Source organism: Desulfovibrio porci (assembly GCF_009696265.1).
GTDB lineage: Bacteria > Desulfobacterota > Desulfovibrionia > Desulfovibrionales > Desulfovibrionaceae > Desulfovibrio > Desulfovibrio porci.
In genome coordinates this window covers 57,000-114,037 of sequence record NZ_VUMH01000009.1, presented here as the reverse complement: position 1 = coordinate 114,037, position 57,038 = coordinate 57,000, and the positions used below count along the sequence as shown (strand labels likewise).

Genomic DNA, 57,038 nt, shown 5'->3' with positions numbered 1-57,038 from the left:
CATCGCTCCGCGCCCGCCGCGCGGCGAGGCCGAGCTCATTGAGGAGTTCAGCAAAAAGCCGGAGTTGCAACCCTGTCTGGAGGTGCTCCAGGCCTCCATTATTCACTGTACGGAAATCAAATAAGTCCCGAGGAGACAAACATGCGGAATATGAACGACATCCTGCGCCAGGCGCAGGTCATGCAGAGCAAACTGACCAAACTCCAGCAGGAAATGGCCGAGCGCTCGTATGAAGCGGCCAGCGGCGGCGGCATGGTCAAGGCCGAAGTTTCCGGCAAGCAGGAGCTGCGCAAGCTGACCATCGACCCCAAAGCCCTGGAAGGCGGCGACGTGGAAATGCTGCAGGACCTGATTCTGGCCGCCGTCAACGAGGCCGGACGCATCGCCCGTGAGACCATGGAACGTGAAATGAACAATATTTCCGGCGGCATCAAGCTGCCCGGCGTATTCTAGACCGTCCATGCACGACCGCATTCCCGAACCGCTCAAGGCTCTGGTGGAGCAACTCGCCCGCCTGCCGGGCCTGGGGCCCAAATCGGCCATGCGCGCGGCCATGACCCTGCTCAAATGGCCGGAGGCCGAAACCCGCCGCCTGGGCCGGGGCATCCACGACCTGCGCGACAATCTGCACCTCTGCTCGCGCTGCGGCGGACTGTCCTCCACGGACCCCTGCCCCGTGTGCGCGGACGCCGGGCGGGCGCGCGACACGCTCTGCCTGGTCACCGAATGGGACAGCATGCTGACCCTGGACGAAGGCGGTTTTTACCGGGGCCAATATATGATTCTGGGCGGCCTGCTGGCCCCTCTGGAGCGCATGGACTCGGAAAGCCTGGATCTGGACAGGCTGACGCGGCGTCTGGACGAGGGCGAGGTGACGGAACTGATTCTGGCCCTGGGCGCCACCCTGGAGGCGGAAAACACGGCCTCCTTCATCCGCCAGATGGCGCGCAAGCGTTTTCCCCATATCCGCGTCTCCCGTCTGGCCCAGGGCATCCCCCTGGGCGCGGAGGTCAAGTACATGGACAAGGAAACCCTGCGCCAATCCCTGCAATACAGGCAGGATCTGGCCTGAAAAAACGCACAGTCTGAACCGCGCGGCGGCGTCCCCAGGACGGCGCCGCGTTTTGCAAGGCAGAGGGCACGCCTATGGATATCGTCTCTCATCCCGTTTTCCAGGCCCTGGTGGCGGGGCTGCTCTCCTGGCTTTCCGTGAGCCTTGGCGCGGCGCTCATCTTCACCCGCCGCGAATTCTCGCGCCGGGCCATGGACTGCCTGCTGGGCGGGGCCGGGGGCATGATGCTGGCGGCGGCCTTTTTCGGCCTGTTGCAGCCAGCCCTGGAACTCGCCGCCCATCTGGAACGTCTGGCCTTCCTGCCCATTGTGGCGGGCCTGCTGCTGGGCGCGGCCTTTCTCTGGTGTCTGGACCGCGTGCTGCCGCACATCCATATGTTGCAGGATACGACCGAGGGCCTTTCCACCAGCTGGCGGCGCAGCATTCTGCTGGTCACAGCCATGGCCCTGCACCACATTCCGGAAGGACTGGCCATCGGCGTGGGCTACGGCGCGGCCGGAGCCGAGAGCATGGCCGCCCTGGGCACAGGCGCGGGCCTGACCACGGCCCTAGTGCTGACCTTTTCCATCATGCTGCAAAACGTGCCCGAGGGCCTAGTAGTTTCCGCCGCCCTGCGCTCCGAGGGCTTTTCCGCGCGCAAATCCTGTTTTTACGGCGTGCTCTCCGGCGCCACCGCCCCTCTGGGCGCTGTGCCGGGCGCGCTGGCCGCCGGCATCACCGCCGGACTGCTGCCCGTGGCCCTCTCCTTCGCCGCCGGAGCCATGATCTATGTTGTGGTGGAAGAAGTCGTGCCCGAAGCCAATGCCTCGGGCAACGGCAATCTGGCCACTGTTTCCTGTATTGCGGGCGTCTGCCTGGTGATCATGCTTTCCGCCCTGGTGGGCTGACGGCAGGTGCCGTAAAACGCGGGTTTCGCCCCACTGGCGGCCCGTTTCAAAAAACGCGCCGGGTGGAGCGCAAGCCGTTCACGGCAAAGCCGTGTTACGGCCGGTTAACGACGCGACATTGCGACTTTTCGGGCTGCCCCGCGCCGCAAGCCGACAGACGTCCCCCTGCGAAAATACCGGGAAAACCGCGACCCGCTCCTGATTTCTGATCGCCTTGACGCTGTCAAGCCTTGCGACCGCGCAGCTACCTTTTTTCTTGCAAAAAAATTTATTTTTGAATACAAGTAATTTTCATTGCATATGGGTAAATGTGCAATGAAAATCATTACTTATTTTTGTTTTTATTATATATTATAACCATAGGTTATGTATAATAAAAACCGGGTTTGCCCGGCTTTGCCGGGCATGCTGGCGGCGTAAATCTGTCCCCTTTCAACTTACTATCTTTATATGAAAAAGCACGATTCTCTCCTCCCGGTCTGCATGCATGCCGCGCCGCTGTCCAAGGAGAGAACGCCGCTCCGGGGCCCGGAAGCCCCGGCACGGCGAAACTCCGGCACGCATCAGGAGGGATCCCCCCACTCTCCACGCCCGCCTGTCCAGGCGTACTTCAGCACAGCGTTCCACGCTGTCCGCATCCGAGGAAATTACTATGCGCTTCACGTTCAACACTCTTCTGCTCCTTGTTCATATCTGTGCCCTGTGCTTATCCTGCGCGGGGGTGCTCATCAACATCCGCCTGGTTCCGGACGAGATTCCGCTTCCGGGTCTGGGCTTTGCCGCTCTTGTGGTGCTGTTGAGTTCTTTGTTCATCGCCAACCGGCTCGCCCCTCTGAAAAAAATGCTGCAGTACGCCCGTGCCGTGAGCGCGGGTGACAATACGGCGGTTCTGGATGTGGAGCGTTCCGGCAGTCTGCGGCCGCTGGCCGGGGCCATGCTGGCCATGGTCGAGAGATGCGAGGGACAGGCCCACTGGTACGAGGGCATCCTCAACACCCTGCCCCAAGCCATTTCAGTCACGGACATGGACATGAACTGGACCTTCTGCAATACGGCCTCGCTCAAATCCATGAACAAAACCAGCATGGATGAGGTGCGCGGCCTGCATTGTTCCGAAAAACAGGGCAACATCTGCAACACGCCTCAATGCGGCATTGAACAGCTGCGCCTGGGCAACAAGCAGGTCATCAACAACATGCCCAACGGCAAGACCATGCAGATCTCGCTGGACTATCTGCATGACGCCGCGGGCACGCCCATCGGTCATGTGGAAATCGGCGAGGACATCACCGAGAAAGTCCGCCTGGCCGAAGAAAGCAAAACAGCCGCCGCCAAGGCCCGCGCCGCCATGGTGGCGCAACTGGAAGGCGTGGTGACCGCCCTCAACGAAGCCGCCGAGACGCTGACCGGCTCCCTTTCAGACGTCAAGGATCAGGCCGGCGTGGCCGCCACCCGTCTGGCCGGGGCTGCCACGGCCATGAACGAAATGAATTCCACGGTGCTGGAAGTGGCGGGCAACGCCGAAGGCGCGGCCGGAGCCGCCACTTCCGTGCAGGAACAGGCCGGAGAAGGCAACAGCCTTGTCCTGCGGACCATTGAAAGTCTGCACACTGTACGGGAACAATCCGTGAGTCTGAAACACGATATGGCGGACCTGGACAAGCAGTCCCGTGACATCGGCACGGTGCTCACCCTGATCCGCGACATCGCGGACCAGACCAATCTGCTGGCCCTCAACGCGGCTATTGAAGCGGCCCGCGCCGGTGAAGCCGGACGCGGCTTTGCCGTGGTGGCTGACGAAGTGCGCAATCTGGCTGAAAAAACCATGAAGGCCACGCAGGAGGTGGAATCCGCCATTGCGGCCATTCAGCAGGGCACCGGCAAAAGCGCCGCCACCGTGGACTGCGCCGTGGCCGCCATTGAAGAGGCCGGACGGGTAGGCGAGGAATCGGGACACTCCTTGCAACGGATATCCACCCTGGCCGAGGATTCCAGCAGCCGCGTGTCGGCCATCGCCACCGCGGCCACGGAACAGTCCGCCGCCTCCGAGGAAATCAACCAGAACATCGCGGAAGTGAACCAGTTGAGCGCCGCCATCGCCACGGCCATGGAAAGCGCTTCCAATCAGGTGCGGGACATGGCCGACCAAGCCTATGTGCTCAGGGATATTCTGAACAATATCCGCTCGCAGGACGTGGAGAAGGACGGAGAGGACGCCGCTGCCTGAACCGTCGCTTGCAGGGCCGGAGCGGTGACGTTCCGGCCCTGAGCAAGACACATCCGGCTTCGCGGCGTTTTCGCGGCCGATTACCGTCGCCATTTGTAAAGTTTACAAGTCAGCCGGCGAGTGCACGACATAAAATCCACTCAGTTACAGTGGGAGTAAATCCCGCCTGTTCGCGTATTATCGGGGCTGCCGGTCTTGGTCGGCCCCCGGCCGGGGCGATGTCGCTCCGGCTTTTTTTGTCATGTGGGGAAAACCCGAGGCGCGCTCCCGACAAATGGAGCACAGGAATTTTCCCGCATACTTGAAAAAAGTCCTCATTAGCATCATGTTTTTTCTCCGGCGGTCGAAAAGCCTTTCACAAAGAGAGTTCCATTTCGTTCGCTCTTGAGGGCGCGCGCCGCTTTTCCATGCGCGCGTCGCATGCCGTTTACAACGGCTTTTGCCCCTGGGATCCGCCAGTAACCAAGGAGGCTTCATGCGTCTGACGCTCAGCACCAAAATCATCATCGCTTTTGTGGCGGCCATGTTCCTGTCCTGGGTCGGACTGCTGGTCATCGGCTACGCGCTGGTGGGGCAGCCGTTCCATGAATTGCTGCGTTTCCAGCAAAGCCTGGAAGCCACCGAGCTGATCAAAAGTTCGGCGCGCGAAACATTGCTGTACAGTCTGGCTCTCATGGCGCTCATCGGCGTGGTGGGCGGCGTCGTCATCCACCGCCGCCTCAAGCCCATCCATACTCTGGCGGACTATGCCGACGCCGTGAGCCGGGGCGAGCAACCCGAACTGGCATTTCAGGGCGATGACTGCCTGACGCGCCTGGCCCGATCCCTTCAGACCATGGTCGACAAGCTGCGCCGACAGGCCCACTGGTATGAAGGCATTCTCAACAGCATCCCCTATTCCGTGGCAGTCACGGACATGGACATGCACTGGACCTTCTGCAATACGGCGGCGCTCAAATCCATGGGTAAAACGTCCATGGGCGACGCTCTGGGCAGGCATTGCTCCTCGCGCAAAGGCAATCTCTGCGACACGCCCGATTGCGGCATTGAATGCCTGCGCCGGGGTCAGCACACCGTCATCAACCACATGCCCAACGGCAAGGCCATGAAAATGGTCATCAATTATCTGCGCGATCTTGAGGGCACGCCCGTGGGCCATGTGGAACTGGGCGTGGACATCAGCGAGGAACTGCGCCTGAAGCAGGTGGAAGACGACGCTCGGCGTACCCGCGTTTCCATGGTCAAACGCCTGAAAAGCGTGGCGGCCGGGCTGGATTCCGCCGCTGAAACCCTCAGCCTTCAGTTGGACGGCACCAAGGAAAAAACCGACCAGGTGGCCGGACGCATGGCTGAAACCGCAGCGGCCATGGAAGAGATGAATGCCACGGTACTGGAAGTGGCGGGCAATGCCGAAAGCGCGGCACAGTCCTCGGCCTCGGTCCAGGATCGGGCTCAGGGCGGCACAGACCTGATGCTGCGCACCATCGACAACATCAAGGCCGTGCGGGAGCGTTCGCTGGGCCTGAAACAGGATATGGAAGACCTGGACAAACAATCCCGCGACATCGGCACGGTGCTTACCCTGATCCGCGATGTCGCGGACCAGACCAACCTGCTGGCCCTCAACGCGGCCATCGAAGCGGCCCGCGCCGGCGAGGCCGGACGCGGCTTCGCCGTGGTGGCCGACGAGGTGCGTAAACTGGCTGAAAAAACCATGAAGGCCACCCAGGAAGTGGAATCCGCCATTGAGGCCATTCAGCAGGGTACGGACAAAAGCGCCGCCACAGTGGAGGACGCCGTGGCCGCCATTGAGGAAGTGACCGGCATGGCCCAGGATTCCGGCCGCTCCCTGGAAGAGATTTCCTCCCTGGCCGAGGATTCCAGCGGCCGCGCGGCGGCCATCGCCACCGCGGCCACGGAACAGTCCGCCGCCGCCGAGGAAATCAACCGGCACATTTCCGACGTGAACAGCCTGAGCAACACCATGGCTGAAGCCATGGAAAAAGCCGCGCTGGAAGTGCGGGAAATGACCGCGCAGGCCCGCTCCCTCAAGGAACTGCTGGATGAAATCCGTATGGAAGAAGATGAGGAGAGCCCCACGGCCTGATCCCGCCCGGCGCGCTCCCGCAGTAATTATGATGTGAAGAGGCCGGAGCAGCGCTCCGGCCTCTTCACGCTGTTGACAACGTCGGCAGCCCCGAAAATCAGGAGTAGGTCGCAGCTTTGCTGCGCCGTTAAGCGACTGATTTTCGTGCCTTTCCGCCGGGCGAGTTTTCTTGGAAACGAACCTACGGCGGCGCAAACGCCGCGAAGCGGGGTTTGCCATTCGTCTGAAGAGGCCGCAGCGCTGCGGCCTCTTCAGTTTCAGCAAGAGATCGCCGTTACGGGTGATCCTTGAACTTGTCGGCCACAGCCTTGCCGCCGCTGTGGCAGGGCGTACAGTCCATGACGCCCTTGCCCCAGTTGGCCTCGTTGCCCTTGGTCATATGACATTCGCCGCAGCCGGCCACGGATTTCTGAATCGGGAAGGAGCCTTTGTAGTCCTTGCCCTGCTCTATCTTGGCGTTCATGATTTCAATGGCCTTGCGGCAGACGTCGGCCGTGAGGCGGCCGCAACGCTCGCTGCGCTGCTTGCTGGTGGCCTCGATCTTATGCTCGTAACACCACTTGGAAACCGAAATATGGCAGAGCACGGAGCCCGAGACGTTGGACGGCAGATCGCCCTTGAAGCCCGTGGCCTTGTCCCCCGGGTTGTAGATGGGCAGGGCCGTGGTTTCATACCAGCGGAACAGTTCATTGACCATGGGGGTGCGTTCCTTGCGGCCCCAGAACAGGGCGAAGGCCGCCGCCGCGCCGTAAAGCGCGCCGCAGATGGTCCCCCAGTCGGAAATGCCGCCCTTGTTGGCTTCCAGCATGGTGAAGGGAAACTGGTTGTACGGCGCGCCGAATTTTTCGCCCATCATGCCGATGATGCCGTAAAACGTGCCGTACCCGCAGGCATAGCCCTTGTGCCAGTAGCCCTCGTAGGCCACGGGCGCGCATTCGTCCGCGTTCAGCTTGTGCGGCTGCCAGCCGAAATCGCCCCCGGCCTGGGCGAAACGCGCGCCGCCGCCCGCCGCCTGCGGCGCGGCCAGAGCCGGAGCCACCAGGCCCGCCACAGCGCCGCCCACGGCCAATCCCCCGATTCCACAGAGCAGATGCCTTCTGTTCGCGTCCATAGAACCTCCTTTTACTCTAAGTCCACTTGCATTGTTAAAAAACTCACTAGCGTCACCCGCAAACAAGGTCAACGAAATCCCCACGAAAAACAGGTTTTTTTGTAAAAATTTCCCGCGCGGCACTGGACGCGGCCGAAGAAGTACTTACCTTATTTCCCGCGCGGCACAGCCGCCCGAAATGTTGCATTTTCGACGTCCGCCGACGTGCCCGGGGCAGATGACTCCGTCCGCCGCCGGGGGCGAAAAAGCGCGCCTACGCTGCTCACGGCGCGAAGCACGGCTTCAAAAGATTTCCCTTGAGGAGGATACACATATGTCCAAAATTATCGGCATTGACCTGGGCACCACCAACTCCTGCGTCTACGTCATGGAGGGCAAGGACCCCAAATGCATCACCAACCCCGAAGGCGGACGCACCACGCCTTCGGTGGTCGCTTTTACCGACAAGGAACGGCTGGTGGGCGAAATCGCCAAACGCCAGGCCGTGACCAATCCCAAGCGCACCATTTTCGCCATCAAGCGCCTGATGGGCCGCAAATTCGACAGTCCTGAAGTGGACCGCTGGAAAGAGCATTCCCCGTATCTTATCACCAAGGCCCCCAATGACGACGCCGGGGTGGAAGTGGACGGACGCGTCTACAGCGCGCCGGAAATTTCGGCCATGATTCTGGCCAAGCTCAAGGCTGACGCCGAAGCCTACCTGGGCGAGTCGGTCACCGAAGCGGTCATCACCGTGCCCGCCTACTTCAACGACGCCCAGCGCCAGGCCACCAAGGACGCGGGCCGCATCGCCGGTCTGGAAGTCAAACGCATCATCAACGAACCCACGGCCGCCTCTCTGGCCTACGGTTCGGACAAGAAGGCCAATGAAAAAATCGCCGTCTTCGACCTGGGCGGCGGCACCTTTGATATTTCCATCCTGGAAGTGGGCGACAACGTCGTGGAAGTGCGCGCCACCAACGGCGACACCTTCCTGGGCGGCGAAGACTTCGACCAGCGCGTCATCAACTACCTGGTGGAAGAATTCAAAAAGGAAAACGGCATTGACCTGTCCAAGGACAGCATGGCCCTCCAGCGCCTGAAAGAGGCTGCGGAAAAAGCCAAGAAAGACCTTTCCACCGCCATGGAAGCCGAGGTCAACCTGCCCTTCATCACCGCCGACCAGAACGGCCCCAAGCATATGCTGATCAAAATTTCCCGCGCCAAGCTGGAGTCCCTGGTCAGCGATCTGGTGGACCGCACCATTGAGCCCTGCAACAAGGCCCTCACCGACGCCGGGCTTGACCCCGGCCAGATCGACGAAGTCATCCTGGTGGGCGGTATGACCCGTATGCCCCTGGTCCAGCAGGTGGTGGGCAAGTTCTTCGGCAAGGAACCCAACCGTTCGGTGAACCCCGACGAAGTGGTTGCCATGGGCGCGGCCATTCAGGGCGGCATCCTCACCGGCGACGTGAAGGACGTGCTGCTGCTCGACGTGACCCCGCTTTCCCTGGGCATCGAGACCATGGGCGGCGTGTTCACCAGGCTGATTGAGCGCAACACCACCATCCCTACGCGCAAGAGCCAGGTCTTCACCACGGCGGCGGACAACCAGCCCTCGGTGTCCATCCACGTGCTTCAGGGCGAGCGTCCCATGGCCGGCGACAACATGACCCTGGCCCGCTTCGACCTCACCGGCATTCCGCCGGCCCCGCGCGGCGTGCCGCAGATCGAAGTCTCTTTCGACATCGACGCCAACGGCATCGTCAACGTCTCGGCCAAGGACATGGGCACCGGCAAGGAGCAGTCCATCAAGATCACGGCTTCTTCCGGCCTGTCCGAACAGGACATCCAGCGTCTGGTGCGCGAGGCCGAAGCCCACGCCAGCGACGACAAGAAGAAGCAGGAGCTCATTGAAGCCCGCAACCACGCCGACAGCCTGATCTACGGCACGGAGAAATCCCTGGCCGATCTGGGCGACAAGGCCGACGCCGCCGTGAAGAGTGACATTGAAGGCAAAATCGCCTCCCTGCGCAAGCTCATGGAAGGCGAGGACGCCGCGGGCATCAAGGCCGCCACCGAGGAACTTGCCAAGGCCTCGCACAAGCTGGCCGAGCAGCTCTACCAGCAGCAGGCCCAGCAGAATGCCGGGGCCGCAGGCGGCCAGCCCGGCGCCGATGCCGGAGCGGGCGCTTCCGCCAACAGCGGCAACGACGACGTGGTGGATGCCGACTACACCGAAGTGAAGAAATAACCCCCGGCCGGGTTACCCCGGCTTGCCAGTACGCCTGTGCTGTACTAAAAAGGTCTGACCGTAAAAAGTCAGGCCTTTTTTATTTCTTGGGAGCATAGATATTTCAGCATCCATGCTCCGGCGGATGCGTTTATTCATAAAATGTCCAAAGGAGCCGCCATGCGTAGCCCGCGTTTTTCCCTGCGCTTCTGTGCCCCCGCCCTGTTCCTGGCGGCCGTTTTCAGTCTGGCCGCCTGCCAGATGCCCTTCGGCAAACGCGACGCCGCGCCGCCGGCTCCGGCCACTCCCGCCATGACCCAGGGCCCCTGCGTGGTTCTGGCCCTGCCGGCCTCCGGCCCCTATGCTCCCATCAGCGGCAAGATCGGACGCGGCACGACCCTGGCCCGGCAGGAACTGGCCGCCGACGGCATCAAGATACGTCTGGAAACAGTAAACACCGAAGCGCCGGACTGGCTGGCCAAGCTCTCGGCCCTGCCCCCGGCCTGCGCCGTGGTGGGCGGTCCCCTGCAGGCCCGCAACTACGCCCAGGCCCGTTCCGCCGGCACCGTGGACCAGCGGGCGTTCTTCACCTTTCTGCCCAGTCTGGAGCAAGGCGACGAGGGCGCGCGGGCCTGGCGCTTTTTCCCCAGCCCGCAGGACCAGATTGACGCCCTGATCGCCTTTGCCACGGACGGCCTGAACATCCGCACCTACGGGGCCTTCTATCCCTCGGACGCATATGGCGCGCGCATGACCGGCATGCTGGAGCAAAGCCTGGCCGGGCGGAACATGCTGCTGTACAAAGCCGCCTATGACCCGGCGGACGTCAGCTCCTGGAGCACGGCGGTGGCTCCGCTGATCAACGCCACCCAGGCCGAGGGCAGCGGCACGCCCGTGCCCCAGACCGCCTTTGAGGCTCTCTTCCTGCCCGACTCCTGGAAAAGCATGGACATGCTGACCACCAGCCTGCTCTACAACGGCGAGGACCGCCTAGTGCTGCTGGGCACCACCCTCTGGGAACAGAGCCTGTCCGGCAAGATGGTGCCCAATGCGGAAAAATACGCCCTGGCCGTATTTCCCGGCGCGTGGAACGCGGCGCGCGCGCCGCGCGCCCTGCAAGCGCCGGGCAATGACTTCTGGGTGGCGCTGGGGTATGACTTCACGCGCTTCGCGGTCAATCTGGGTCTGAATTCACGGCTGACGACGCCCGAAATCACGGCCAGGGCCGGACGCGCCGCTCAGATGATCCGGGGCATGGCCCCCGTCAAATGGGACGGCGCGGGCGTGGCCCATCAGCAGCTCTTCATCTTCCAGGCTTCACCCACGGGCATGGCCCCGCTCAACCTGGAGCAGTTCCAGCAGACCCGGGCCGCCGTGCTGCAACGGGCCGCGTTGCGCATGCAGGGCCTGCCCGCCGTGGATGCCGAGGGCAATCCCCTGGTGCCCGGCCTGCCGCCCGCGGCGGGCCAGACGCCGGGCATGGCTCCCCCCCAGTCCGGCACAGTCCAGCCCGGGACTACGCCCGCGGCCCTGCCCCTGAGCAGTACGCCGCAGCCCTCGTACAAACTGCGCCTGCCCACGCGACGTTGAAGCGCGGCGTCGGCCAGGGACTATAGCGCAATTTCAAAAGACAATTTGCTCTAAAGGATCAGCAATGGCAGAACACAACAGCATCAGCCGGGAAGAAGTGGCGCATATGGCCGCGCTTTCCCGCCTGCGCGTCAGCGACGAGGAGCAGAAGCTCTTCGCCCGCCAGTTCGGGGACATTCTGGGCTACATGGACGTGCTCGCCCAGGTGGATACCGACAACGTGGAACCACTGTACAGCCCGGTGCAGCACGCGGCCCAAAGCCGCGAGGACCAGGCCGTCAACCGGCGTTCGCGCGAAGAGGTTCTGGGCAACGCGCCGGAAGCGGACGGGGAATACTTCATCGTCCCGAGAATCGTATAAGGACATTGGCATGACCGAAATCTGTTCGCTTTCGCTCGCGGCCGTGGCCGGGGCTTTGCAGAAAAAGGAAATCAGCGCCGTGGAGGCCGCCCGGGCCTGCCTGGAACGCATGGAGGCCACGGAACCCCGGATCGCCGCCATGCTGCGCGTGGACGCCGACGGCGCGCTGGCGCGCGCCCGTGAGCTGGACGCGGCCGGGCCGGACCCCTCGCAAGCGCTCTGGGGCGTGCCCGTAACCGTCAAGGACGCCCTGTCCACCAAGGGCATGACCACCACGGCCGGTTCGCGCATCCTGGAGGGCTTCACCCCTATTTATGACGCTTTCGCGGTGGAAAAACTGCGCCGGGCCGGAGCCGTGCTGCTGGGCAAGGCCAATCTGGACGAATTCGCCATGGGTTCGGGCACGGAAAATTCAGCGTACCAGAAAACCCGCAACCCCTGGAACACGGCCAAGGTGCCGGGCGGCTCCTCCGGCGGTTCGGCGGCCTCGGTGGCGGCCGGGCAGTGTTTTGCCTCGCTGGGCACGGACACGGGCGGCTCCATCCGCCAACCCGCTTCCTTCTGCGGCTGCGTGGGCCTCAAACCCACCTATGGCCGCGTGTCCCGCTACGGGCTCATCGCCTACGGCTCGTCCCTGGACCAGATCGGCCCGCTGACCCGCTCGGTGGAGGACTGCGCCCGCGTGCTGGCGGTCATCGCCGGGCACGATCCGCGCGATGCCACCTGCGATCCGCGTCCCGTGGACGACTATGCCGCCGCCCTGACGCGGGGGGACGGCCTCAAAGGCCTGCGCCTGGGTCTGCCCAGGGAGTTTTTCGGCGACGGTCTGACCCCGGAAGTGCGCGCGGCCTGCGACGCGGCCCTTGCGCGCGCGCGGGAACTGGGCGCGGAACTGGTGGAAGTGAGTCTGCCGCACACCGAAGCGGCCATCGCCACCTATTATATCATCGCCATGGCCGAGGCCAGCTCCAACCTGGCCCGTTTTGACGGGGTGCGCTACGGCCGCCGCGCCCCGGACGTAAAAAATCTGGAAGAACTCTACGTCAGGTCCCGCTCCGAAGGTTTCGGGCAGGAGGTCAAGCGCCGGATCATGCTCGGGGCCTATGTGCTCTCCTCGGGCTATTACGACGCCTATTACCGCAAGGCCGCCCAGGTGCGCCGCCTGATCCGCGACGAATACCTGGCCGCGCTGGATCAATGCGACGCCCTCTGCGCCCCGGTTTCGCCGGTGACGGCCTGGGATCTGGGCAGCCACGCCGCCGATCCGCTCCAGGCCTATCTTATGGACGCCTATACCCTGTCTCTGAATCTGGCGGGCCTGCCCGGCCTGTCCCTGCCCGTGGGCCTGGGAGCGGACAGCAACATGCCCGTGGGCCTGCAGCTCATCGGCCCGGCCTTTGGCGAAGCCCGCCTGCTGGGCGTCGGCCATGCCCTGGAACAGGCCTTGCCCGGCATCGGACGGCCCGCGCTGTAAAAATTCCGCTGAACACGGTTACGGAACAGAGCCCCGCGCGTAACTCTCGCGCGGGGCTCTGTTCCGTGTGACGGCAGACCCGGCTTCGCGACATTTGCGCCGTTGCGAAAGCCGGACCATAAGGCGATCATGTCCCCCACAAAAAGCCTGGACGGCCCCCCGTATGGGCGGTAATGCTTGTAGCAAAGAGGAGCCTCCCTGCCGTAACCGGGGCGGCCTCTTCTGAATTGCAGCAGTTTTTGCGGAGGTACCATGCAAGATAGCAAGTCATCAGAAAAAAAAGATGCCTTGAAACGACGCGATGTGATCAAGGGAGGGGCCGCCGTGCTTGCGTCGGCGTTCTTCCCGTTTTCCATACAAATTTTCAACGCGGGCGAGGCCATTGCCGGGCCTCCCGCTCCATCGGGCACGGGAGAGGAAAAAATCCTCTGGAACTCCTGCAATGTGAATTGCGGGAGCCGTTGCGCCTTGCGCGTGCATGTGCGCGACGGCGTCATCACCCAGGTGGAAACCGACAATACCGGCGACGACCAATACGGCCTGCAACAGCTCCGCGCCTGTCCGCGCGGACGTTCCATGCGCCAGCGCGTGTATGCCAAGGAGCGTATCCCCTACCCCCTGCGCCGGATCGGCAAACGCGGGGAAGGCAAGTTCGAGCGCATCAGTTGGGATGAAGCTTTCGCCGAAATCGGCAAGCGGTTGCGCGGCGCCATCGACACGTACGGAAACGAGTCCGTCTATCTCAACTACGGCACCGGCGCGCTCGGCAGCACCATGGGCAAAAGCTGGCCCCCCGCGCAAACGGCGGTGGCCCGGCTGATGAATCTCGTAGGCGGCTACCTGAACCATTATGCCGACTATTCCACCTGCCAGATCACGGTGGGCATGCCCTATCTGTACGGAGGCGGCTGGGTGGACGGCAACTCGCTTTCCGATATGGAAAACAGCGAACTGGCCGTGTTTTTCGGCAACAATCCCTCGGAAACCCGCATGTCGGGCTGCAAGGCCAAAACGCTCCAGCACGCCCGCTTCACGCGCAACACGCGGGTCATTGTCATTGACCCGCGCTATTCCGACACCGTGGTTTCCGTGGGCGACGAATGGATTCCCATCCGTCCCGGCACGGACGCGGCGCTCAGCGCGGCTCTGGCCTACGTCATGATCAGCGAAGACCGGGTGGACAAGGCCTTTCTCGCCAAATACACCATCGGTTACGATGAGGCATCCCTGCCCGAGGGCGCGCCCGCCGGTTCCTCCTATGCGTCGTACATTCTGGGACACGGCCCGGACAAAACCCCAAAAACGCCCGCCTGGGCCTCGCGCATCACCGGCATTCCTCCGGCGCGCATTGAAAAGCTGGCCAGGGAAATCGCCGGGGCCAAGCCCTGCTTCATCTGCCAGGGCTGGGGGCCGCAACGGACCACCAACGGCGAGAATCTTTCCCGCGCCGTGGGCATGCTCGCCGTGCTCACCGGCAACGTGGGCATCAGGGGCGGCAATACGGGCGCGCGGGAAAACGCCGGGTACAAACTGCCCATGGCCCTGTTCCCGACGCTGGAAAACCCCGTGAAGACGGAAGTTTCCTGCTTCAACTGGTATCAGGCCATTGACGACTATACCAAAATGACCGCGACCACCGCGGGCGTCCGGGGGCGCGACCGTCTCGTCGCGCCGATCAAATTCATCTGGAACTACGCGGGCAACTGCCTCACCAACCAGCACGGCGGCATCAACCAGATGCATCCGATTCTGGCCGACGAAAAAAAGTGCGAGACCATCGTGGTCATCGACACCACGCTGACGCCCTCCGCCCGCTACACGGATTTTCTGTTGCTGAGCTGCATGAATCTGGAGGAACACGACTGGACGTCGGACGGCGACAGCAACATCGCCTATGTCATCTTCGACAACAAGTGCATAGACCCCTTGGGCGAGGCCCGCAGCATTTATGACATCTGCGCGGGCGTGGCCAGAGAACTGGGCGTGGAGGCGCAATTCACGGAAGGACGCACGCAATACCAATGGCTGGAAGCGCTGTACGAAGAATCCCGCAACGCCGTGCCGGAACTGCCGCCGACGCTGGAAGAGGCCTTCAAAATGGGCGTCTTCAAAAAGCATTTTCCTGAAAACCATATCGCCTACAAGGATTTCCGCGAGGACCCGGAGGCGCATCCGTTGCCTTCCCCGTCCGGCAAAATAGAAATCTATTCCCCCCGGCTGGCGGAACTGGCAAAAACGTGGACCCTGCAACCCGAGCAGGCCATCACCCCTCTGCCGGAATACATCCCCAACCCGGAAGGACCCGAGGGGGCGGAGCGCAAAACATGGCCGCTCCAACTCATCGGCCATCACTACAAACAGCGCACGCACTCCACCTATGGGAACTGCTGGTGGCTGCAGGAGGTCGCCCCGCAGGAACTGTGGATCAATCCGCGCGACGCCGGAGCCCGCGGCATCCGCCTCGGCGACAAGGTGAAAGTCTTCAACGAGCGGGGCGTGTCGTTCGTCAAGGCCAAGGTCACGCCGCGCATCATGCCCGGCGTCGTGTCCCTGCCGGAAGGCGCGTGGCATACGCCCGACAGTTCGGGACAGGACACCAACGGCTGCGTCAACGTGCTGACCAAGCTGCTGCCCACGGCCCTGGCCAAAGGCAACCCCCACCACACCAACCTCGTCCAGGTCGAAAAAGCCTGAGCGGCAAGGCATGCTCGCCAAGGATGACAAAATGATCAAAAATCCGGCTTTTTATTTCAATTCCGAACTCTGCACCGGCTGCAAGGCCTGCATGATCGCCTGTATCGACAAACACAATGCGAATCCGGGCGTTCTCTGGCGGCGGGTGCTGGAGTTTTCCGGCGGAGAATGGCTGCCCGTGGGCGACGCTTTCGAGCAGAACGTCTTTGCCTACTATGTGTCCCTGTCCTGCAACCACTGTGAAAATCCCGTCTGCGCCAACGGCTGTCCCACCCAGGCCATGCACAAGGATGAAAACGGCATTGTGTCCGTAGATGAAAGCCGTTGCGTCGGCTGCCGCTATTGCGAGTGGAATTGCCCGTACGGCGCGCCGCAGTTTGATCCGCAACGGAAAAAAATGACCAAGTGCGATTTCTGCCGCGACAACCTGGAACAGGGGAAAAAACCGGCCTGCGTGGCCGCCTGCCCCTGCCGGGCGCTGGATTACGGCGAGTACGGGCAACTGGTGGAGCGTTATGGAGCGCAGGCTCCCATCGCGCCGCTGCCCGACGCGGAATTGACGCGCCCGCACTTCATCTGCGCCCCCAACCGCCATGCCAAACCGCAGGGGAGCACGGAAGGCCTGCGGGGCGGCCTGATCAGCAATCCCGAGGAGGTGTAGCCATGGAAGGGTCCTTGAGCCTCGTTCTTTTCACCCTTCTGGGGCAGGCTTCGGCGGGCATGCTGCTGTTGCTTCCCTTTTTTGCCGCTCCTGAAAGCGGCCGAGGGCGCGTCGCCGGGTGGGCCGCCCTCGCGCTGCTCTGCGCCGGGGCGCTGTTTTCGCTCGGCCACCTTTCCGATCCCTGGGTGAGTTTTTACACCATCACCAACGCGGGCACGTCCTGGCTGAGCCGGGAAATCTGGTTCGTGGGCCTGCTCGGCGCGGCGACGCTTGCCTGGCTGGTGACGCGCCGGGTCTGGGTCCGCTGGCTGGCCGCCCTCGTCGGCCTGGGACTGATGTATGTTATGAGCCGGGTGTACACCCTGCCCACGGTGCCGTTCTGGAATTCAGCGGCCACGTTCTGGACCTTCCTCGCATCGGGCCTGCTCACAGGCGCGGCGACCCTGCTCTTTCTCAACGGGCTTGCCGCGCGACGCGATTCCGAAGCGGCGCGGCGGCTGACGACCGGCCCACAGCCCGTGATTCTGGTGCTGGCCTTCGGGTTGCGCGTGCTGGTCCTGCCCCTGCAATGGATGACCTCCCCGATGCCGGACCATGTCGCCCTGCAATGCTGGGCCCTGGCTTTTCTGCTGGCCGGAGCCGCCCTCGGCCCCCTGCTGCTGGTCCGCAACGGCTGCCGCGCGCTTCATTCCGGCGAATCCCCTGCCTGCCCCTGTCCACTCGCCGTCAGGGCGGGCATCCTTTGCGGCCTGACCTGGGCCGGGGAGATCTGCGGGCGGGTGCTGTTTTATGACGGGTACGCCTGGTTCGGCATGTAGAACGACCCCATGCCGAGACGGCATCGGCTCCGGCGGACGCGGGAAAAGCGCGACACTCACGGCCTTCGCCGCTACAAAACAGCCGTCCCTTTGACTCTGTGGTCAAGGGGACGGCTGTTTCAATGACACGCGCTCCGTCGACGACGGACGCTATTTCTTGTGCAGCATAATATCCAGAATCACCTTGTCCGTCTCGCGCATGCCCGTGGAGCCAAGGCGGCCCAAGTTGGCGATGCAGGTTTCAATGTCCGCATCCACAATGCCTTCGTTGCCGGGCACAGCGGAACCTTCCAGGGCCAGCATCACGGCCTGGATGCCCGCGCCCACGGCCGAGGCCACCTTGAGCGCGCAGGAGCTTTTGGCCCCGTCGCAGATCATGCCCGCAATGTTGCCCACCATGTTGCGCACGGTCATTTCCATTTCCTTCAGCCCGCCGCCCAGCAGCAGGGCGATGCCGCAGGCTGCGGCCGTGCCCGCCACCATGGCGCCGCAGTGGGCCGAAAGCCGTCCGAGGTGGTGCTTGATGTGGATGGAGGTCAGATGGCTCATAATCAGGGCGCGGGCCAGTTCCTCGTCGCTCTTTTCCTGGCGGATGGCGCAGGCCACCACCGGCATGGTGCAGGTGATGCCCTGGTTGCCGCTGCCGGAATTGCTCATGACCGGCATCATCACCCCGGCCATGCGCGCGTCGGCCGCCGCCGCCGTGAGCTTGACCGCGAAGGTGGGCATGTCGTCGGCCAGGATGCGCCGCCGCACCTGGGCGTCCATACTCTTGCCCACGGCCAGACCATACTGGCGGCTCAGGCCTTCCTCGGCCACCCGGCGGTTCATGCGCGCGGCCTCCAGAATGAAGGCGATGTCCTCCAGCGGGGCCGTGGTGGCAAAGTCGTAAATACCGGCCAGGGTCAGAGGCCAGCTGTCCGCGCCGTCGGTCCGGTTCTCCGTCCCGGCGGCGTCCTCTTTTTCAAAAATCAGCGCGCCGTCGCGCCAGACCCGGGTGATGTTGGCGTGGCTGTCCCGCAATTCGGCCCTGGCCGTATGCCCGGCGGCAGCGGCGGTGACCGCGCAATACAGCAGCAGGTCGTTGTCCGGCAGTTTCAGTTCCACCTGACCGGCCTTGATCATGGCCCTGGCGGCGTCCACCTGGCCGGGCGTCAGATCGCGCAGGCATTCCAGGCCCAACGCGCTTTTGCCGCCCAGCGCGCCGGACGCCGCCGCGATGTTCAGCCCCATTTCACCAGTGCCGGGCACCATCACGCCCATGCCGTTCTTGAGCAGGTTGGCGCTGACCTCCACGCACAGGCTTTCGGGCGCGGCCCCCAGCGTTTCGGCGGCCTTGGCCGCCGTGAGGGCCACGGCGATGGGTTCGGTGCAGCCCAGGGCGGGCACCACTTCCTGGTGGATCAGATCAAGAAAGGCTTGCTGGGATGCGCTCATGCGTTCTCCGTGCTCCCCGAGTGCTGCATGGCCCCCAGTTCGCCGTGACGGTTGAAGATGCCCTCCAGCATGAGGGTCAGGGCGCCGTCGCCGGTGACGTTGCAGGCTGTGCCGAAGCTGTCCTGCAGGGCGAAGATGGCGATAAGCAGGGCCACGCCGGTCTGGTCAAAGCCCAGCACGCCGGTCACGATGCCCAGCGAGGCCACCACCGTGCCGCCGGGCACGCCGGGCGCGCCCACGGCGAAAATCCCCAGCAGCACGCAGAAAAGCACCATGGTGCCCAGCGAGGGCAGCGCGCCGTAAAGGATCAGGCTGATGGTCATGACAAAAAAGGTTTCCGTGAGCACCGAACCGCAGAGATGCACCGTGGCCCCCAGCGGCACCATGAATTCCACCATGGTCCGGCTGAGCACCGGCGAGCGGCGCGCGCACTCCAGGGCCACGGGCAGCGTCGCGGCGCTGGACATGGTGCCCACGGCGGTAAGGTAGGCGGGCATATAGTAGCGGAAAACCTGGGAGGGATTGCGGCCCGACAAGGCCCCGCCGATGCCGTAGAGTACGGCCAGCCAGATGAAGTGGCCGAAGATCACCAGGACCACCATGGTCACGAAAATGGGCAGATGCCTGGTCAGCGAACCTTCATAGGCCAGGCCCATGAAGGAGAGGCCCACGAAAAAGGGCAGGATGGGAATCATTACCCGCGTCACCAACCAGGTCATGACCCGTTCCAGTTCGGCGAAAACCTTGCTCAGGGTTTCGGACTTGGTCCAGGCGATGGCCACGCCGAAAAACAGGGCCGTGACCAGGGCGCTCATGACGCTGAACAGGGGCGGGATGTCCAGGCGGAAGACCATTTCCGGCAGCTTGCGCAGGGTTTCCGTCTCCGTGGCGATGGAAAGATGCGGAATGATCAGGTAGCCCGAGGTCATGGAAAACAGGGCCGCGCCCAGCGAGGAGGCATAGGCCAGGCACACGGCCACCATCAGGATTTTGCTGGCGTTCTGCCCCAGCCGCACGATGGCCGGGGTGATGAAGCCCACAATGACCAGCGGCACCAGGAAGAAAATGATCTGGCCGAAAATGTGCCGCAGAGAAACCACCACGTCCATGACGGCCTCATTGGCCACAAAGCCCAGCAGCGCGCCGAGCACAAGCCCGGCCAGCAGCTTGAGAATAAGCGAAATATCACCGATCTTGGCCATCCTGATCCTCCGCGAAGTTTAGAATGACAGGGCGTCTGACAATATGCGCAGAAAGGTCCGGCTTTTCAAAGCCGGTTTATCTTCCGTATACGCCAGGGCGGGCCTGTTTCGCAACAGTCAAAAGCCTATATGCGAAAATGAAATAAAACGGAGGAGGAATGCGCGGGCGCGCTCACTCCAGGATGTAGCGCATGGGATTCACCGGCACGCCGTTGAGCCGCACCTCGTAATGCAGGTGCGGACCGGTGGTGCGGCCCGTCATGCCGATATAGCCGATGATTTCGCCGCGCTTGACCCATTGACCGGGCTGCACCACCCAGCGCTGCATATGGCCATATTTGGTGACTATGCCGCCGCCGTGGTTGATTTCCACGCTGTTGCCGTAAGCGCCGTCGCGCGCGGCCATCGTCACCGCGCCCTGGGCCGGGGCCAGAATGGGCGTGCCCATGCGGTTGCTGATGTCCAGCCCCTTGTGGAACTGGCCGCTTCCGCCGCCGAAGGGCGAGGAGCGCCCGCCGAAACTGGAGGACACAAAGCCCACCACCGGCCAGATGGACGGCATGGAGGCCAGGGCGTCGCGGTTTTCGCGCAGGGCGCGCAAAAGATCCTGCTGGCGCACTTCCTCCAGGCGCACGGATTCGGAAAGACGGGAGAGAAAATCCTGCATCTTGCGCGCGGCCAGTTCCTGCCGGTGCAGGGGCAGATAGGCGCGCGAAAAGTCGCCGGGCGAGCCGCCCACTTCAGCGGGGTCTTTTTCCATGTTCATCATCATCCGCAGTTTGGAATCAAAGCGCTGCACGCGCTGCAAGTCCTGGCTGACGGAGGTGATCCGTCCGGCGAGGTTGACGATCTGGCGGCGCTGCTCCTCAATGACCCGCTGGGCGTTGTCGAGATTCTCATCCAGATGGCGCGCCTGAAGCCAGGCCCGCCAGAGCCAGACGTTGCAGGCGATCAGGGCCAGGACCAGCAGGCAGGCCGTAAAGCCGAACCAGCCGCGCATCCGCAGGTTGCGGCTGCCGCTGCGTCCTTCCTTGAAAATGACGATATGGTATTTGCCGAGCAGCATGGAGCGGATAGTCTAGGTTGCGCTCCGTCCTCTGTCAATGCGCGGCGGAGCGGGACCGGCACGGGCTTTGTCCGGGCCCGGATCTTGATGCCGGAGCATATTCGGTGTTCCGGTCCGGGCCTCGGCAACCTGCCTGCTGACAATCCGGCAAGGGACGTGTATAGTTCGCCACATCCGCTGGTCCGCATCGGGCCGCGCCCGCAGCAAGGAGAAACAGCCATGCCGGAAAACACTCCCACGATTTCCGTTCCCTCCACGTCCCCCGTCCCCGGGGATCCGGCGCGGCGGGCTCTGCGGGATCTTCTGCCCGAATTTTACGCTGCCGTGAGCGAATTTGAAGACCTGAAGGTCGCGCCGGGCCTCAGTCCGGAGGCTGTGGCGGCCCTGGAAACAAAGCTGGACTTCAGCTTTTCCAAAGAACTCAAAGAATTGCTGACCCATTGCGCCGCCATTTCCATGGCGGGTCTGTCCGTGAAGGCCGCCGAGTTCGGCCCCATTGTCATGCCCGGTTCCGACGCGCTGATCATCGGCGAATTTTATCTCCACAATCCCGGCGACCGCCTGCTTATGCTGCCCGATGATCCGTCCGTCTATTATCTAGAGCAACGCAACGGGGCCATCACCAAAATGGCCGACGGCATGTTCAGTTTCTTCAACAAGACGCTGTTGAAATACATGTATTCCGACTAGAGCCTGCCGCCACGCGCGTCTTTACGCTTATCGCCGCAATGTGGCGCGTCGTCTTGCGGGGCGTCGTCTCTCCCATTCTCCGGCAGGCTGTTTTTGTCCAGCTGCCAGCGGGTCAGGCCGTTGAAAATGCAGCGTCGGGCGACCCTGGTCAGGCCGTAGAAGCCGGACAGGGTTTCGGCCATGGCGCTGCGCGCGGTGTGCCCGGCTGAAGGGCAGGCATTGGCCCAGACCGGCAGATCCCACTGCTTGGCGGCCTTGAGGATGTATTTCTTTTCCACCAGCAGCAAAGGCCGGATCAGGCGCAGCCCGCCGTTGAAAAAGGGTTCGCACATGCTCATGCCGTCCACCCTGCCGTTGCGGCAGAGATTCATGAAAAACGTCTCCACCAGATCCTCGGCGTTGTGGCCCAGCGCCAGATGGGTCAGGCCATAGCGCGCGCAGAGCTCGAACAGACGCTTGCGCCGCAGCCAGGCGCAACGGAAGCAGGCCGAGCGGCGCAGGTTTTCCTCCGAATGAGCCCGTGGCCCAAACTCGGTCACTTCCAGGTGGGCGGCAATGCCCTCTCGGGCCAGCCAGGGCAGAAGGGCCGCGTGACTGCGCGGGTCAAAACCGGGGTTGAGATGCAGGGCCATGAGCTCGAAGCGGAAGGGCACGATGCCCTGGCGGATTTTCAGGCTCTTGAGCAGCACGAAACTGTCCACCCCGCCGGACACGGCCACGCCCACACGGCAGCCGGGCCAGAGCATGCCGGTTTTCTGCATGGCCTTGCCCGCGCTTTTGACGCAGACCTCCTGGGCGAAAGAACGCTTTTCCCGGCTCATGCGCGTCGCTCCGGCAGGCCGGGCAACGTGCAAGCCTTTTGCGGGACCCGGTTTTTTTCCGCGCCTCCGGCGGGCCGGGCCGCGCACGCGGCGGCCGCCGGGCTGCGGACGGCAACAAACAGACAAAGGGCAGGCATGATCCCTCCCGGAGCGCGCCGGACAGGCCGACGGCGAATGGTTCTTGACAGATTTCGCCCCTCCCTCTATCATATCTTATTTCAGCAGGCAAAGTTCTGTATTCAGGCGCATCCGCACGCCCGCCCTCTTTACAACAGGCCGGGCGGTATTATTTTTCAACCGGATTTCCCGGAACGGAGGTCGGCACGTCAAGGCCGGCCGGACACGGAGGCAGCATGGCCCGTATTACTGTGGAAGATTGTCAGGAACGCGTGGACAACCGTTTTCTGCTGGTGCAGATGGCCATCAAGCGCGTGCATCAGTATCGCGAAGGGTATGAAGCCCTGGTGGAAACGCGCAACAAGGAAGTCGTCACCGCCCTGCGTGAAATCGCCGCCGGCAAGGTCATGCCGGACGACAAGAGCCTGTACAACCCTCTGCCCGAAGGGCAGGAAGCGCCCAATAACGAGGGCTAGCGGAACTGTTCCGCGAGTCCCCCTGTCCCCCGGCCCGTGACGCGGACCGGGGGACAGGCGTCAGCACGGGCCGTCTCGCCATCCCGATACACACGCAACAGCACCGAAAATTATGATGCAGCGCGACTATTACGAAGTTTTGAGCGTCAGCCGTACCGCCGGAGAGGACGAAATCAAGCGTGCCTACCGGAAAATGGCCATGAAGTTTCATCCGGACCACAACCCCGGCGACGCCGAGGCTGAGCAGCGCTTCAAGGAAGCCGCCGAGGCCTACGACGTGCTGCGTGATCCGGATAAACGGGCCCGCTACGACCGCTTCGGCCATGCGGGCGTGCAGGGCAACGGCGGCGGGGGCTTCGGCAGCGCCGAGGACATTTTCGCCCATTTCAGCGACATTTTCGGGGATCTCTTCGGCTTTTCCTCGGCCTCGCGCGGTCCGCGCGCCATGGCCGGAGCGGACCTGCGCTACAATCTGACCGTCAGTTTCGCGCAGGCGGCCAAGGGCGATGAAATTACCCTGTCCCTGCCCAAGCACGTCACCTGTCCGGACTGCAAGGGCAGCGGGGCCGCGCCCGGCAGCAAGGTGGAAACCTGCCGCCAGTGCAACGGCACGGGCCAGGTGCGCCGCTCCCAGGGCTTTTTCCAGATCGCCATGCCCTGCCCCGTCTGCCAGGGCACGGGCCAGATGATCACCAAACCCTGCGCCAAGTGCAGGGGCGAGGGCATTGTCACCGACACGCGGGAACTGGTGGTGCGCGTGCCCGCGGGCGTGGATACCGGCACCCGGCTGCGCGTGCGCGGTGAAGGCGAAGCCGGCGTGCACGGCGGCCCTCCCGGCGACCTGTATGTGGTGCTCACCGTGGAGCAGGACAAACGCTGGCAGCGCCAGGGCCAGGACCTGATCTACAGCCAGGAAATCAGCTTCGTGCAGGCCGCTCTGGGGCACAAGGTGGAAGTGCCGGGCATTGACGGCGACCTGCCCCTGGAAATTCCCAGAGGCGTGCAGAGCGGCGCCCTGCTGCGCCTGTCCGGCGAGGGCCTGCCCTACCCCGGCCGCAAGCAGCGCGGCGATCTGCTGGTGGAGATCAAGGTGCTCACCCCCACCCGCCTTTCCGCCAAACAGGAAGAACTGCTGCGCGAATTTGAAAAAGCCGGGGAGCAGACCCCCCTGGAAAAAGTCAAAAAAGCCGCCAAAAAAATCAGCAAGGCCATGGGCCTGGATTAAGTCCATCTCCATGCTCTGACGCCGCTTCCGCGCGGCGTGCCATCAGCCGGAAACGCAACACGTTTCCGGCTGATGGCATTTTTTGACTCCTCGGTTGAGAGCGGCCGCGATTCCTGCTAGTCTGAAAGAAAACAGCTTTGCGGACAGGCCTGAATGGCGGGCCGGGTCTCTTCCCCCCGAGTTGTTGACGCTTTGCCAAGGAGAACAGACATGCAAACCCGATTCAGCCGCCGTTTCGCCGCGCCGCTCCTGTCGCTGGCACTGGTCCTGATCCCGCTGTGGGGCGTCGCGCACGCCGGCCCCCCGGCGAAAGGCGTCCGCCTGCCGCCCATGCCCAAAAACTCGGCCTGCACCACCACCATTGTCACGCCCGGCGCATCGGCCGACGGCAGTATGCTGGTCAGCCATTCCGACGACAACGATCTGGGCGATCAGAGCATCGTCTTTGTGCCCGCGCGCGACTGGCCCAAGGGCAGCCTGCGCCCCGTGTACGCCAGCGCGGTGGCCGTGGGCGATCAGCCGCAATTCAACGCTTTCACGGTCCCGCGCCTAGTGGACGGAAAGCGCGCGCCCGGCTACGCCAATCCCGGCAATCCGCCGTCCATTCCCGTCGGGCATATTCCCCAGGCGGCGCATACCTACGCCTACATTGACGGCAATTACGCCATCATGAACGAGCACGGCCTTATGTTCGGCGAATGCACCGACGGCGCGTTCATCAGCAACGGACCGGAGCCGGGCAAGCGCATCTTCTATTCCTCGGAACTGGCGCGTGTGGCCCTGGAGCGTTGCCGCACCGCCCGCGAAGCCATCACTCTCATGGGTCGTCTCATTGAAACTTACGGCTATTACGGCACCGGCGAAACCCTGCCCGTAGCCGACAAAAGCGAGGCCTGGGCCATGGAAATGGCCCCGTCGCCGGAAGGACGCGGCGGGCTCTGGGCGGCTCAGCGCGTTCCCGACGGACACTTCTGGGTGGCGGCCAACGAATTCCGCATCCGCGAGCTCATTCCCGGCAACCCCGACCAGATGTGGGGTGAAAGCCTCATGGACGTCCTCGACCGGGCGGGCTGGCGTTCGCCCAAGAACGCCTCCAGGCCCGTGGACTGGCTTACCTCGGTAAGTCACGGCGAGTACTGCCACCCCTATTATTCCCTGCGCCGGGTATGGCGCGCCCTGTCCCTGGCCGCGCCCTCGGCCGGACTGCCCGCCTGGGTGGAAAGCGGCGTCACCCGCGCCTATCCCTTTTCCATCAAGCCGGACCAGAAAATGAGCGTTCGGGACCTGCAGCGCATCCATCGCGACCACTATGAAGGCACGGAATTCGACCTGACCAGAGGCGTGGCCGCGGGACCTTTCGGCTCGCCGGAACGCTATCTCGGCCCCTACGATCCGCACGGCGATGTGGGCGACCCCAAGGCTCAGCTCAAGGGCGCGTGGGAACGGCCCCTTTCCATGTATTATACGGGCTATACGACCATCTGCCAGTGGAAGCCCCATCTTCCCGGCACCCTGGCCGGAACCCTGTGGCTGGCCCTTGACCGCCCGGCGGAGTCCGTCTTTGTGCCGCTGACCGTGGGGCCGTTGCCCAAGGGCTATGAAAAGGGCGATACCCGCGCCTTCTCTCGGGACAGCGCCTGGTGGACCTATAACCTCGTGGGCAATTACGCCCAACTCAAGTATTCCTATATGATCCGGGACATCCGGGCGCGCGCCGCCCTGAACGAGGATGACGGCTTCCGCCTTCAGGCCCGGTTGGAAGATGAACTGGCCGGGCTCGCCGCCGCCGACCCGCGCCGGGCCGCCTCCCGGCGCAACCAGCGCCTCAACGCCCATGCCGAAGCCGTACGCGCCGACTGGACCAATCTTTTCGAGCACCTTGTGGCCAAATATGCCCAGGGCTTTGTGAGCGCACCGGGGAAAATGGCCCAGCCGGTGGGTTATCCGCAGGAGTGGCTGGACAGGACCAATTACGCCGACGGCCCGGCCCACGGCTACGGCAAGGGCGGCAAGTAGGCATTCGCCGCTGTACCGGAAGGACACGAATACATCACCGCAAAGGCCGCCCTCTTGCGAGGACGGCCTTTGTTGAGTGCTTAAAATATGCCCGGGTTAAGCTTGGGCATTCACGTCGGGATCCGCGCCGGGCGCGGCGTCGGCTTCTGGGGTCGGCTCCACGGGCTTGAGCGAATGCATGTTGATCTGGGCCGGGCCCTCGGCGCCCTGAGGCACCTGGAGGCCGATACGGGCCTTGTGATTGATGACAATGGGCCCGGTGAGATTGAGCGCGGCCTTTTCCGGTTCTCCGGCGGGAATGGAAACCGTAACCAGAATGGCCGCGTCTTCCATTCGCTCGATCTGGAGCAGCTTCTGCTCCGCGTCGCCCACCATGACCGGATAGGATTGCAGAAAACTGTAGGGATCGGCCACCAGCAGGCCCACCTGCGGATTGTTCACGCTTTGCAGGATGAGCAGCGGCGCTTCAGGCCGGATCTGGAGCAGGATAAAATCCTGCTCGTCCTCAAAACCGGCCAGACCGCGCGGAAAACGGATCACCTTGTCGGTGTCGATGCAGCGCCGTCCGAGACGGGTGTCGATCTCTATTTCTTTGTTTCGTGCCATAGTTCAGCAGCCACCATGAAGTCTTCGTTGCTTGTCGCCAGAGCGCGGCGGTTCTCTTCAATGACCCGCTTGTAGACCTCTTCGCGATACACCGTGGTGTCGCCGGGCACCTCCAGGCCGAGCTTGACCTGTTTGCCCTGCATACCCAGAACGGTTATGCGTATATTCTCGCCCAGATACAGGCTCTCGCCGGGGCGTCGCGTCAATATCAGCATGGCGTATCCATTACACTATACATAGTTGGCGAGGCTCAGTTTCATGATCATTGATGAAGACTGAAGCACCGTCTGATAGGTGAGCTGCTGCCGGGTGAGTTTGGTCAACAGTTCGGTCAGGTCTATATCTTCAGTATAGCTCAATCGTTCCTGTTGGTCCAGCTTCTGGAAGCTGAGAACGTCCGAGGCCATTTCTATACGGTTTTCCAACCCGCCCAGGCGGGTGGATTCGGCGAGTACAGTCTCATGCGCCTTTTCCAGAGCGGCCAAGGTTTTCTGGCAGCCCTCCTGATTGTTGCCCTCAAGATAACCGATGAAATTGCCCACCACTTCAAAAAGGTTGGCGTCGCCTTCAATGGACGGTTTGCCCTGGTAATAGCCGCCGAAAATGTCCTTGCCCACCCCGTTTACGGAAATATACGTGTCCTTGAATATCTCGTAATTCAGATCCGCGCGGGAGGGATGGATCAGCACCTGCGCGCCGGCCGGCACCGTGGTGCCGCCGGCCGCCGCTGCGGCGTCCAGATCCATATAGCCGCCGGGCACGGGCAGGCGCACCGTGCCGCCGCCGGTGGTCTGGCCCTTGGCTGTAACCCAGGTGGAGCCGCCGTCCGTGCTGTAGGACCAGGTGAATTCAGTGCCCACGGTATTCAAATCCGCGGCGGTGTCCATACGTACCAGCATATTTTTGTTGAACGTGCCGCTGGCCGAAGCCGTGAGCCCCTGCTGGCCGCCCATGATGGTCATTTCCGGCGGCGGATCCTTGTCGTCGCCCTGGTACACGGCCGTGGGCCGGATATAAAGCAGGGTGCCGTTTTTGGCTCCCGGTCCCGCGTCCACGTCCGCCGCGCTGACCGTCATGTCCTGGTCTAGGGTCACAACGACGCCGTCGGCCACCAGTTCGTGGCTGCCCGCGGCCACCGTCGCATCGGTCCAGGTGGTGCCGCCGTCCTTGGACCAGCGGTAGGTCAGCGCGTCCACGCCCAGCGTGCCGTCGCTGGTGAACTGGATCAGCGTAGTCGAGTCGGTCGCGCCCTGGATGCTGTAGCCGCCCTGGTTGAGCACGCCTGACCAGTTGTCATCCCAACTGGTCAGGGCCAGACCTTCCTCAAAGGCGCTGTTGTCATATCTGTGTCCGGCGAACAGACTCTTGCCCTCAAATTCCGTATTGGCATAGTTGAGCAGTTCGCCGAAGTACTGCCGGGCCTGGTCGGCCATGATCTCGCGCTGCGCGGCGGTGTATGTGCCGTTGGAGGCCTGTTCGGCCAGGGTTTTAAGGCCGGTGATGGCTGTGGACACCTTGTTGCCCAGAATATTCATGGCCAGCTGCACCCAGCCCTTGGCCGTATCCACATTGGTCTGGTACTGGGCCGTGGCGTTGAGATCGTCGCGGGTGGTGAGCACGCGGTACGTGCCGGCGGGATCGTCCGAAGGCCGGTTGATCTTCTTCTGGGTGGAACCCTGTTCGTTGCTCTCCATATAGGCCGCCAGATTTTTCTGCATCTGGCCGACCATGTCGCTGTACATCATGCTCTGGGTAATGCGGATAGCCATACGCCCTCCTCTCGCGCCTTACTGCTTGAGCCCGAGCAGGGTTTGCAGCATCTGGTCGGCGGTGGTGATCAGCTTGGCCGCCGCCGTGTAGGAGTGCTGGTATTTGATAAGATTGCTCATTTCCTCGTCCATGTTCACGCCCGACACCGAAGCCGTGCGCTCGGCCAGATCATTGGTCAACGCGGTGTGATATTCGGCATTGGTCCTGGAAAGCCGGCGGTCCGATCCCACAGTGGTGACCAGGTTGGCGTAGTACTGGGAGATGCTCTGATTGTCCACGGTCTTCCAGAGCGTGGAAATGGTCACGTTCTTGCTGGCCAGCTTGCCTATGGCCTCGGCGGTGGCGTTATCGCCCACATTGGCCTGATGCTGGCCGTTGACCTGGCCCGAAGCGATCAGGTTGGTATTGCTGTGCACCTGGCTGTTGACGGCCAGATTGGAGGCGTTGTCGCCGCTGAAAAAAGTATTGATGCCCAGGGCGGCCATCAGGCCCGTGCTGTCCGTGCCCATGCCGAAGCTCACGTTGGCGGCGGGATTGGTTTCAATGATCAGCTTGCCGTCCTGGATGCTGGCGTTGAGCGGCGGCGGCGCGAGGGGGTTGCCGTCCGCATCCACCATATTGTTGATGGCGTCGCGCACGTCTTCCAGGCTGTGGCGGGAAGGATCGAAATTCTGGATGCCGGGCGTAGCCGGGTCAAAATCCAGCATGCCGGAGGCCGTATAGTCGCCGGTGGTCTTGTCGTAAAAATGGAAATTGACGTTGCCTTCCTGAAGCCTGTCCGAAAAGGGCAGGATGGCCTGGGCCGAACCCAGCGCCTGACTGATGTCCTCCACCTTCTGCTGGCCCTGGGCGTAATCCAGCATGCTCAGGCCCGTGCCCTGGCTGTGGATGCGGTTCACTTCCCAGATCAGGGAGGAAGCCACGGCGTTGAGCTCGTCCATGTAGCGGCCGCAGTTGTCGTCGCGGATATTGTAGTACGCGGCCAGCTTGCCGCCGGTAAGGCGGCTCTGGTTGTCCGTGCCGTCAAAACGGACCTGCGGAGTGATGTTCTGCGGACCGTGCGTGGGCTCGATCCAGTACAGACCACTCTTGGGCACGATGTCGAACTTGTCGCCGACGTGAAAATCGGTCGTACTGGTAAAGGAAATTTTCAGATCCTTGACCAGAACCGGATCAACCTCGCCATCGCCGTCGTTGTCCGTAATGTCGAAATGCAGTTCCTGACCGTTCTCGTCACGCAGCCAGGTTTTGCCGCCGTCCAGAGAGACGCGGAACTGCGGCGGCGGCACGTCGCCCACATCGCCGCCATTGACGATGTCCACCGTGTACTCGTGGCTGTCCGAGCCGTCGTACTTCACGGTTCCCGTGTAGGTGGAGTTGCCCATGACCCGGTCTTCAGTGCGCGGCCCCATGACCCGCAGCTCATAGCTGTTCAGCCCGTCCACCAGAGGCTGGCCGGTGGTCAGCTGGACCCGGAAATTGCCCTTGCCGTTGTCGATGGTTTCCACATCCGCCAGGGTGGCCAGCTCACGCACCAGTTGGTCGCGTTTGTCCAGCAGGCTGTTGGGATTGCTGATGCCGTCCACGGTATTGGCGGTGATCTGCCTGTTGAGATCGGCGATGGACTTGGCGAGGTCGTTGACGCGGTCCACGGTCTGGCCGATAGAGACGTCCATTTCCTTCTGGATGGCCTTGATGCCGTCCATGGTGCTGCCGAACATGTCGCTGAGGTTGTCGGCATAGGAAAGCAGGCTCTCGCGGGTGGCCGTGTCGTCCGGACGCAGGGCCAGATCCTGCCAGGCGGTGAAGAATTTGTTCAGCGAGGAGCTGAGGCCCGCTCGGTTGGACTCGTTGAAGATGTTCTCCAGCGAAGTCATAATGGTGTCCTGCTCGTCCCAGCGCGCGGAGTTGGTGGACTGGCGCACATAGGAACGTTCCAGGAAGGCGTCGAAAAAACGCATGATCTGCTGGGCGTTGACCCCCAGCCCCTGCGCGCCGGGCTTGGTCGCCGTGAGGCCGCCCGCGTCGCGTTGATCCACGTACTGACGCGAGTAACCCTCGGTATCCACATTGGCAAGGTTGTTGCCGGTGACCGAGATCCAGGCCTGGGAAGCGTTGAGGGCCGACTGGCCGATGTTGAGCAGACCACTGAGCATGGCTTAGAGCCTCCCGGAAATGATGGCCGCCTGCGGGTGGGCCTCGGGGCGCATGCCGCCCCTGCGGCCGTAGGTTTCCGTCCTGGGCGGCATGGCCTTGCTGGTCAGGGCCTGCAAGGTGCGGCTGCTCTGGTCCAGCAGCGCCAGAGAAAGCTGTGCGTTGCGCGACGCCTGGCGCGAAACCTCCTGTTCATAGGAATCCACGGCGCGGAACAGCTCAAGCAGCGCCTCACCCTGCTCTTCCGGCAGGGAGCGGGCGTATTCCGTCACGCGCACGCCGTCCAGCGCCCTGATGACCACGGCCTTTTCCACAGCCAGTTGGCGGATCAGTTCCTGAATGGAAAACTCCTGCGCCACCACGCCGTCCGTGTCTCTCGACAGCAGGATACGGTATTCCTCTTCCAACAGGTCGCGCAGCAGCGCGAGCGCCTTGTCCTGGCGGGATAAACTTTCCTGAATTCTCTGGTACATAACGCCTCGCTTGGCCTTGAAGGTCAGGACGGCGGCCCGTTATCGGTTTGCCGCGCTCCGGGCAGAAACTGCCGCCCGACCTCAATCAAGCAAAATTCATGCCGTTTAACCGCGCAAATCTCCGGCCGTCAGCGGCGGAATGCTGAATGAAGCCGCCGGGCCGCCTGTCGCCGCGCCCTGCTCCTCCCCCGAGCGGGCGGTGAGCGGCGGCACGGTTCGCGCCGGGTCCGGGGCGGCGGGTTGAGCCGCCGACGTCCGGGCCGCATTGCTTTGAGCGGCGGCGGGATCGGCATTGGCCTGGGCGGCCTGGCTCTGCGCCTGGGCCGCATGATAGGCGGCCAGTCCGGCGCCGGCGCGGCTGCCCGGTCCCGTGCCGTCCGCATTCAGGGTGCGGATCAGATTTTGGCCGCGCCGGCTGCGGCCTTTCTGCGGAATATTGGTGGTATAGCGCACCGTGCGGGTCTGCGGGGCGGCCTCAGCGGTCTGGGCCTGCTCCTGATTTTGCCCCTGCGCCTGATTCAGGGGCGGAGACGCGCCGGGAACAGCCTGCGTGGACAGTGTGGCCGCCTGGACGGCCATTGCCGCGGCTGCGAACGGACTTTCCCCTGCGCCGGACGCCTGCTGCGGCGCGGAGCCGGAGGCCGGTGCGGTCTGTCTGTTGACGGCGTGCCGCTCCACAGTCCCGCCGGGCCGGTTCAAATGCCGCAGGGGGGGCCGCACGGCGTTCGGGCCGAGCTTGTCCCCGGCCTCGCGCTGGGCCATCCGGGCCAGTTCCAGGCCGGAAAGTCCGTCCTGCCGCGCGCCCTGCCCGGCGTGCGCTGTTGTCGCCTTTTCTTGCGCGGGCGGGTTCAGGGCCTGCCGGGCGCGCAGAGAGGCCAGAGCCTGCTCCACTTCGGGATTGCTCAAAATTTCAGCTTCATTTTGGACGCTTGCGTTCAGCGCGGCCCCGGCCCGCACTGCCGGATCGCCGACCGGGCCGTTGCCCGCCGCGTCATTCCGGTCCACCACGCCCATTTGCGGCGCAACGCCGTCATAGACGGAAGCTCCGGCGCGTCCCGCGTCGGCCACCCGGTCTGCGGCCGGAACGCCGGTTGCGGCTGCCGCAACGGGCTGTTCCGCCGCCGGAGCCGCGGGCGTTTCCGGCAAGAGGGGAGCCGCCGAGGGACTGAAAGCCGCGTTGCGGCCGAGTCCCGCCGCGCTGCGGCTGGCGGAAACCAGATTGCGCGAAAGCTGTTCGTACATCATATCCGCCAGACCGATGCCTCCGGCGGACGTCATTTTTTTGGACAGTTCCTGGTCGTACATGTCCTGCCAGAACTGCTCCTCGCGGCCGTGCAGCAGGCCGTTCTTGGGCAGGGTATTGCGCATTTCCTGCCACATCTTCTGGATGAAGACCGATTCAAAACCTTCGCAGGCCTCACGCAGTTTTTTGGCCTTGGCCTCGGGCGAAATCTTTTTGCCGCCGAGGTCGCCCAGACCGGCGAGCCGGGCCTGGAGATCGCGGCGGGAGCTTTCGTTGGGTGCGCTTTCCGGCGAAATCATGGCCGGAACGGCATTGAGGGGCGCTGTCATCTCAGATCACCTCCAGCTCCGCGTGCAATGAACCCGACACCTGCAGGCTGCGCAGAATGGAAATCAGGTCGCGTGGCGTGGCCCCGATGGCGTTGAGGCCGTCCACCAGCTCCTGCAGGGTGGCCCCTTCCACCATCACCAAACGGCGGTTTTCCTCACGCACGTTGATATCGGTCTGGGGAGTGACCACTGTCTGGCCCTGTGAGAAAGGACCGGGCTGCGAAACCTGTTCGCTTTCCTGCACGGTGATCTGGAGATTGCCGTGGGCCACGGCGGCGCGCGAAATACGCACGTCCCGGCCCAGCACCACGGTGCCGGTCTTTTCGTCCACCACCACCTTGGCGGCGGTGTCCGGGGTCACTTCCAGATTTTCCACCGAGGCCATCAAGGGCACAAGATTGTTTCTGTACTGCGGGGGCACGTCCATGCTCACGCTCATGGAATCCACGGCGCGGGCGTAAGGGCCGCCCATGGCCGCGTTGAGCCGTTCGGCGATCTGCTGGGCCGTGGAGAAATCCCCTACCCGCATGTTCAGGGTCAGTTTGTCCTGCTGGTTGAACTCAAAGGGAATGCCGCGCTCCACAATGCCGCCGCCGGGGATCAGACCCACGGTGTTGACGTTTTTCTGGGTGCTGGCCGCCGCGCCGGAAACGGAAAAGCCGCCCACGGTCAGCGAACCCTGGGCCAGGCAATAGGTCTTGCCGTCCACGCCCTTGAGCGCGGTCTGCAAGAGCACGCCGCCCAGCAGGGAGGTAGCGTCGCCCACCGAGGAAACGGTCACGTCCAGGCGGCTGCCCGGCTTGGAGGACACCGGCATGCGCGCCGTGACCATGACCGAGGCCACGTTCTTGATTTTCAGGGCCGAAGAATTCACGCCGATGCCCATGCGGTCCATCATGTTTTTCATGGAGCTCAGGGTGAAGACGGAATCCTTTTTGTCGCCGGTGCCGGCCAGCCCCACCACCAGGCCGTAGCCGATGAGCTGGTTGTCCCGCACACCGGAGAAGGTGGCGATATCCTTGATGCGCACAGCCTGGGCGGGCAGAGCCCAGCAAAGCAGCAGGGCCGCCGCGGTCAGCCAGAGAACATAATGGCGGGTAATCGTCAATTTCATGGCGCATGCTCCTTGCCGGAGAACCGGCGCAAACCTTTATGCAGGAAGCATGCCTGGGCATGAAAAAAGCCGCCCCCCCTTGCGGGAAGCGGCGAAAATACCCATATCCGCGCGCCGGACGCCGGTCAGAAACCATGGACCGGAACCGGGCGGCGGGCCGTCGTGCTATATCTGGAAGAGGCCCGGCTCTTCCCGGATCAGGCTGGCCGCGATGAGGCGGCTGTCCGGCTTGTAGGTGCCGTCGGCCACCTGAATGCGCAGGGATTCCACTTTGTCGGCGCGCACGTCGGGCGTATTCTGCGCGGTACGGCGGGCCTCGGTCAGCAACAGGGCGTCCTGGGACACGCTCACCGTATCGCCGCGCGCGGCGTCACTCCCGACGCTTTCCGGCCTGGCCCGGCCGCGCGTCTCACCGCTCTTTTCCAGCCCGGCGGCATAGGGATCCAGCAACGGGCCTGTCGTATTCTGAATTTCCATAATCCTTACTCTCCGTCTGTCCGGCGCGGGATATCCCCGCTATTGGCCGGACGGCTTTTCCAGCATGCTCTGGTCAACCTTTTGGCGCGTGATGCGCCAGAGCGCATGCCGCGTGCGGCGTTGTTCCTCCTCGCTCAGGGCGCGCGGCCCCTCGGGGCCTTCGCCCACGATGCGGAGCCTGCCGCCCGGCGGGTAGGTGAACTGCACGTCCTGGCCCACAGCCCGACCCAACTCCTGGCGGATTTCCTCCACCACCGGGTTGTCGCTGCCGGTGAAAATCAGGCTGTCATACAGTTCCTGCGCCACTTTTTCCACATAGGCGCGGCGCTTGATGGACGGGTCGGGGTCTTGCGGTTCCAGCCCCTCGGCCAGACGCCGCCGCACACGAAAACGCGCCAGCCGACGGGCCGCCAGCAATTGCTGCTCATAACTCTGCAGCATGATGCGCATTTGCGCGGTGGTCATCTCGGCCATGGCGTTTTCCGTCCCTGCTGATTTTTTCGGCCTCCCGCCGGGAAACTTTAGACTTTTTTTATGCTCTTTGACGGTGCGGCATCATTTCAACAATAATATACTGAAATACTTATACTAAAATTCTTATTTTTTTCGTTCGCTATCACAATGCCGCGCGCGTGCCATCCACGAAATGCCGCGCTCCAGGCAGGTCCGTCTCCGCCGGATCGGACCTCCGGCGGCAAGGGCGCGACCGGCATAAACGGCGATGCCCGGCGCGACGGTATCCGGAACAACGCTCGTGGCGGCACGTATCAGCGCCGGTTGCGCGCCAGTACAAAACCCACGGCCAGCAGATTGAGCAGGCCGAAAATGATCAGATCCGTGTGCATGCTGCGCATAAAGCCGTCGATATTGGCAATGCTCACAGGCTCCTGCCCCAGAAAAAGGCTCAGGGTCAGAGTGATGACCACCATATTGCAGAGCTGGCCACCGGTGCGCACGGCCCCGGTGAGGCCGGAGGCCTGGCCCACGTGCTCCGGCCCGGCGCTTTCCAGAATGATGGTGGTATTGGGCAGGGCGAACAGGCTGATGCCCACGCCCAGCAGGCATTGCGCGCCCAGCATCAGGCTGAGGGGCGAATCCAGTTGCAGAAAGCCCGCCGCCGTGAGCCCCAGACCGCAGAGGGCCACGCCCACGGCGCAGACATAGCCGGGATTCCAGGCATTGCAGAGGCGCGCGGCCAGCGGCGTGGTCAGGGCCTGCACCACGGATTGCAGGGCCAGGAAAAAACCGGCCTGCTGCACGCTCATGCCGCGCCCCACCTGCAGATAGAGGCTGAAGAAAAACAGCATGCCGAAAAAGGAGCTGTAATTGACAAAGGCCGCCAGCGAGGAGAGCGCGAAAACCCGGTTGCGGGCCAGCAGGCGCAGGTCCAGCAGGGGATAGCGGCTTTTCAGTTCCAGGAGACAGAATACGGTCAGCAGAACCACGAAGGCCCCCAGCAGCCCCCAGGCCAAGGCCGGATTCCGGGCCAGTTCCGACGCGCCGAAGGTCAGGGCGGCCATGGCGCAGCCGTAAACTATGCAGCCGGGCCAGTCGAAAGGCTGTCCCTTGGCCGTGCGCCATTCCAGCTTGACGCAGTATTTCATCAGCAGAAACGCGCCCGCGGCGGCCAGGGCATTGCCCCAGAACAGCCAGCGCCAGCCCAGCCAACCGGCGATGAACCCGGCCACCGGCGGGCCGCAGGCAATGCCCGCGTAGACCGCCGCGCCGCTGATGCCCAGATAGGCGGCTCGCTGTCCCGGCGGCGCGGCCGAGGCCAGCAGGGCCAGCCCGCTGGCGTTGAACATGGCCCCGCCCACGCCCTGCACGAAACGCAGGCCCAGAAAGAGCGGCGTGGACTCCACAAAGCCCAGCATCGCCCCGGCGAGGGCGAACACGCCCATGCCCCAGAGCCAGACGCGGCGGCGGCCGCAAATGTCGCCCAGACTGCCCGAGGTCAGTTGGAACACGGCCAGTCCCAGAGAATAAAAAGCGCCTACCAGTCCGAGCTGGCGGGCGCTGGCGTGCAGGCTTTCGCCCAGCGGCGGCAGCACCGCGTTGACCCCGGCCATCATGAACGGCATGAAGAACAGCGCCGTGCAAACGGCCAGCAGGAGACGGCGGTGATTTTTTTCAATGGGCATACCGCAGGATATATCTCCGGCGGCGGGAGCGGTCAACACTGGTTAAGCCAAGCGGCAGAACAGCCGGATATTGCTTTCTTAATCCCGCGAACGGGCGCTACATCCCCACTTCCTCGGCGATCTGCAGGCAGAGATCGCCCTTGTTCAATGTATACAGATGAATGCCCGGCGCGCCGCACTCCAGCAACTGGCAGATCTGGCGCACGGCGAAATCCAGGCCCGCGTCGCGCACGGCCTCGGCCCCGCCCTTGCGGTCGGCCTCTTCCAGGCTCAGATAGAGCTTGCCCGGAATTGTGGCTCCGCAAAGGGAGAGCACCCGGCGCAGGGAGTCGAAACTCTGGATGGGCAGAATGCCCGGCACCACGGGCGTGTCCAGGCCCCTGGCGCGCAGGTCCGCTACCAGAGCCTCGTATTCGCGCACGTCGAAAAAGAGCTGGCTCACGGCGAAGTCCGCCCCGGCGCGCAGCTTGTCCGCCGTGTAACGGCGGTCCAGAGCGAAGGAAGGGGATTCGGGATGCGGCGCGGGATACGCGGCCACGCCGATGCCCATGTCCGGCTCGTGTTCGCGCGTAAAGGACACCAGGTCGGCCGCGTGCTGAAAATAGCCGTCCTTCCAGTCCCAGTGCCCGTTCATGGGCGGGTCGCCGCGCAGGGCCAGCACATTGTCCACACCGGCGGCGCGCAGTTCCCTGAGAAAGGCGGCGATGCTCTCCGGCTCGGCTCCCACGCAGGTCAGATGGGCCATGGTTGTGAAGCCGCGCCGCGCCAGTTCGGCGGTGACCGCCAGGGTGTTGTGTCGCCGCGCCCCGCCCGCGCCGTAAGTGACGGACACGAACAGGGGAGTAAGCGCGCGCAGTTGCTCCACAGTGGCGTAAAAAGACGGCAAATGGGTTTCATCCGAGGGGGGGAAAAATTCCAGGGAGAAAAAAGGCGCTTTGGCGGCTTGAATTAGCGAGCCTATCTGCATGTTTCGCTCCTTGGCCGGGGCCCGGCCCGGTGGGGTCGCTTGATGTCGTGTGGCGTCATTAGGACAATAATTATGTATATATCAAGATAAGCTGATATGTCAACGCCGCCTTGCGCTCACGGCCTTGCCAAATGCCTGGCTTGGTCGTAAGGGAACGGCATGCGCACGCCTTTTGAATCAAAGACAAGCCGCTGTGCTGACCGCATTTCAGCGGCTCCTTCACTGGATTCCTCCCGGGTCCGGCTCACCCGCCCCCTTGCCCGCCGTCACCGCGCGCCCTTGCGGGGTCTGATTCTGCTCTGCTGGCTGCTGCTGCCGGCGGCAAGCGTGACGGCAGATCCCGCGCCGGTACTGGTTCCGGATATGGCGACGGATGTGCCGCCGGACCCGGACGCGGCATCACCGGACCGTCCGTCGCCCGCCTCCGGGCTGGAAAACGCCCCGCTTCCGACCGCCGGGCAGCGCGGTGTGGACCGGGAAGGACGGGCAGCCTGGACTGTGCTGGAGCCCGGCCTGGCTTTCGGCGAGTTCCAGCTTAACGACAGCGAAGCCCGGCTCACGGCTCTGCGCATCGATCCCGCCCGATTCGACTTTCTGCTCTGCACCAGTTCCCAGGACGGCGGTCCGGCCCGTTCCCTGAGCGACTGGGGCGAACAGTACGATCTCACGGCGGCCATCAACGCCAGCATGTATCTGCCCGACGGCAGCACCAGCACCGGCTACATGCGCCAGGGCGGGCATCTCAACAACAAGCGCCTGGTCCAGCGCTTCGGGGCCTTTTTCGTGGCCGGGCCCGACAGTCCCGACCTGCCCCCGGCGGCCATTCTGGATCGCGACAATCCCGACTGGCGACAGCGCATCGACCACTACGCTCTGGTAGTCCAGAACTACCGGATGATCAATGCCGAACGGCGCATCCTCTGGGCGCCGGGCGGACCGCTCTACTCCATTTCCGCCGTGGCCCAGGACGGCGGCGGCCAGATTCTTTTTCTGCATTGCCGCGCGCCTGTGGAGGCTTACGCTTTTGCCCAGCAACTGCTGCACCTGCCCCTGGACGTGCGCACGGTCATGTATGTGGAAGGCGGGGCCCAGGCCGGTCTGCTGGTGCGTTCCGCTTCGCTCAGGCGCGAACTGGCCGGGAGCCACGCGCCCTCATTTCTGGTAACCGGCAATCTCAAGGCCGTCCTGCCCAACGTGCTGGGCGCGCGTCGCAAGGCCGCCGCGGCCGTTCCCGCGCCGGACGCGCCCCCGGCGGAGCGGAGCACTCCTTCAGAATAGGAAATATTCTCAAAAAGAGCTTTACAAAAAATTGTTTTTGCTTCAAACTAGATATCGGAATTTCGGTGAGCGACATCCCCAGGCTATAGCGGGCCGGGCAACGCCGCCGGAAAACTCTCCAGCGGGTCTGTCCCGCCGGTATGTGTGCAAATTCGCCCCCTTGTGCGGGCCGGGGCATTCATATCCTGAAGGGGACAATGCCTCCATACGATTTTATGACATAGTGAGGATTATTATGCCGAATCAACTGGAAATCTATAAATGTACCCATTGCGGCAACATCGTTGAAGTTCTGCACGGCGGCGGAGCCGAAATCGTCTGCTGTGGCGAACCCATGAAATTGATGAAAGAAGGCTCCACCGACGGCGCGCAGGAAAAGCATGTGCCGGTGATCGAAAAAGTGGATGACGGCTACAAGGTCAAAGTGGGCAGCGTGGCCCATCCCATGGAAGAAAAGCATTATATTGAATGGATCGAACTGCTGGCCGACGGCAGAAGCTATACCAAATTCCTCAAGCCCGGCGACGCGCCCGAAGCTTTCTTCAAGATCGACGCCGCCAAGGTGACCGCCCGTGAATACTGCAATCTGCACGGGCTCTGGAAGGCCGAAAACTAGTATCAATACCCGCGCGCGGCCCGTACGCCGCGCTTCAGAATAAAAGGAGAACACTCATGCAGAAATACGTCTGTGGCGTTTGCGGTTATGAATATGATCCGGCGGAACATGACAACGTGCCTTTCGACCAGCTTCCCGATGACTGGGTCTGTCCGGTCTGCGGCGTGAGCAAGGACCAGTTCAACCCCGCTTAAGATTTCGATTGCGTTTTGTATTTTCCGTCCTTTCCCCCGCCTTGCCGGCCCGCCGGCGGGCGGGGCTTTTCGTGACAAAAAGCCTTTTCACTTTGCAGCTTCTGGAGAACGCACATGCAACCTGTTGAAATCAAAAAAGACATTTACTGGGTGGGCTGCGTCGATTACGACCACCGCGACTTCCACGGCTATTCCCGCTCGCCGGACGGCTCCACCTACAATGCCTATCTGATCAAAGACCAGAAAAACGTGCTGCTGGACACCGTGGCGCCGGGTTGCTCCGGTACGCTGCTCTGCCGTCTGGCCAAGACCCTCTCGCCCGAAAAGGTGGACTACATCGTCTGCAACCACATGGAAATGGACCATTCGGGTTCCCTCGACGAAGTGGTGGAGCGGGTCAAGCCTGAAAAAATCTTCGTCTCCCAGGCCGGACTGAAATCCATGGCCGGCTATTTCGCGGGCAAGAACTGGCCCGTGCAGGCCGTGAAAAGCGGCGACATCCTGAACATCGGCAGCCGCAATATCGTGTTTCAGGAAACCCGCATGCTGCACTGGCCGGACAGCATGGTCTCCTACATCCCCGAGGAAAAACTGCTGATCAGCAACGACATCTTCGGCCAGAACATCGCCAGCAGCGCCCGCTTCACCGATAATTTCGGGGATGACGGCGAATTCGTGAAGCGGATCAAGGAATATTTCTACAACATCGTGCTGCCCTACTCCCCCATGGTGCTCAAGACCCTGCCCGTGGTGGAAAAGCTGGACATCGACATGATCGCCCCGGACCACGGCCTGATCCATCGGGGCGAGAAGGCCGTGCGCTTCATCATCGACATGTACCGCCGCATGGCCGAGCAGAAGCCCGAGCAGCGCGCCCTGATTTTTTACGACACCATGTGGCAGTCCACGGAACGCATGGCCTATGCCGTGTGCAGCGGCCTGGAGGAAAACGGCGTGCCCACGCGGATCATGTCCGTGAAACACAACCACCACAGCGCCGTTATGACCGAACTGGCCGACTGCGGCGCGGTGCTGGCCGGTTCGCCCACCCACAACAACACGGTGCTGCCCCTGGTGGCCGCGCAGCTCACCTATATGAAGGGCCTGCGGCCGCTCAACCGCGTGGGCGGAGCCTTCGGCTCCTACGGCTGGTCCGGCGAAGCGCCCAAATATCTCCAGGAGCAGCTGGCCGCCATGAATATGGACATGCCCGCCGAGGCCGTGAAGTGCAACTGGGCTCCGGACAAGGACGTGTTCCGCGCCTGCCACGCGCTGGGCAAAACCGTGGCCGAGACGCTCAAGAAAAAATGTCAGGAAGGCTAGACATCCGAACCGGCCGGAATAACCGGCCGGACATGCGAAAGCGCGCCCCGTTCACACGAGGCGCGCTTTTTTGTTTCATGTCCGCGCATCACAGCGCACTACATCGGTATTGAGCGGCTTTCCGGATGCATGGGTCTACGGTCGTCGTGGCGCGGGCCCCGCTTGTCAGTGCGGTCGCGGCCGTCATGTTTACGGTCATAGTCCCGCCGATCGTCGCGGCGCTTGTCGTAGCGCCCGTCGCGGCGGTGATCACGATCGTCCCGGCGGTGGTCGTAGCGGTCACGGTCATGCCTGCCGTCATAGCGACGGTCGTCCCGGCGATCGTACTTCTCGCCCCTGCGATCATATTTGCGGTCCTGTTTGTCCGCCTTGCGGTCGTCGCGCCGGTCGAACTGATCCTTTTTGCGGTCCCGGCGGTTTTCGAAGTCGTCGCGTTTGCGATCCTGGCGGCGTTCAAAATCCTCACGCTTGCGGTCGTCCTTATCCGCCACGGCCTTGCCGGGCAGGGCATGACCGGCCACGGTCGGCGTATTTCCCGCATCGGCGGCGGGCGCGGCATTGGCGTTCAATCCGCCGGCCAGCCATACGGCGGCGGCCACGGCGCACAGGCCCAAGGGCCGCCAGACATATTTCATATGCATAGATACCTCCTTAAAGATGGGCTTGACGCCCGGCCTCTACATAAACCCAAGTCAACACGGAAGCAAGAGAGCCCCTGCGGCGGGGTCATTCTCCGAAACGCAGGGCCGGAGCCCCCACGCCCAGGCGAGCCGCCGCCGCCTTGACCGCGTCGGCCTCGGCCCGTACATAGCGCCGCCCCTCCAGGGTATAGGCCTTGGCCTCCAGAGTTTCGCCCGCACGGTGCAGCCCGGCCGCCTCGCGCGGCAGCGCCAGACGTTCCAGACGCTGCCGGCGCAGGCCAAGGCTGTGGGTATGACGCAGTATGGCCAGGCTCACGCTCTCGCCGTCCGCAGGACGGCAAAGCACGCGCAGCAGGCCCGCCGGGCGGTTCTTCTTGCCGATGCCGGGCAGCCAGAGCACGTCCAGGGTTTCGGGCAATGCCGTCAGGGCCGTGAGGGCCAGGCCCAGTTCCTCGCCGCTGAGGTGGTCCAGGTGGGTTTCCAATTGCAGCACCTGTTCCAGGCCGCCCTGCGCGTGCGGCACGCTTTCGGCCACGGGTTCCACCAGCCAGGCCCGCAGGCCCGCGGGGGCGGGGCGCGAGCCGTAGCCCGTGCCCAGAGCGGTCAGCACGCCTTGCGGGCCGTCCAAAAATTCATCCACCAGCACATGAACCAGGGCCGCGCCCGTGGGCGTGACCAGTTCCTCCCGCGCGCCCGTGGGCCGCACGGGCTTGCCGCGCATCAGCCAGGCGGCGGCGGGCGCGGGCAGGGGAATCAGGCCATGCGCGCACTCCACCGTGCCGGAAAACCAGGGCAGGGGCGAAGCCATGACCCGACCCACGCCCAGTTGCTCCAGCCCCCAGCAGGCTCCGGCGATATCCACCAGGGTGTCGATGGCCCCCACTTCGTGGAAATGCACTTTTTCAGGCGCAATCTGATGGGCCTCGGCTTCGGCCAGAGTCAGGGCCTCCAGCACGGCCAAAGCCCGCCGCAGCGCTGTCCCGCCCAGCTCCAGACGATTGAAGATGGCCGCGATGTCCGCCGGATGGCGCAAGGGCTGGCCGTCGTCCCAGCTTACGTCCACCCGCCTGCCGGGGCCGCCGGCCCGCGTTTCAGGCCGGGCTTCAATACGGCAGTCCACCCCGGCACGGGCCAGGGCCGCCGTCAGCGGGGCCGGGTCCAGCCCCAGGTGGACCAGCGCGGCCAGGGTCATGTCGCCGCTGATGCCGTTGCCGCAATCCAGATACAAATCCATAATATTCCGCTCCTGTCGGCAAAACCGCGCGCCCGGCCGGGCGCCGCCGCGCCGTGGCGGGCTTGTGCGGCGGCCCGCCCTTGGTGTATGAATAAGCCGGAAACACGGTTCCCGGCGCGCGGGCTCCGCAGGCCGCGCACATAACGATTTCAACCGCCTATGGGAGGAAGCATGCTCATACAGAACTGGATGACCACCGAGGTGATTACCGTGACGCCCGAAACGTCCCTGCTCAAAATCGGCAAGCTGATGCGCGACAACAACGTGCGCCGCCTGCCCGTACTGGACGACAAGGGGCATGTGGTCGGCATCATTTCCGACCGCGACGTCAGGGACGCCTCGCCCTCCAAGGCCACCACCCTTGATATGTATGAGATGCATTACCTGCTGGCCGAACTCAAGGCCAAGGACATTATGACCCCCCGGCCCTTCACAGTCAAACCCACGGATACTGTGGAAAAAGCGGCCATGATGATGCTGGACAACAAGTTCGGCGGGCTGCCTGTGGTGGAGGAAAGCGGACGCCTGGTGGGCATTATTTCAGACCAGGACGTGTTCAAGGCGCTGGTGAGCATCACCGGCGTGCGCGAGGGCGGCATCCAGCTGGGCATTGAAATCACCAACCGGCCCGGGGCCATGAAACCTATTTTCGACCTGCTGCGCGCGCACGGGGCCAGAATTCTCTCCGTACTCTCCGCCAACAATCAGGATGGCGACCGCCAGGTCTTTCTGCGCCTGCGCGAAATGGAGAGTCGCGAAGCCGAAGAAGCGGTCATCGCCGACGTCAAGGGGCACGCCCATCTGCTCTACTGGGCACGTAACGAAGTGCATCTGGTCTGAAACGCGCGCGTAGCTATTCATTCATCTTATTGAAAATAATGCGCAATTTTTCCGACAAACACACTGGGAGAAACGAAAAAAAACGCGCGGGGCTTGCCATCGTCATCGTTTTATGAAATAAGGGTCCCTGTACTTGCGGTTGGGTTCACAACCGCGCCTTCAAGCGGAATTCGGCCGGGGTCGGACATTCCGGCTGGCGTAGCGTCAGGGCATATCGTCCCGGCGAGTTGAGCAATATCTGTCCAAGGAGGACACGCATGGCTGAGATCACCTATAAAGGCAAAAGCTTTGAAGTTGACGAAGACGGTTTCCTGCTGCGTTTTGACGACTGGTGCCCCGAATGGATGGAATATGTGAAGGAATCCGAAGGCATCGCCGAGATCACCCCTGACCATCAGAAAATCCTTGACTTCCTGCAGGATTACTACAAAAAGAACGGCATCGCCCCCATGGTCCGCATTCTTTCCAAGAATACCGGCTACAAACTGAAGGAAGTGTACGAACTCTTCCCCTCCGGTCCCGGCAAAGGCGCCTGCAAAATGGCCGGCCTGCCCAAGCCTACCGGCTGCGTGTAGTCCGAGCTTCAATTTTCGGAAAAAGCGGAAGGGTTCGCCCTTCCGCTTTTTTTATTATCAAATCCCCGCTGCCGGTCGCCTTGTCCGCCCCGCCGGTTTATGTTATGTCGGGCGGAACATGCCTGTATTTCTATCTTATAGAAATATTTTACAAAAATTTGTCTGATCATAGAGTCGTTGCGTCGTGAAACGGCTCTCCATTCCGGGAGGTCGCGTGGAGGAACTGCTAGCCCTGCTGGTTCTGGTGCCGCTGGTGTTCCTGATCTGCCTGGCGGCGCTTTTCGCGCGCACCTCCAGCCAGCGCCGGCAGTTGGTCGAGCTGCGCGGCGAACTGAACGCGCTCCGCCAGGATGTCCAGGCCCTGCGCGCGGACGCGGAATCCTTTGAGCATTGCGATGATGCTTCCAGTGCCGCTTCCGGGGCGAGCGACGCGCAAGAGCACGATATGTCGCCCACCCGGGAGGCCGAGCCGCAAGGCACCGCCGATGACGAGAGCTTCCCGCCCGAGCTTGCCGTGAACCCGCCGCCGCAAGTCCCCACAAGCGGAGCCGGGGAATTCAGCTTTACTGATGCGGCTGACGCCGATACCGAGAATTTTCGCCAAGTTCCGGCCGCGACTCCTGACCCGGCACAGGCAAACGACGCGTTGTCCGCGCAAGCCGCGCCGTCCTCCCCCGGCCTGCCCGCGCCCGTGGCCGGGGCTTTGGCCGTGGTCTGGGGCTGGCTGCGCGCCAATCCCATACTCTATGCCGGACTTTGCGTGTTCCTGACCGGTATCGCTTTTGCGCTGGGCTATCTGGTCCGGTACGACTATGTCAGCCTGGAGGCCCGTCTGGCTCTGATCGCTCTGGCCGGTCTGGGCATGCAGGGCCTGGGCTGGCGGCTGCGACGCCGTAATGCCCTTTACGGCCTGGGCCTCATGGGCGGCGGCGCAATCGTGCTTTACTTCGTGCTTTTCACCGCCGCCCGCCTGGAACTGCTCTCTCCCCTGACCGCCCTCTGCGTCATGTCCGCCCTGGTGCTGGGCGTCGCGCTGCTGGCCCTGGCCGCCGACGCCGAGCTATTGGCCGCGCTTTCCGCCGTGGGCGGCTTTCTGGCCCCGGTGCTGCTTTCCACGGGCAGCGACAATTATCTGGGCCTGTTCGGCTATTACGCGCTGCTGAGCCTGGGCAACGCCCTGCTGCTCCGCTTCAGGCTCTGGGACATTCCGGCGCTGATCTCCTTCGCCGCGGTCTACGGCGTCGGCGGCCTGTGGGGCGGGCGTTCCTATGATCCCGGCATGTTTGCTCATATGGAACTTTTTCTGCTGTTCTTTTTCCTCCTGTTCAGCTACATGCAGCTCCAACTGGCCGCGCACGCCGACGCTCTGGACGCCCGCACGCGCGGGCGCGCGGGCGCGGCCCGGCGCTATCTGCACGCCTCCCTGCTGTTCGGTCTGCCGCTGCTGACCTTCAGCTATCAATATTATCTGACGCGCCCCTACGCTTATGCGGCGGCTTTCAGCGCCCTGGGCCTGGCCGCCTGGCATGTGGGCCTGGGTTACCTGCTGCGCCGCCGGGACGGCGCGGCCGGACGCCTGACCCGTGAAACCCTGCTGGTGCTGGGCCTGAGCTTCTCCGCCCTAGCTGTGCCCCTGGCTCTGGACCTGAGCTGGACCACCTGCACCTGGGCCTTGCAGGGGCTGGGGCTCATCTGGCTGGGCCTGCGACAAGAGCGTCCTCTCCTGCGCTTTCTGGGCTATGCCCTGCAACTGCTGGCGGCGGGAGCCTTCGCGGGCCTCTTTTCCCAGCCGGGTATCAGCGGCCTGCCCGGCGGCCTTCTGGACAGCCGTATGGCCTGCGGCCTGGTCATGACCCTGACGGCCCTGCTGCTGGTGCATTTCTGCACGCGACACCGGGAAATTCTGATCCGGCAGGAGCGCGAACTGCTGCCGCCATGGCAGATCTGGGCCATGGTCTGGTGGCTGGGCACAGGCCTGGATATTCTGTCCGCGCATTTTGACGCCGCCGGACAGCTTTACGCTAATGCCGCGCTGACGTTCACGGCCCTGAGCTGCGTGCTCTGGGTCCGGGCCGGAAGCCGCCTGGGCTGGAAAATTTTCGCCGCTTCCGGTCATCTGCTGTTACCAGCCATGCTGCTCTCGCAATGGCGTTTTCTGCCGGATCTGCTGTTGTTGCCTTTTCTGCCGTTGCGCGCCCTGCCCGCCGCCTCTCCCCTGGCCTGGAGCCACGGCGGCCTGGTGGCCCTGCCTCTGGCCTGGGCCGCCTTCGCCGCCTGCATCCGCTCCGCGCCCTGGCCGGAGCAGCCGACCTGTCGGCGCGTCGTGGCGGGCGTCGCCCTGTTCGCCGCGCCGGGCCTGCTGCTTCTGGCGGCGGCGCACGGACTGAGCCGCCTGTCCCTGCTCCCCCCGGACTGGAGCGTGCTGCTTCTGACCATGCTGGCGGCGGCTTTTCTGTTTTTGCTCTGCCGGGAACTGCGTCTGCCCGGCATAGCCGCCCTGTCCGGCCCTCTTCTCCCGGCGGACGCGCGCCGCTGGGGCGGCCTGGGTCTGAGTCTCTGTCTGGCCTGCTGGTTCTTCCTCTTCTGCGCAGAGCCCGGCATAGCCGCGCCGCTGCCCTACATTCCCCTGTTCGGCCCCCTGGACATGGCCCAGGTGCTCTGCCTGCTGACCTGCCTGTACCTGCTGCGCGGCATGCGCCGCGAGAGCCGCGAAAACTTCCCGTCCGCCTTGCTTTATGAACGTCTGCTCGCCGCTTTCGGCGTCTGCGCCTTCGCGCTCTGCACAGTCATCGCGGCCAGGGCCGTTTCCTGGTACACCTATTGCCCATACACCCCCCTGGCCCTGATCCGCTCGCCCGTTTTCCAGGCCGCACTGTCCATACTCTGGGGCAGCATTGCCCTGGGCATGGTGCTCGCGGCCTCACGCGTCTTCCGGCAGCGGCGGCTCTGGTTCGCCGGAGCGGCCCTGCTGGCCCTGACCCTCTGCAAACTGCTGCTCTTTGATCTGGCGGACCGCCAGACTGTATCCCGGATCGTTTCCTTCCTCTTCCTGGGCCTGCTGATGCTGGGCATGGGCTATTTCTGCCCCCTGCCGCCCAAACGGCTGACAGATCCGCCGGAAGAGGATTCCCGTTCAGCGCAGCCCTAAAGGAGCCGCCATGTCCTTTTGCTTCAGCCCGTCCCGCCTTCTCCTGCTTCCGGCCCTGACGCTGGTTTGCCTGACGGCCGCCACAGCCACGGCCACGGAACAGGAACTGACGCCCAGGGATTTCAGCACGCTGATTCCCATCGAGGCCAAGAGTGGCTCCCCGGTCTACCGTCTTGACCTGCCCTTTGCCGTGTACGAGCGCTCCCGCCTGTCGCCCCTGCGCGACGTGCGGGTTTTCAACAGTCTGGGCCGGGCCGAAGCCATCTACATCAGCCCGGCGGAATCCCGGCCGGAACCGGCGCAGGAACAGGCTTTCCCCTGCTTCACCCAATGGGTGCGTTCCGGGGGTACGGAAGGCATCGTGCTGCTGCGCGACGGCCAGAGCGCGTCCGAAACGCCGCCCGCTCCTGAGGGACAAAAACCGGAGCACAATAAAAACCGTGTCGCCACAGCCAGGAGCCTGCTGGTGGACTTCGGCCAAAAGCGGCCGCGTTTCGAGCGCGTGCGTCTGGTCCCGCGCGAAACGCCCGGCGGCGAAACCCGGGATCAGGACGGCGGCATGCTCAGCACCCGGCTTTATACCAGCGCGGACATGCAGAGCTGGATTGCCGAAGGCAGGCAGACCCTGGGGCAAATGCGCATGGACGGGCAGGCGGTGGAGCTGCTGGACCTGCCCGCCGACCGGATATCCCGGCGCTATATGCTGCTGGTCCCCGCCGAGGGCGGCGAGCTCTTCCCCATACAGGAGGTCCGGGCGCGCGAAAAAGTCCGGGACGCGACCCCGGTGGACAGCATCGTGCTGCGCGGCCTAGAGGATGAAAAAGCCGGGGGCTTCAGCTATGCCCTGCCGCGCGGCCTGCCGGTGATCAACCTGGAGCCCGAGCCCGCCGGCAACGACAATTTCCTGCTGCGCGGCCGGATCCTGACCCCGGCCCTGCGCGCTGATTCCGGCGCGCAACGCCGTCCCCGGCGTCAGCTGCCGCCGGAACTGGTCTGGCAGGAACGCGCGCCCTTTTCCTACTATGAGCTGCGGGACGCCCACTCCCGCAACACGGTGCGCGCCGATCCCGTGCCGTTCGACCGGCGTTGGCTCAGTCCGGAGAACAACGATCCTCTCTTGCGCGACGCCCCGGCCACCCTGCTCTTGCGCCTGGGCGGCGATATTATAAAACAACCTCCGGCGCTGCGGGTGCGCTGGGCCGGCCAGCAGTTGTACTTCATGGCCGGAGGGCCGGGGCCGTACACCCTGGCCGTGGGCAGCCTCAAAGCCGGAGACCTTGCCGGAACGCGGGACGCCGCCCTGCGCGAACTGCCGGTTGCGGCGGGTCCGGCCCGGCTGAACATGGCTGAACTGCGCGAGCAGACGCCGCCCCCGGCCTATGACGAAACACCGGGCGGCCAGCGCTGGCTGCTCTGGGGAGTGCTGCTGCTCGGGGCCGCCGCTATGGCCTTCATGGCCGCGCAACTGCTGCGCAAACCTGAAAAATAAGCACAGGGACGCCCCCGGATTTCCGTCCCCGCCCTTTACGCCGGGGCAAAAAAACGGTACTGCCCTGCCATGAACATCAGCTTTTCCTGGAAAAAGCTCACCCTCTGGCTGGTGGGCGTCTTCTTGTTCTGCGCTCTGGCGGGCGGCGGCGCGGCGGCCATGCTGCTGTACTGGGCCTCCCGCGACCTGCCCAACATCACCCGCATCGCCGACTACAACCCGCCGCAGGCCACCACGGTGCTGGCCCGCGACGGCTCGGTGCTGGGCCTCCTCTACCATGAAAAACGCTTTGTCATCGGCCTCAAGGACATGTCACGCTTTCTGCCCATGTCTTTTCTGGCCGCCGAGGACGACTCCTTCTACCGGCACATGGGCGTGGACCCGCTGGCCATCGCCCGCGCGGCCATCAACAATTTCCGTAAAGGCCGCGCCGGCGAGGGCGGCAGCACTATCACGCAGCAGCTCATCAAGCAGCTCCTGCTGACCTCCGAGCGCAGCTACAAGCGCAAGATGAAGGAGGCCATTCTGGCCTATCGCCTGGAAAAGGATCTCTCCAAAGATGAAATCCTGACCATCTATCTGAACCAGATCTATCTGGGCGAACACGCCTACGGCGTGGAGGCCGCCGCGCGCACCTATTTCGGCAAGCACGCCTCTGATATCACCCTGGCCGAGAGCGCGGTCATCGCCGGTCTGCCCAAAGCTCCCAGCAGCTACAATCCCTTCCGCCATCCCGATGCCGCCAAGAGTCGCCAGATGTACGTGCTGGGCCGTCTGCGCGACCTGAAATGGATCACCCCCGAGGAATACGCCCAGGCCGCCGCCGAACCCCTGGTTTACTGGAGCATGCCCGAGGGCCAGGGCGGAGCCGCCCGCTGGTACCTGGAGGAAGCCCGTCGCCTGCTTATCGAATTCTTCACCGAACACAACCTCAAGGCTCTGGGCGTGGACACCCGCAAATACGGCGAGGACTACGTCTATGAAGCGGGCCTCACCGTGCGCACGGCCATGGTGCCCGCCCATCAGGAAGCCGCCGGGCAAGCCCTGCGGCGCGGTCTGGAAGAACTGGACAAGCGCCAGGGCTGGCGCGGCCCCCTGGAGCAACTGGACGCCGACAGGCAACGCGCCTTTGCGGCTGATACGGCCTTCGCGCCCCTGGACCTGGCGGGCGGCGCCTGGACCAAGGCGCTGGTCACCGCCGTGGACGCCAAGGAAGCCCGCGTGGCGCTGGGCAAGGGCTATAGCGGGATCATCCCGGTGGCCAACATGTCCTGGGCGCGCAAACCCAATCCCAAGGTGGCAGGCATATACGCCCCGGCCGTCAAAGACGCCAGGCTGGTCCTCAGCCCCGGCGACCTGATCTGGGTTTCCGCCGCCCCACGCACGGTCACCGTGACCAACGCCAAGGGCCGCAAGGAACAGCGGAGCACGCCTTTTGACGCCGCCGAGGTCAAGAAGGGCGCGCCCATCCCTCTGCTTCTGCAGCAGGAACCGGCTGTGCAGGGGGCTCTGGCCTCCCTGGAGCCGCAGAGCGGCGACGTGGTGGCCCTGATCGGCGGCTACCAGTTCGGAGAGAGCCATTTCAACCGCGCCACCCAGGCCCGCCGCCAGCCCGGCTCCAGCTTCAAGCCCGTGGTCTATTCCACGGCCATGGATTTCGGTTTCACGCCGTCCTCCATCGTGCTGGACGCGCCTTTTGTCTATGTGAACCCCTATACCAACGAGGTCTGGCGGCCCTCCAACTACGAGCACAACTTCAAGGGCGAATTGCCCCTGCATCAGGCCCTGGCCCTCTCGCGCAACACCTCCACCGTGCGCGTGGCCCAGCAAGTGGGCATCGCCAATGTGATCCAGCGGGCCAAAGCCCTGGGTCTGGAACCCAGCTTCCCGCAGGAACTCTCGGTGAGCCTGGGCGCGGTGGCGGTGTCTCCGCTCAATCTGACCCAGGCCTACGCGGCTTTCGCCAATCAGGGGCTGGGCGTGCGCCCGAGGATCATCACCTCCATCACCGACGCCCAGGGCCGCGAACTCTACCGCCAGGACGCGGAACACTGGCAGGCCATCAGCCCCCAGAACGCCTATATCATGGCTACCCTGCTCAAAAACGTGGTCAACGCGGGCACCGGCGCGCGCGGCAAGATCGAAGGCCGCTTCATCGCGGGCAAGACCGGCACCACCAATGAAGAGCACGACGCCTGGTTCGTGGGCTTCACGCCCTATCTGGTCACCGGCGTCTATGTGGGCTACGACCAGTTACAGTCCCTGGGCCGCCTGGAACAGGGCGGACGCACCGCAGCGCCCATTTTCCGCTATTACCGCAGCGTGGTGGAGGATCTGTACGAAGCCAAGGACTTCACCATGCCCGACGGCATCGTCATGTCCGGCGGCTTCGCCTATCGGGCCGACATGCCTCTGGAAGGCGTTTCGGCCACGGATGCCAACGCCCAGGACAATACGGTGGTGGATACCTCTGAGGGCGGCGAAGATCTCATGCGCCAGATGTTCTGACTGAAACGGTTTCCTTTCGCCTCTTTTTGTCTTTTTCCGTGGAGCCCGAATGCGTTCCTTTCTTCGCAGTCGCCTTGTCGTCCCGCTCTTGGTCTGCGCCTGCGCTCTGGCCGCTTTTTCCCTCTGGCAGCGCCTTGCCCCCGTCGAACCGGAAAAAGCCGCGCCGGCCGTGCTGCGCGTCGGCATGGAAGATCATTATCCACCCATGGCGTTCATGGACGCGCAAGGGCGGCATACCGGCTTCGACCATGACATGGCCGAAGCGCTCTGCCATCAGATCAACGCAAAATGCGAGTTCGTCATCGGCTCCTTTGACGACATCCTGCGGATGATGAGCGCCGGAGAACTGGATATCCTGGTTGCCGGGCTGGCCGCACTGGAACCCCGCAAACAGTTTATGAACTTTACGGAACCGTATTACAGCTCCAGCACCATCTATATCGGGCGGCCCGGCCTCGCCATCAGCGAGGACGGCCTGCGCGGCAAGCGCCTCGCCGCGCAGATCGGTTCCATGCAATTGGATATCCTGAAAAAGAACTGGTCGGATATAGCGACGGTGCTTGAGGTTCCGTTCAAGGATATCTTCGGCCTGCTGGCCCGGGGTGAAGTGGACGTGGTGCTGGTGGACGCGGTGGCCAGTTACGATTTTCTGAAAAGCGAAGCCGGGCGTGATTTCAGCATGCTGGGCGATCCGCTGCAGATCAACGACGTGCTCAGTCTGGCCCGCATCGGCGTGCGCAAGAGCGACCGGGAACTGACGGAGGCCCTGAACAGGGCGATCAAAACCCTGCGCGTCAACGGCGAGTACAACCGCATCACCAGAGCCTATTTCCCCTTTAATATCTATTGACCCTGTCGGGCGTGCCATATGGACATCAGCACTACAACGGCGTCCCCCGACAGAACCAGGACCTTCCGGCGAATGAGCATCTACCGCTTTATTGCGCTGGCTCTTCTGCCCACCGTTTTGCTGCTGGCCCTGGTTTACTGGTATATCGACAGTAATCTGCAAGAGATCAAAACCGCCGCTGAAAGCACCAATGAGGTCCACCTGCCGGGCATTCTCAAGAACCAGCGCACTCTGATCAATATCGAAAGCCTGCGCCGTTATGTGGAGACGGTTTACAACGCCTCGGACATCGGGGTGCGGCGGGACGCCCTGATCAACGCTCTGGCCCTGGCCACGGAATCGGTATTCGAGGCCAACTCCCGTTTTGTGGAACATGCCGCCTCCGCCAGATCTCTGCTCCATTCTCTGGATGCGATAAAAAACCGCAGCGACCAGGCCCGGAAAGATCTGGCAAGGGCTACGGACATTTTTACCCGGGCCACGGCACGCCTCGGCGGCGTTTACGCCGGAGAGGACGATGCGCGCAAGCCGGAGACGCTCCTCGGCTATTGCGCAAAAGTCCGGTCCGCGCGCGGCGCGGTTCCCCGCATACTTGCCCAATGCGCCACATTGACCGAAAGCCGCGAGAGTATGGAAGCCGCCCGGCAACGCTACGAACAGGCCGACATGGAGGCCCGCGAACTCTGGAAACGCTTTGACGATCTGCTGCGCCAGCTGAGCGACCTCGCCTCCTCAAAAGAAGCGGAGATGACCTATGAGGCCATGGAGCACATCAGCCTGGCGGCCGGACGCGCCCACTTTGTCTTTTACCTCTCGGGCGCGCTCGTCCTCCTGATTCTCTGCGTCTTCATTCTGGTGCTGCACCGCCATGTTCTGTTTCCCCTCACCCTGGCCTCGCGTTCTCTCCGGCGCATCCGCGACGGCGGTTCCGTGGAAGCTCCGCCGCCCGTACGCGTGCGCGAACTGCAGGACATGCTCAATATATTGCCGGTACTGAGCAAGCATGTTACGGATTTGTCCGCCCGTTCCGGCCTGCTGGAACGGGAAAAGGACAGATTCAGGAGTCTCAGCCTGGTGGACGGCCTCACCGGCGTGGGCAACCGCCGTCATTTCGACGCCTGCCTCGCCCGAAGCGACAGAAGCCGCCCGCTGGCCCTGCTCATGCTTGATGTGGACATGTTCAAGCTCTATAACGACACGTATGGGCATCTGGCGGGCGACAACGCGCTCATCGCCGTGGCCCGCTCCATGCTCGCGGAATTGCACGACTCCGTGGATCAGGTCTTCCGCTACGGCGGCGAGGAGTTCTGCGCGCTTCTGCCGGGCGCTTCCGCCGCCACGGCGACGGCTGTGGCGGAGCGCCTGCGAAAACGGATCCGTGGACTCCGGCTCCGGCACGAAAGCTCGTCAGTGGCCCCGTTCCTGACGGTCAGCATCGGGGTGGCCCTGCGCGGGGCCGATGACCCCACAAGCGCTGCGGAACTGGTGGAGCAGGCGGATAAAGCCCTTTATCAGGCCAAAACTTCAGGCCGCGACCGGGTCTGTTTATACAACGGGGCCGAACCCCCCTCTTCCGTCCCGTCGGCGTCGTAAGTCAGAGGGTGGCCATTGCCGCGCGCTTTCGCGCGCCACTACAAAGGATTGCCATGATTCCCTACGGTTCTCTCGTCGTCTATGTGACGCCCAAGGGCAAACGCTACATCAAACGGCTGGAGGAAGGCCAGGACTGGCACAGCAACGACGGCACCCTGCCCGCCGCCCAGGTGGCGGCCCTGGATTTCGGCGCGGAAACCCGCACCACGCTGGACGTGCCCATCCGCGTGCAGGAGGCCACGCTCTTCGACCGCCTCCAGGGCGTCAAGCGCCAGACCCAGATCATCTACGCCAAGGACATCGCGTACATCTGCCTGCGCCTCGGGGCCGGGCCGAGCCGCACCATTATCGAGGCGGGCTGCGGCTCCGGCGGCCTGACCGTGGGCTTTTCCTGGTTCTGCGGCCCCACGGGCAAGGTGGTCAGCCACGACGCGCGCGAGGAATTTGTGCGTCTGGCCCGCCGCAACCTGGACTGGGCAGGCGTGGGCGGCAATGTGGAGCTGCACCACCGGGATGTGGCCGAGGGCTTTGCCGTCAGCGGGGCCGACGCGCTCTTTCTGGATGTGCGCACCCCCTGGGAATATCTGGATCAGGCCGTCCGGGCCGTGCGGCCCGGCGCGTGCATGGGCTTTCTGCTGCCCACGGTGGATCAGGTGAGCAAGCTGCTGCTGGGGCTGGAGCGCGGCCCCTTCGCGGAGCTGGAAGTCTGCGAGATATTGATCCGCCGCTGGAAGCCCGTGGCCGACCGGCTGCGGCCCGAGGACAGGATGACCGCGCACACCGGTTTTCTGGTGTTCTGCCGCCAACAGGAGCGCAGCGAGGATTTTGAATCCCGGCGGCCGCTGGGCACGCGCGAACGCAAGCAGGAGGCCGCGCGCCTGGCCCGTCTGGGTCTGGCCGCGCCCGGCGCGCCCGACACGGCGGATGGCGCAAACGGCGTTGAGGCGGATAAAGCGGGAACGGACGGAGACGAGGCGTGAACCCCTGGATTCTGCTCATCGCCGCCGGACTGTTTGAAATCGGCTGGCCCCTGGGCTTCAAGCTGGCCCAGACCGCGCCCGCCTGGCGCGTGGCCGCCATTGCCCTCTCCGCCCTGAGCATGGCCGCCAGCGGCTGGCTTTTGTTCCTGGCCCAGAAGCATATCCCCATCGGCACGGCCTACGCGGTCTGGACGGGCATCGGCGCCGCGGGCACCTTTCTGATCGGCGTGGCCGTGTTCGGCGACGCCCTGCATTGGGGCCGGGTTCTGGGCGTGCTGATGATCGTGGGCGGGGTCATTGTGCTCAAGGCCGTTTCGCCGTAGGCAGCAGCGGCGAGGACAGTTCGCCGCCATTCCGCCCCTTCCGCATGCATGGGCATATGGCGGAAGGCAAACCCGCTCCGCCGCCCTTGAGTTCATGGCTGACGCCGTTAAGGCCGGGCATTCAGAACCTGCTTTTGCGACGTGGAATCGCGCCGCTCGCGGGCAGCAATGGCGGCAAGGCCCCTGTTCCGGCTGTCAGGCCGGCGGCAGCAAATCGCCCCTGTCCGTAAACCGCAATTCCAGAGCCTCTCCGTCCACGCGCACGCCGGGCCGGGCACGCAGTTCCGCCAGGCAGGCCGCACTGGCCCAGAAACAATCCAGATCCCTGGTGGTGCGGATACGCGCCACGCGCGCCTGCATGGGGTCGGGCAGCAGATTGAGCACGGTTTCCAGCAATTGCCGGTCCGTGCCGAGACAGATGGGGGTGCGCCCGGACCGCAACTGGCCGCAGGTCACGGCATTGATGGTGGTGGCCTTGTAGTCGATCTTGCGCCGGAAGCGCTCGCTGATCAGATCAATGCTGCCCATGCCCAGCGCATTGCCGTGCGAGGCGTCGGTCAGGTCAAGGGCCGCGATCCATTGGTAGTCCGGTACGCGCGGACCGCCGTCCCGCCGCCATTTGCCGGTGATGTTGAGGTCCGCGCCGGAGCCGCAGATATCCTTGCCTATTTTGTCGATGATCAGCAGGTCCAGCGCATCCAGGGGCAGACGCGCCATCCTGGAAGCGGCCAGAAGCAGCAGTTCCGTATCCGTTTCGATAAAGCGTTCGGGCCGAACCAGCCGGATTTCGCAGAGCCGGTCGGCGGCGTTCTCCACCACGGCCACGCCCGCCAGGATGGACAGCCGTTGCAGCAGAAAATGCGCGGCGGGCAGTAATTGAGAGCAAATGTCGAACTTATGGTATTCCTGCGCGCCCGCGTGTTTGCCGCAGCCGATGACCAGCATCTTGCAAAGGCCGGATTGCACGGCGGCGGACAGAATGGTGTGCGGCTTGATCCGGGCCACAGGCACGATCCAGTCGGCCTTCAGAGCCTCGCGTGAAAAGAGAATCCGGGCGCCGCTCTCGGTCCGCCCCAGTTCCTCCACCGCCATATCCGCGGCCACGGGCACGCCCATGCTGTCTTCGCTGACGCCCAGGCTTTTCAGCAGGGCGGTCTGCCCCTCGGCGCAGGCCTGTCCGTGCGATCCCATGGCCGGCACAATGAAGGGCTTCAGCCCCAAGCCGCGCAAAGAGGCCACCGTGGCGGCCACCAATTCAGGCAGGGAGGCGATACCGCGTGATCCCACGCAGACGGCGACCCGCATACCGGGCCGCAGGCCCGCCGGCAATTCCAGGGCGGTAAAAGCCCGCCGCACTTCCGCGCCGGGGTCGGCCACGGCGGCGGCGTCAAAACGCTGTGTAACGCGGTACATCCTGAGAGACATTTTTATCCTCCGATGCGCCGCGTGGCGGCGCGGGTCAGGCCAGTCCCAGCACGCGGTCCCTGCCGCTGCGCAAGTGTTTTTTCAGCGCTTCCGAAGCCGCGGCCAGGTCTCCGGCCGCGATCAGACGACACAACTTCCTGTGATTTTCCACCATGAGAGGCAATGAACTGCGCTTCGCCTCGATATTAATATAGACAAGAATCTTGGTGGAAAGCATCAGCCACAGTTTGTGCAGCATGCTGTTTCCGGTCATCTGACACAGGCTTTCATGAAAGGCGAAATCATTGCCCACAAAATCGCTTCCGGCGTCGGCCCAGCCTTCCTCCATGCAGCGGATGACCTCCTCAAGCCGGGCCACCGCCGCGCTGGCGTCATCCCGCATCAGCAGTTGCAGGGCGTGGAGCTCCAGCAGCTCCCGGATGGAATAGATCTCGTCGATCTCCTTGGGACTCAGTTTGGTGACCACGGTTTTCTTGTAGGGCT

At 63.6% G+C, this 57,038-nt stretch carries 50 protein-coding genes (2 of these 50 cut by a window edge); 30 read left to right on the top strand and 20 right to left on the bottom strand.

What is annotated here, in order from left to right; genetic code table 11:
- The 6 genes from dnaX to FYJ44_RS09800 all read left to right on the top strand — a co-directional run.
- A protein-coding gene (dnaX, locus tag FYJ44_RS09825; protein ID WP_154511614.1) for a DNA polymerase III subunit gamma/tau crosses the window boundary here: on the top strand, positions 1-124 show its 3' portion. The gene continues 1,742 nt to the left of window position 1, outside the view; 124 of the gene's 1,866 nt are visible here — the last part of the coding sequence; the start codon falls outside the window, past its left edge; the stop codon is at positions 122-124.
- 17 nt (positions 125-141) lie between these two features.
- Positions 142-453 carry a YbaB/EbfC family nucleoid-associated protein gene (locus FYJ44_RS09820; RefSeq protein WP_154511612.1) on the top strand — a complete coding sequence of 104 codons (312 nt, stop codon included), beginning with the start codon at positions 142-144 and terminating at the stop codon, positions 451-453.
- A 7-nt stretch (positions 454-460) separates the two neighbouring features.
- Positions 461-1,072: a recombination mediator RecR gene (gene recR, locus FYJ44_RS09815; protein WP_154511610.1), complete on the top strand. Its 612-nt coding sequence runs from the start codon at positions 461-463 to the stop codon at positions 1,070-1,072.
- Positions 1,073-1,146: 74 nt separating this feature from the next.
- Positions 1,147-1,959 (top strand): ZIP family metal transporter, encoded by an 813-nt coding sequence (locus tag FYJ44_RS09810; RefSeq protein WP_154511608.1) that lies wholly within the window; start codon positions 1,147-1,149, stop codon positions 1,957-1,959.
- A gap of 652 nt (positions 1,960-2,611) precedes the next feature.
- Positions 2,612-4,186: a methyl-accepting chemotaxis protein gene (locus FYJ44_RS09805; RefSeq protein ID WP_154511606.1), complete on the top strand. Its 1,575-nt coding sequence runs from the start codon at positions 2,612-2,614 to the stop codon at positions 4,184-4,186.
- 475 nt (positions 4,187-4,661) lie between these two features.
- Positions 4,662-6,293, top strand: a complete 1,632-nt coding sequence (locus tag FYJ44_RS09800; RefSeq protein WP_154511604.1) for a methyl-accepting chemotaxis protein — start codon at positions 4,662-4,664, stop codon at positions 6,291-6,293.
- A 274-nt stretch (positions 6,294-6,567) separates the two neighbouring features.
- Here FYJ44_RS09800 and FYJ44_RS09795 read toward each other — a convergent pair whose 3' ends face one another.
- Positions 6,568-7,404 (bottom strand): split-Soret cytochrome c, encoded by an 837-nt coding sequence (locus FYJ44_RS09795; protein WP_154511602.1) that lies wholly within the window; start codon positions 7,402-7,404, stop codon positions 6,568-6,570.
- Between the two features lie 313 nt (positions 7,405-7,717).
- Here FYJ44_RS09795 and dnaK point away from each other — a divergent pair, with 313 nt between their 5' ends.
- From dnaK to FYJ44_RS09760, 7 genes are all read left to right on the top strand, one after another.
- Positions 7,718-9,637 carry a molecular chaperone DnaK gene (dnaK, locus tag FYJ44_RS09790; RefSeq protein WP_154511600.1) on the top strand — a complete coding sequence of 640 codons (1,920 nt, stop codon included), beginning with the start codon at positions 7,718-7,720 and terminating at the stop codon, positions 9,635-9,637.
- Between the two features lie 159 nt (positions 9,638-9,796).
- Positions 9,797-11,206 carry a type 1 periplasmic-binding domain-containing protein gene (locus FYJ44_RS09785; protein WP_154511598.1) on the top strand — a complete coding sequence of 470 codons (1,410 nt, stop codon included), beginning with the start codon at positions 9,797-9,799 and terminating at the stop codon, positions 11,204-11,206.
- Between the two features lie 64 nt (positions 11,207-11,270).
- A complete protein-coding gene (gene gatC / locus FYJ44_RS09780) occupies positions 11,271-11,567 on the top strand; it encodes an Asp-tRNA(Asn)/Glu-tRNA(Gln) amidotransferase subunit GatC (RefSeq protein WP_154511596.1) in 297 nt (98 codons plus the stop codon).
- A gap of 10 nt (positions 11,568-11,577) precedes the next feature.
- On the top strand, positions 11,578-13,041 hold the full coding sequence (gene gatA, locus FYJ44_RS09775) for an Asp-tRNA(Asn)/Glu-tRNA(Gln) amidotransferase subunit GatA (protein ID WP_154511594.1): 1,464 nt from the start codon (positions 11,578-11,580) through the stop codon (positions 13,039-13,041).
- 288 nt (positions 13,042-13,329) lie between these two features.
- On the top strand, positions 13,330-15,735 hold the full coding sequence (locus FYJ44_RS09770; RefSeq protein ID WP_229772646.1) for a DMSO/selenate family reductase complex A subunit: 2,406 nt from the start codon (positions 13,330-13,332) through the stop codon (positions 15,733-15,735).
- A gap of 31 nt (positions 15,736-15,766) precedes the next feature.
- Positions 15,767-16,396, top strand: a complete 630-nt coding sequence (locus FYJ44_RS09765; protein WP_154511681.1) for a DMSO/selenate family reductase complex B subunit — start codon at positions 15,767-15,769, stop codon at positions 16,394-16,396.
- A 2-nt stretch (positions 16,397-16,398) separates the two neighbouring features.
- The gene (locus FYJ44_RS09760; RefSeq protein ID WP_154511590.1) at positions 16,399-17,214 is read left to right on the top strand and encodes a dimethyl sulfoxide reductase anchor subunit family protein; all 816 of its coding nucleotides are present in this window, start codon (positions 16,399-16,401) and stop codon (positions 17,212-17,214) included.
- Positions 17,215-17,364: 150 nt separating this feature from the next.
- Here the strand turns inward: FYJ44_RS09760 and FYJ44_RS09755 are convergent, their stop codons facing one another.
- The 3 genes from FYJ44_RS09755 to FYJ44_RS09745 all read right to left on the bottom strand — a co-directional run bounded on the left by FYJ44_RS09755 (position 17,365) and on the right by FYJ44_RS09745 (position 20,919).
- Entirely contained in the window at positions 17,365-18,651 is a 1,287-nt protein-coding gene (locus tag FYJ44_RS09755; protein ID WP_154511588.1) for an L-cysteine desulfidase family protein, read from the bottom strand.
- Positions 18,648-19,853, bottom strand: coding sequence for a dicarboxylate/amino acid:cation symporter (locus FYJ44_RS09750; RefSeq protein WP_154511586.1), 1,206 nt, complete (start codon positions 19,851-19,853; stop codon positions 18,648-18,650). Before FYJ44_RS09750 ends, FYJ44_RS09755 begins: the two co-directional genes overlap by 4 nt.
- Before the next feature lie 172 nt (positions 19,854-20,025).
- Positions 20,026-20,919 carry a M23 family metallopeptidase gene (locus FYJ44_RS09745; protein WP_154511584.1) on the bottom strand — a complete coding sequence of 298 codons (894 nt, stop codon included), beginning with the start codon at positions 20,917-20,919 and terminating at the stop codon, positions 20,026-20,028.
- Between the two features lie 219 nt (positions 20,920-21,138).
- Between FYJ44_RS09745 and FYJ44_RS09740 the strand changes: the two genes are divergently transcribed.
- Positions 21,139-21,609, top strand: coding sequence for an SMI1/KNR4 family protein (locus tag FYJ44_RS09740; protein WP_229772645.1), 471 nt, complete (start codon positions 21,139-21,141; stop codon positions 21,607-21,609).
- Here the strand turns inward: FYJ44_RS09740 and FYJ44_RS09735 are convergent.
- A complete protein-coding gene (locus FYJ44_RS09735; protein WP_229772644.1) occupies positions 21,606-22,430 on the bottom strand; it encodes a tRNA lysidine(34) synthetase in 825 nt (274 codons plus the stop codon). The two genes, FYJ44_RS09740 and FYJ44_RS09735, sit on opposite strands and share 4 nt — an antisense overlap.
- Positions 22,431-22,783: 353 nt before the next feature.
- Here FYJ44_RS09735 and rpoZ point away from each other — a divergent pair, with 353 nt between their 5' ends.
- The 3 genes from rpoZ (at position 22,784) to FYJ44_RS09720 (ending at position 26,264) form a co-directional block, all read left to right on the top strand.
- Positions 22,784-23,023: a DNA-directed RNA polymerase subunit omega gene (gene rpoZ / locus FYJ44_RS09730; RefSeq protein WP_154511582.1), complete on the top strand. Its 240-nt coding sequence runs from the start codon at positions 22,784-22,786 to the stop codon at positions 23,021-23,023.
- Between the two features lie 112 nt (positions 23,024-23,135).
- Complete coding sequence (dnaJ, locus tag FYJ44_RS09725) at positions 23,136-24,248, top strand: molecular chaperone DnaJ (protein ID WP_154511580.1); 1,113 nt, start codon at positions 23,136-23,138, stop codon at positions 24,246-24,248.
- A 210-nt stretch (positions 24,249-24,458) separates the two neighbouring features.
- Positions 24,459-26,264 (top strand): dipeptidase, encoded by a 1,806-nt coding sequence (locus FYJ44_RS09720; RefSeq protein ID WP_229772643.1) that lies wholly within the window; start codon positions 24,459-24,461, stop codon positions 26,262-26,264.
- A 96-nt stretch (positions 26,265-26,360) separates the two neighbouring features.
- Here the strand turns inward: FYJ44_RS09720 and fliW are convergent, their stop codons facing one another.
- The 11 genes from fliW to FYJ44_RS09665 form a co-directional block, all read right to left on the bottom strand.
- Positions 26,361-26,870 carry a flagellar assembly protein FliW gene (fliW, locus tag FYJ44_RS09715; RefSeq protein WP_154511578.1) on the bottom strand — a complete coding sequence of 170 codons (510 nt, stop codon included), beginning with the start codon at positions 26,868-26,870 and terminating at the stop codon, positions 26,361-26,363.
- Positions 26,849-27,085, bottom strand: coding sequence for a carbon storage regulator CsrA (csrA, locus tag FYJ44_RS09710; protein WP_022655754.1), 237 nt, complete (start codon positions 27,083-27,085; stop codon positions 26,849-26,851). The genes fliW and csrA overlap by 22 nt, the downstream gene beginning before the upstream one ends.
- 15 nt (positions 27,086-27,100) lie before the next feature.
- Entirely contained in the window at positions 27,101-28,639 is a 1,539-nt protein-coding gene (gene flgL, locus FYJ44_RS09705) for a flagellar hook-associated protein FlgL (protein WP_154511576.1), read from the bottom strand.
- A gap of 18 nt (positions 28,640-28,657) precedes the next feature.
- The gene (flgK, locus tag FYJ44_RS09700) at positions 28,658-30,796 is read right to left on the bottom strand and encodes a flagellar hook-associated protein FlgK (protein WP_154511574.1); all 2,139 of its coding nucleotides are present in this window, start codon (positions 30,794-30,796) and stop codon (positions 28,658-28,660) included.
- A gap of 3 nt (positions 30,797-30,799) precedes the next feature.
- Positions 30,800-31,267: a flagellar protein FlgN gene (locus FYJ44_RS09695; RefSeq protein ID WP_154511572.1), complete on the bottom strand. Its 468-nt coding sequence runs from the start codon at positions 31,265-31,267 to the stop codon at positions 30,800-30,802.
- Positions 31,268-31,372: 105 nt separating this feature from the next.
- Positions 31,373-32,839: a rod-binding protein gene (locus FYJ44_RS09690; protein ID WP_154511570.1), complete on the bottom strand. Its 1,467-nt coding sequence runs from the start codon at positions 32,837-32,839 to the stop codon at positions 31,373-31,375.
- Position 32,840: 1 nt separating this feature from the next.
- Entirely contained in the window at positions 32,841-33,953 is a 1,113-nt protein-coding gene (locus FYJ44_RS09685) for a flagellar basal body P-ring protein FlgI (protein WP_154511568.1), read from the bottom strand.
- Positions 33,954-34,118: 165 nt separating this feature from the next.
- Positions 34,119-34,430 (bottom strand): flagellar biosynthesis anti-sigma factor FlgM, encoded by a 312-nt coding sequence (gene flgM, locus FYJ44_RS09680; protein WP_154511566.1) that lies wholly within the window; start codon positions 34,428-34,430, stop codon positions 34,119-34,121.
- A 39-nt stretch (positions 34,431-34,469) separates the two neighbouring features.
- The gene (locus FYJ44_RS09675) at positions 34,470-34,904 is read right to left on the bottom strand and encodes a DVU0524 family FlgM-associated protein (RefSeq protein ID WP_154511564.1); all 435 of its coding nucleotides are present in this window, start codon (positions 34,902-34,904) and stop codon (positions 34,470-34,472) included.
- A gap of 293 nt (positions 34,905-35,197) precedes the next feature.
- Positions 35,198-36,571 carry an MFS transporter gene (locus tag FYJ44_RS09670; protein WP_154511562.1) on the bottom strand — a complete coding sequence of 458 codons (1,374 nt, stop codon included), beginning with the start codon at positions 36,569-36,571 and terminating at the stop codon, positions 35,198-35,200.
- Positions 36,572-36,668: 97 nt separating this feature from the next.
- The gene (locus FYJ44_RS09665; RefSeq protein WP_154511560.1) at positions 36,669-37,538 is read right to left on the bottom strand and encodes a methylenetetrahydrofolate reductase; all 870 of its coding nucleotides are present in this window, start codon (positions 37,536-37,538) and stop codon (positions 36,669-36,671) included.
- A gap of 159 nt (positions 37,539-37,697) precedes the next feature.
- On the opposite strand from FYJ44_RS09665, the gene FYJ44_RS09660 reads away from it, so the two are divergent.
- From FYJ44_RS09660 to FYJ44_RS09645, 4 genes are all read left to right on the top strand, one after another.
- Positions 37,698-38,816: a phosphodiester glycosidase family protein gene (locus FYJ44_RS09660; RefSeq protein WP_154511558.1), complete on the top strand. Its 1,119-nt coding sequence runs from the start codon at positions 37,698-37,700 to the stop codon at positions 38,814-38,816.
- 235 nt (positions 38,817-39,051) lie between these two features.
- Positions 39,052-39,432: a desulfoferrodoxin gene (locus FYJ44_RS09655; RefSeq protein WP_154511556.1), complete on the top strand. Its 381-nt coding sequence runs from the start codon at positions 39,052-39,054 to the stop codon at positions 39,430-39,432.
- A gap of 56 nt (positions 39,433-39,488) precedes the next feature.
- The gene (locus FYJ44_RS09650) at positions 39,489-39,626 is read left to right on the top strand and encodes a rubredoxin (RefSeq protein ID WP_022655740.1); all 138 of its coding nucleotides are present in this window, start codon (positions 39,489-39,491) and stop codon (positions 39,624-39,626) included.
- Between the two features lie 114 nt (positions 39,627-39,740).
- On the top strand, positions 39,741-40,949 hold the full coding sequence (locus tag FYJ44_RS09645; protein WP_154511554.1) for an FprA family A-type flavoprotein: 1,209 nt from the start codon (positions 39,741-39,743) through the stop codon (positions 40,947-40,949).
- 98 nt (positions 40,950-41,047) lie between these two features.
- On the opposite strand, the gene FYJ44_RS09640 is transcribed toward FYJ44_RS09645, so the two are convergent.
- A complete protein-coding gene (locus tag FYJ44_RS09640) occupies positions 41,048-41,590 on the bottom strand; it encodes a hypothetical protein (RefSeq protein ID WP_154511552.1) in 543 nt (180 codons plus the stop codon).
- An 85-nt stretch (positions 41,591-41,675) separates the two neighbouring features.
- Complete coding sequence (gene larC / locus FYJ44_RS09635; protein ID WP_154511550.1) at positions 41,676-42,824, bottom strand: nickel pincer cofactor biosynthesis protein LarC; 1,149 nt, start codon at positions 42,822-42,824, stop codon at positions 41,676-41,678.
- A gap of 171 nt (positions 42,825-42,995) precedes the next feature.
- On the opposite strand from larC, the gene FYJ44_RS09630 reads away from it, so the two are divergent.
- From FYJ44_RS09630 to FYJ44_RS09590, 9 genes are all read left to right on the top strand, one after another.
- Entirely contained in the window at positions 42,996-43,664 is a 669-nt protein-coding gene (locus FYJ44_RS09630) for a CBS and ACT domain-containing protein (RefSeq protein WP_154511548.1), read from the top strand.
- Between the two features lie 257 nt (positions 43,665-43,921).
- On the top strand, positions 43,922-44,239 hold the full coding sequence (locus FYJ44_RS09625) for a TusE/DsrC/DsvC family sulfur relay protein (protein WP_022657133.1): 318 nt from the start codon (positions 43,922-43,924) through the stop codon (positions 44,237-44,239).
- A 214-nt stretch (positions 44,240-44,453) separates the two neighbouring features.
- A complete protein-coding gene (locus tag FYJ44_RS09620; protein WP_154511546.1) occupies positions 44,454-47,387 on the top strand; it encodes a DUF2339 domain-containing protein in 2,934 nt (977 codons plus the stop codon).
- Positions 47,388-47,397: 10 nt separating this feature from the next.
- Entirely contained in the window at positions 47,398-48,876 is a 1,479-nt protein-coding gene (locus FYJ44_RS09615) for a DUF3999 family protein (RefSeq protein WP_154511544.1), read from the top strand.
- 69 nt (positions 48,877-48,945) lie between these two features.
- Positions 48,946-51,384 carry a penicillin-binding protein 1A gene (locus tag FYJ44_RS09610; RefSeq protein WP_154511542.1) on the top strand — a complete coding sequence of 813 codons (2,439 nt, stop codon included), beginning with the start codon at positions 48,946-48,948 and terminating at the stop codon, positions 51,382-51,384.
- Positions 51,385-51,433: 49 nt separating this feature from the next.
- Positions 51,434-52,234 (top strand): substrate-binding periplasmic protein, encoded by an 801-nt coding sequence (locus FYJ44_RS09605; protein WP_154511540.1) that lies wholly within the window; start codon positions 51,434-51,436, stop codon positions 52,232-52,234.
- An 18-nt stretch (positions 52,235-52,252) separates the two neighbouring features.
- A complete protein-coding gene (locus FYJ44_RS09600) occupies positions 52,253-53,827 on the top strand; it encodes a GGDEF domain-containing protein (RefSeq protein WP_154511538.1) in 1,575 nt (524 codons plus the stop codon).
- 53 nt (positions 53,828-53,880) lie between these two features.
- The gene (locus FYJ44_RS09595) at positions 53,881-54,807 is read left to right on the top strand and encodes a tRNA (adenine-N1)-methyltransferase (protein WP_154511536.1); all 927 of its coding nucleotides are present in this window, start codon (positions 53,881-53,883) and stop codon (positions 54,805-54,807) included.
- Entirely contained in the window at positions 54,804-55,130 is a 327-nt protein-coding gene (locus FYJ44_RS09590; protein ID WP_288230243.1) for a DMT family transporter, read from the top strand. The genes FYJ44_RS09595 and FYJ44_RS09590 overlap by 4 nt, the downstream gene beginning before the upstream one ends.
- Positions 55,131-55,325: 195 nt before the next feature.
- Here FYJ44_RS09590 and FYJ44_RS09585 read toward each other — a convergent pair whose 3' ends face one another.
- Positions 55,326-56,555, bottom strand: a complete 1,230-nt coding sequence (locus tag FYJ44_RS09585) for a nickel pincer cofactor-dependent isomerase, group 22 (protein WP_154511534.1) — start codon at positions 56,553-56,555, stop codon at positions 55,326-55,328.
- A gap of 34 nt (positions 56,556-56,589) precedes the next feature.
- A protein-coding gene (locus FYJ44_RS14960) for a GntR family transcriptional regulator (RefSeq protein ID WP_287700782.1) crosses the window boundary here: on the bottom strand, positions 56,590-57,038 show its 3' portion. Its footprint extends 208 nt past the window's final position; the window shows 449 of its 657 coding nt (coding positions 209-657); its start codon lies beyond the right edge, outside the window — the gene reads right to left on this strand; the stop codon is at positions 56,590-56,592.

Excerpts from the sequence above, each read along its gene's own strand:
- FYJ44_RS09795 (WP_154511602.1), bottom strand. The coding sequence starts at position 7,404 with ATGGACGCGAACAGAAGGCATCTGCTCTGTGGAATCGGGGGATTGGCC.
- FYJ44_RS09605 (WP_154511540.1), top strand. The coding sequence starts at position 51,434 with ATGCGTTCCTTTCTTCGCAGTCGCCTTGTCGTCCCGCTCTTGGTCTGC.
- FYJ44_RS09745 (WP_154511584.1), bottom strand. The coding sequence starts at position 20,919 with ATGCTGCTCGGCAAATACCATATCGTCATTTTCAAGGAAGGACGCAGC.
- flgK (WP_154511574.1), bottom strand. The coding sequence starts at position 30,796 with ATGCTCAGTGGTCTGCTCAACATCGGCCAGTCGGCCCTCAACGCTTCC.
- FYJ44_RS09810 (WP_154511608.1), top strand. The coding sequence starts at position 1,147 with ATGGATATCGTCTCTCATCCCGTTTTCCAGGCCCTGGTGGCGGGGCTG.
- FYJ44_RS09720 (WP_229772643.1), top strand. The coding sequence starts at position 24,459 with ATGCAAACCCGATTCAGCCGCCGTTTCGCCGCGCCGCTCCTGTCGCTG.
- FYJ44_RS09675 (WP_154511564.1), bottom strand. The coding sequence starts at position 34,904 with ATGGCCGAGATGACCACCGCGCAAATGCGCATCATGCTGCAGAGTTAT.
- rpoZ (WP_154511582.1), top strand. The coding sequence starts at position 22,784 with ATGGCCCGTATTACTGTGGAAGATTGTCAGGAACGCGTGGACAACCGT.
- FYJ44_RS09585 (WP_154511534.1), bottom strand. The coding sequence starts at position 56,555 with ATGTCTCTCAGGATGTACCGCGTTACACAGCGTTTTGACGCCGCCGCC.
- FYJ44_RS09595 (WP_154511536.1), top strand. The coding sequence starts at position 53,881 with ATGATTCCCTACGGTTCTCTCGTCGTCTATGTGACGCCCAAGGGCAAA.
- FYJ44_RS09600 (WP_154511538.1), top strand. The coding sequence starts at position 52,253 with ATGGACATCAGCACTACAACGGCGTCCCCCGACAGAACCAGGACCTTC.
- gatC (WP_154511596.1), top strand. The coding sequence starts at position 11,271 with ATGGCAGAACACAACAGCATCAGCCGGGAAGAAGTGGCGCATATGGCC.
- FYJ44_RS09650 (WP_022655740.1), top strand. The coding sequence starts at position 39,489 with ATGCAGAAATACGTCTGTGGCGTTTGCGGTTATGAATATGATCCGGCG.
- FYJ44_RS09820 (WP_154511612.1), top strand. The coding sequence starts at position 142 with ATGCGGAATATGAACGACATCCTGCGCCAGGCGCAGGTCATGCAGAGC.
- FYJ44_RS09630 (WP_154511548.1), top strand. The coding sequence starts at position 42,996 with ATGCTCATACAGAACTGGATGACCACCGAGGTGATTACCGTGACGCCC.
- FYJ44_RS09735 (WP_229772644.1), bottom strand. The coding sequence starts at position 22,430 with ATGAGCCGGGAAAAGCGTTCTTTCGCCCAGGAGGTCTGCGTCAAAAGC.
- FYJ44_RS09690 (WP_154511570.1), bottom strand. The coding sequence starts at position 32,839 with ATGACAGCGCCCCTCAATGCCGTTCCGGCCATGATTTCGCCGGAAAGC.
- FYJ44_RS09765 (WP_154511681.1), top strand. The coding sequence starts at position 15,767 with ATGATCAAAAATCCGGCTTTTTATTTCAATTCCGAACTCTGCACCGGC.
- FYJ44_RS09645 (WP_154511554.1), top strand. The coding sequence starts at position 39,741 with ATGCAACCTGTTGAAATCAAAAAAGACATTTACTGGGTGGGCTGCGTC.
- recR (WP_154511610.1), top strand. The coding sequence starts at position 461 with ATGCACGACCGCATTCCCGAACCGCTCAAGGCTCTGGTGGAGCAACTC.
- FYJ44_RS09750 (WP_154511586.1), bottom strand. The coding sequence starts at position 19,853 with ATGGCCAAGATCGGTGATATTTCGCTTATTCTCAAGCTGCTGGCCGGG.
- FYJ44_RS09610 (WP_154511542.1), top strand. The coding sequence starts at position 48,946 with ATGAACATCAGCTTTTCCTGGAAAAAGCTCACCCTCTGGCTGGTGGGC.
- FYJ44_RS09685 (WP_154511568.1), bottom strand. The coding sequence starts at position 33,953 with ATGAAATTGACGATTACCCGCCATTATGTTCTCTGGCTGACCGCGGCG.
- gatA (WP_154511594.1), top strand. The coding sequence starts at position 11,578 with ATGACCGAAATCTGTTCGCTTTCGCTCGCGGCCGTGGCCGGGGCTTTG.
- FYJ44_RS09800 (WP_154511604.1), top strand. The coding sequence starts at position 4,662 with ATGCGTCTGACGCTCAGCACCAAAATCATCATCGCTTTTGTGGCGGCC.
- FYJ44_RS09640 (WP_154511552.1), bottom strand. The coding sequence starts at position 41,590 with ATGCATATGAAATATGTCTGGCGGCCCTTGGGCCTGTGCGCCGTGGCC.
- larC (WP_154511550.1), bottom strand. The coding sequence starts at position 42,824 with ATGGATTTGTATCTGGATTGCGGCAACGGCATCAGCGGCGACATGACC.
- csrA (WP_022655754.1), bottom strand. The coding sequence starts at position 27,085 with ATGCTGATATTGACGCGACGCCCCGGCGAGAGCCTGTATCTGGGCGAG.
- FYJ44_RS09740 (WP_229772645.1), top strand. The coding sequence starts at position 21,139 with ATGCCGGAAAACACTCCCACGATTTCCGTTCCCTCCACGTCCCCCGTC.
- FYJ44_RS09615 (WP_154511544.1), top strand. The coding sequence starts at position 47,398 with ATGTCCTTTTGCTTCAGCCCGTCCCGCCTTCTCCTGCTTCCGGCCCTG.
- FYJ44_RS09625 (WP_022657133.1), top strand. The coding sequence starts at position 43,922 with ATGGCTGAGATCACCTATAAAGGCAAAAGCTTTGAAGTTGACGAAGAC.
- FYJ44_RS09755 (WP_154511588.1), bottom strand. The coding sequence starts at position 18,651 with ATGAGCGCATCCCAGCAAGCCTTTCTTGATCTGATCCACCAGGAAGTG.
- flgM (WP_154511566.1), bottom strand. The coding sequence starts at position 34,430 with ATGGAAATTCAGAATACGACAGGCCCGTTGCTGGATCCCTATGCCGCC.
- FYJ44_RS09670 (WP_154511562.1), bottom strand. The coding sequence starts at position 36,571 with ATGCCCATTGAAAAAAATCACCGCCGTCTCCTGCTGGCCGTTTGCACG.
- FYJ44_RS09695 (WP_154511572.1), bottom strand. The coding sequence starts at position 31,267 with ATGTACCAGAGAATTCAGGAAAGTTTATCCCGCCAGGACAAGGCGCTC.
- FYJ44_RS09785 (WP_154511598.1), top strand. The coding sequence starts at position 9,797 with ATGCGTAGCCCGCGTTTTTCCCTGCGCTTCTGTGCCCCCGCCCTGTTC.
- dnaK (WP_154511600.1), top strand. The coding sequence starts at position 7,718 with ATGTCCAAAATTATCGGCATTGACCTGGGCACCACCAACTCCTGCGTC.
- FYJ44_RS09805 (WP_154511606.1), top strand. The coding sequence starts at position 2,612 with ATGCGCTTCACGTTCAACACTCTTCTGCTCCTTGTTCATATCTGTGCC.
- FYJ44_RS09760 (WP_154511590.1), top strand. The coding sequence starts at position 16,399 with ATGGAAGGGTCCTTGAGCCTCGTTCTTTTCACCCTTCTGGGGCAGGCT.
- FYJ44_RS09665 (WP_154511560.1), bottom strand. The coding sequence starts at position 37,538 with ATGCAGATAGGCTCGCTAATTCAAGCCGCCAAAGCGCCTTTTTTCTCC.
- FYJ44_RS09660 (WP_154511558.1), top strand. The coding sequence starts at position 37,698 with ATGCGCACGCCTTTTGAATCAAAGACAAGCCGCTGTGCTGACCGCATT.
- dnaJ (WP_154511580.1), top strand. The coding sequence starts at position 23,136 with ATGATGCAGCGCGACTATTACGAAGTTTTGAGCGTCAGCCGTACCGCC.
- FYJ44_RS09655 (WP_154511556.1), top strand. The coding sequence starts at position 39,052 with ATGCCGAATCAACTGGAAATCTATAAATGTACCCATTGCGGCAACATC.
- flgL (WP_154511576.1), bottom strand. The coding sequence starts at position 28,639 with ATGGCTATCCGCATTACCCAGAGCATGATGTACAGCGACATGGTCGGC.
- fliW (WP_154511578.1), bottom strand. The coding sequence starts at position 26,870 with ATGGCACGAAACAAAGAAATAGAGATCGACACCCGTCTCGGACGGCGC.